Origin of the sequence: Halocatena salina (genome assembly GCF_023115355.1) — an archaeon.
Classification (GTDB): domain Archaea; phylum Halobacteriota; class Halobacteria; order Halobacteriales; family Haloarculaceae; genus Halocatena; species Halocatena salina.
This window is the reverse complement of record NZ_CP096019.1, coordinates 1,256,322-1,313,992: the sequence shown is the minus strand read 5'-3', so window position 1 is coordinate 1,313,992 and position 57,671 is coordinate 1,256,322. Positions and strand designations below refer to the sequence as shown.

The 57,671-nt window shown below is 58.1% G+C and carries 54 protein-coding genes, 3 tRNA genes and 1 pseudogene; 37 read left to right on the top strand and 21 right to left on the bottom strand.

From position 1 onward, the window contains the following. Positions 1-205 precede the first annotated feature (205 nt). Entirely contained in the window at positions 206-895 is a 690-nt protein-coding gene (locus tag MW046_RS06715) for a potassium channel family protein (protein ID WP_247992366.1), read from the top strand. Between the two features lie 4 nt (positions 896-899). Here the strand turns inward: MW046_RS06715 and MW046_RS06710 are convergent, their stop codons facing one another. From MW046_RS06710 to MW046_RS06685, 6 genes are all read right to left on the bottom strand, one after another. Further along, positions 900-1,409 (bottom strand): DUF5813 family protein, encoded by a 510-nt coding sequence (locus MW046_RS06710; RefSeq protein WP_247992365.1) that lies wholly within the window; start codon positions 1,407-1,409, stop codon positions 900-902. Between the two features lie 56 nt (positions 1,410-1,465). Further along, a complete protein-coding gene (locus MW046_RS06705; RefSeq protein ID WP_247992364.1) occupies positions 1,466-2,797 on the bottom strand; it encodes a calcium:cation antiporter family protein in 1,332 nt (443 codons plus the stop codon). Positions 2,798-3,091: 294 nt separating this feature from the next. Then, positions 3,092-3,280: an HVO_2922 family protein gene (locus tag MW046_RS06700; RefSeq protein WP_247992363.1), complete on the bottom strand. Its 189-nt coding sequence runs from the start codon at positions 3,278-3,280 to the stop codon at positions 3,092-3,094. A 68-nt stretch (positions 3,281-3,348) separates the two neighbouring features. Further along, positions 3,349-3,433: transfer RNA gene (locus MW046_RS06695), tRNA-Leu, on the bottom strand. A 59-nt stretch (positions 3,434-3,492) separates the two neighbouring features. Further along, positions 3,493-3,828: a ferredoxin gene (locus tag MW046_RS06690; RefSeq protein ID WP_247992362.1), complete on the bottom strand. Its 336-nt coding sequence runs from the start codon at positions 3,826-3,828 to the stop codon at positions 3,493-3,495. 41 nt (positions 3,829-3,869) lie between these two features. Then, entirely contained in the window at positions 3,870-4,553 is a 684-nt protein-coding gene (locus tag MW046_RS06685; RefSeq protein ID WP_247992361.1) for a nucleotide exchange factor GrpE, read from the bottom strand. A 124-nt stretch (positions 4,554-4,677) separates the two neighbouring features. Here MW046_RS06685 and MW046_RS06680 point away from each other — a divergent pair, with 124 nt between their 5' ends. From MW046_RS06680 to MW046_RS06655, 6 genes are all read left to right on the top strand, one after another. Continuing rightward, positions 4,678-7,692 (top strand): FAD-binding and (Fe-S)-binding domain-containing protein, encoded by a 3,015-nt coding sequence (locus MW046_RS06680; protein WP_247992360.1) that lies wholly within the window; start codon positions 4,678-4,680, stop codon positions 7,690-7,692. A 36-nt stretch (positions 7,693-7,728) separates the two neighbouring features. Next, positions 7,729-7,800 (top strand) — tRNA-His (locus MW046_RS06675). A gap of 553 nt (positions 7,801-8,353) precedes the next feature. After that, on the top strand, positions 8,354-8,587 hold the full coding sequence (locus MW046_RS06670) for an HNH endonuclease family protein (protein WP_247992359.1): 234 nt from the start codon (positions 8,354-8,356) through the stop codon (positions 8,585-8,587). Between the two features lie 80 nt (positions 8,588-8,667). Continuing rightward, on the top strand, positions 8,668-9,150 hold the full coding sequence (locus tag MW046_RS06665) for a hypothetical protein (protein ID WP_247992358.1): 483 nt from the start codon (positions 8,668-8,670) through the stop codon (positions 9,148-9,150). Positions 9,151-9,220: 70 nt separating this feature from the next. Further along, positions 9,221-9,949, top strand: coding sequence for a competence/damage-inducible protein A (locus MW046_RS06660; protein WP_247992357.1), 729 nt, complete (start codon positions 9,221-9,223; stop codon positions 9,947-9,949). Positions 9,950-9,988: 39 nt separating this feature from the next. Next, positions 9,989-10,363 (top strand): cupin domain-containing protein, encoded by a 375-nt coding sequence (locus MW046_RS06655; protein WP_247992356.1) that lies wholly within the window; start codon positions 9,989-9,991, stop codon positions 10,361-10,363. Positions 10,364-10,453: 90 nt separating this feature from the next. On the opposite strand, the gene MW046_RS06650 is transcribed toward MW046_RS06655, so the two are convergent. Further along, positions 10,454-10,888, bottom strand: a complete 435-nt coding sequence (locus MW046_RS06650; RefSeq protein ID WP_247992355.1) for a hypothetical protein — start codon at positions 10,886-10,888, stop codon at positions 10,454-10,456. Between the two features lie 73 nt (positions 10,889-10,961). Further along, complete coding sequence (thrC, locus tag MW046_RS06645; protein WP_247992354.1) at positions 10,962-12,209, bottom strand: threonine synthase; 1,248 nt, start codon at positions 12,207-12,209, stop codon at positions 10,962-10,964. 125 nt (positions 12,210-12,334) lie between these two features. On the opposite strand from thrC, the gene MW046_RS06640 reads away from it, so the two are divergent. The 13 genes from MW046_RS06640 (at position 12,335) to argF (ending at position 26,616) form a co-directional block, all read left to right on the top strand. After that, complete coding sequence (locus tag MW046_RS06640; RefSeq protein ID WP_247992353.1) at positions 12,335-13,303, top strand: hypothetical protein; 969 nt, start codon at positions 12,335-12,337, stop codon at positions 13,301-13,303. A gap of 277 nt (positions 13,304-13,580) precedes the next feature. After that, positions 13,581-14,537 carry a glycerophosphodiester phosphodiesterase gene (locus MW046_RS06635; RefSeq protein WP_247992352.1) on the top strand — a complete coding sequence of 319 codons (957 nt, stop codon included), beginning with the start codon at positions 13,581-13,583 and terminating at the stop codon, positions 14,535-14,537. 146 nt (positions 14,538-14,683) lie between these two features. Further along, positions 14,684-15,052, top strand: coding sequence for a hypothetical protein (locus tag MW046_RS06630; RefSeq protein WP_247992351.1), 369 nt, complete (start codon positions 14,684-14,686; stop codon positions 15,050-15,052). Positions 15,053-15,201: 149 nt separating this feature from the next. Continuing rightward, entirely contained in the window at positions 15,202-17,379 is a 2,178-nt protein-coding gene (locus MW046_RS06625; protein ID WP_282190228.1) for an ATP-dependent DNA helicase, read from the top strand. A gap of 319 nt (positions 17,380-17,698) precedes the next feature. Beyond that, entirely contained in the window at positions 17,699-18,922 is a 1,224-nt protein-coding gene (locus MW046_RS06620; RefSeq protein ID WP_368411398.1) for an argininosuccinate synthase, read from the top strand. Then, positions 18,922-20,397, top strand: a complete 1,476-nt coding sequence (argH, locus tag MW046_RS06615; protein WP_247992349.1) for an argininosuccinate lyase — start codon at positions 18,922-18,924, stop codon at positions 20,395-20,397. Before MW046_RS06620 ends, argH begins: the two co-directional genes overlap by 1 nt. A 171-nt stretch (positions 20,398-20,568) precedes the next feature. After that, positions 20,569-20,733, top strand: coding sequence for a lysine biosynthesis protein LysW (locus MW046_RS06610; RefSeq protein WP_247992348.1), 165 nt, complete (start codon positions 20,569-20,571; stop codon positions 20,731-20,733). A gap of 42 nt (positions 20,734-20,775) precedes the next feature. Continuing rightward, a complete protein-coding gene (gene lysX, locus MW046_RS06605) occupies positions 20,776-21,639 on the top strand; it encodes a lysine biosynthesis protein LysX (RefSeq protein WP_247992347.1) in 864 nt (287 codons plus the stop codon). Then, the gene (gene argC / locus MW046_RS06600) at positions 21,639-22,676 is read left to right on the top strand and encodes an N-acetyl-gamma-glutamyl-phosphate reductase (RefSeq protein ID WP_247992346.1); all 1,038 of its coding nucleotides are present in this window, start codon (positions 21,639-21,641) and stop codon (positions 22,674-22,676) included. Before lysX ends, argC begins: the two co-directional genes overlap by 1 nt. Positions 22,677-22,704: 28 nt before the next feature. Beyond that, positions 22,705-23,526, top strand: coding sequence for an acetylglutamate/acetylaminoadipate kinase (locus tag MW046_RS06595; RefSeq protein WP_247992345.1), 822 nt, complete (start codon positions 22,705-22,707; stop codon positions 23,524-23,526). Between the two features lies 1 nt (position 23,527). Beyond that, positions 23,528-24,658, top strand: a complete 1,131-nt coding sequence (locus tag MW046_RS06590; RefSeq protein ID WP_247992344.1) for an aspartate aminotransferase family protein — start codon at positions 23,528-23,530, stop codon at positions 24,656-24,658. A gap of 4 nt (positions 24,659-24,662) precedes the next feature. Then, positions 24,663-25,727 carry a [LysW]-lysine hydrolase gene (locus MW046_RS06585; RefSeq protein ID WP_247992343.1) on the top strand — a complete coding sequence of 355 codons (1,065 nt, stop codon included), beginning with the start codon at positions 24,663-24,665 and terminating at the stop codon, positions 25,725-25,727. Position 25,728: 1 nt separating this feature from the next. Beyond that, the gene (argF, locus tag MW046_RS06580) at positions 25,729-26,616 is read left to right on the top strand and encodes an ornithine carbamoyltransferase (RefSeq protein ID WP_247992342.1); all 888 of its coding nucleotides are present in this window, start codon (positions 25,729-25,731) and stop codon (positions 26,614-26,616) included. On the opposite strand, the gene MW046_RS06575 is transcribed toward argF, so the two are convergent. The 3 genes from MW046_RS06575 to MW046_RS06565 form a co-directional block, all read right to left on the bottom strand. Then, on the bottom strand, positions 26,606-27,106 hold the full coding sequence (locus MW046_RS06575) for a GNAT family N-acetyltransferase (protein ID WP_247992341.1): 501 nt from the start codon (positions 27,104-27,106) through the stop codon (positions 26,606-26,608). The two genes, argF and MW046_RS06575, sit on opposite strands and share 11 nt — an antisense overlap. A gap of 1,239 nt (positions 27,107-28,345) precedes the next feature. After that, positions 28,346-30,481: a hypothetical protein gene (locus MW046_RS06570; RefSeq protein ID WP_247992340.1), complete on the bottom strand. Its 2,136-nt coding sequence runs from the start codon at positions 30,479-30,481 to the stop codon at positions 28,346-28,348. 376 nt (positions 30,482-30,857) lie between these two features. Then, positions 30,858-32,210, bottom strand: coding sequence for a TRM11 family methyltransferase (locus MW046_RS06565; RefSeq protein ID WP_247992339.1), 1,353 nt, complete (start codon positions 32,208-32,210; stop codon positions 30,858-30,860). Between the two features lie 121 nt (positions 32,211-32,331). Between MW046_RS06565 and MW046_RS06560 the strand changes: the two genes are divergently transcribed. From MW046_RS06560 to MW046_RS06535, 6 genes are all read left to right on the top strand, one after another. Continuing rightward, positions 32,332-33,498 carry an NAD-dependent epimerase/dehydratase family protein gene (locus MW046_RS06560; protein WP_247992338.1) on the top strand — a complete coding sequence of 389 codons (1,167 nt, stop codon included), beginning with the start codon at positions 32,332-32,334 and terminating at the stop codon, positions 33,496-33,498. Continuing rightward, positions 33,498-34,448, top strand: a complete 951-nt coding sequence (locus tag MW046_RS06555) for an NAD-dependent epimerase/dehydratase family protein (protein WP_247992337.1) — start codon at positions 33,498-33,500, stop codon at positions 34,446-34,448. Before MW046_RS06560 ends, MW046_RS06555 begins: the two co-directional genes overlap by 1 nt. A gap of 1 nt (position 34,449) precedes the next feature. Next, the gene (locus MW046_RS06550; protein ID WP_247992336.1) at positions 34,450-35,418 is read left to right on the top strand and encodes an NAD-dependent epimerase/dehydratase family protein; all 969 of its coding nucleotides are present in this window, start codon (positions 34,450-34,452) and stop codon (positions 35,416-35,418) included. Positions 35,419-35,574: 156 nt separating this feature from the next. Next, the gene (locus MW046_RS06545; RefSeq protein ID WP_247992335.1) at positions 35,575-36,561 is read left to right on the top strand and encodes a DsbA family protein; all 987 of its coding nucleotides are present in this window, start codon (positions 35,575-35,577) and stop codon (positions 36,559-36,561) included. Positions 36,562-36,608: 47 nt separating this feature from the next. Then, entirely contained in the window at positions 36,609-37,205 is a 597-nt protein-coding gene (gene trmY / locus MW046_RS06540; RefSeq protein WP_247992334.1) for a tRNA (pseudouridine(54)-N(1))-methyltransferase TrmY, read from the top strand. A gap of 56 nt (positions 37,206-37,261) precedes the next feature. Then, a tRNA-Pro gene (locus MW046_RS06535) sits at positions 37,262-37,334 on the top strand. Between the two features lie 117 nt (positions 37,335-37,451). Here MW046_RS06535 and MW046_RS06530 read toward each other — a convergent pair. Beyond that, positions 37,452-38,135, bottom strand: a complete 684-nt coding sequence (locus MW046_RS06530) for a hypothetical protein (protein WP_247992333.1) — start codon at positions 38,133-38,135, stop codon at positions 37,452-37,454. A 273-nt stretch (positions 38,136-38,408) separates the two neighbouring features. On the opposite strand from MW046_RS06530, the gene MW046_RS06525 reads away from it, so the two are divergent. The 4 genes from MW046_RS06525 to MW046_RS06510 all read left to right on the top strand — a co-directional run bounded on the left by MW046_RS06525 (position 38,409) and on the right by MW046_RS06510 (position 42,410). Further along, complete coding sequence (locus MW046_RS06525; protein ID WP_247992332.1) at positions 38,409-40,217, top strand: M14 family metallopeptidase; 1,809 nt, start codon at positions 38,409-38,411, stop codon at positions 40,215-40,217. A 61-nt stretch (positions 40,218-40,278) separates the two neighbouring features. Next, positions 40,279-40,866, top strand: a complete 588-nt coding sequence (gene hisB, locus MW046_RS06520) for an imidazoleglycerol-phosphate dehydratase HisB (protein WP_247992331.1) — start codon at positions 40,279-40,281, stop codon at positions 40,864-40,866. 1 nt (position 40,867) lies between these two features. Then, on the top strand, positions 40,868-41,371 hold the full coding sequence (gene trpY, locus MW046_RS06515) for a TrpY family transcription regulator (protein ID WP_247992330.1): 504 nt from the start codon (positions 40,868-40,870) through the stop codon (positions 41,369-41,371). A 55-nt stretch (positions 41,372-41,426) separates the two neighbouring features. Then, positions 41,427-42,410 (top strand): aldo/keto reductase, encoded by a 984-nt coding sequence (locus MW046_RS06510; RefSeq protein ID WP_247992329.1) that lies wholly within the window; start codon positions 41,427-41,429, stop codon positions 42,408-42,410. Positions 42,411-42,441: 31 nt separating this feature from the next. On the opposite strand, the gene MW046_RS06505 is transcribed toward MW046_RS06510, so the two are convergent. Beyond that, a complete protein-coding gene (locus MW046_RS06505; protein ID WP_247992328.1) occupies positions 42,442-42,681 on the bottom strand; it encodes a hypothetical protein in 240 nt (79 codons plus the stop codon). Positions 42,682-42,999: 318 nt separating this feature from the next. Here MW046_RS06505 and MW046_RS06500 point away from each other — a divergent pair, with 318 nt between their 5' ends. Together MW046_RS06500 and MW046_RS06495 are read left to right on the top strand one after the other, a co-directional pair. Next, a complete protein-coding gene (locus tag MW046_RS06500) occupies positions 43,000-43,263 on the top strand; it encodes a hypothetical protein (protein WP_247992327.1) in 264 nt (87 codons plus the stop codon). A 3-nt stretch (positions 43,264-43,266) separates the two neighbouring features. Continuing rightward, the gene (locus MW046_RS06495) at positions 43,267-45,018 is read left to right on the top strand and encodes a ComEC/Rec2 family competence protein (protein ID WP_247992326.1); all 1,752 of its coding nucleotides are present in this window, start codon (positions 43,267-43,269) and stop codon (positions 45,016-45,018) included. Positions 45,019-45,062: 44 nt separating this feature from the next. On the opposite strand, the gene MW046_RS06490 is transcribed toward MW046_RS06495, so the two are convergent. The 3 genes from MW046_RS06490 to MW046_RS06480 all read right to left on the bottom strand — a co-directional run bounded on the left by MW046_RS06490 (position 45,063) and on the right by MW046_RS06480 (position 47,010). Next, positions 45,063-46,223, bottom strand: coding sequence for an NAD(P)/FAD-dependent oxidoreductase (locus tag MW046_RS06490; RefSeq protein WP_368411310.1), 1,161 nt, complete (start codon positions 46,221-46,223; stop codon positions 45,063-45,065). An 89-nt stretch (positions 46,224-46,312) separates the two neighbouring features. After that, positions 46,313-46,768, bottom strand: coding sequence for an NOB1 family endonuclease (locus MW046_RS06485; protein ID WP_247992325.1), 456 nt, complete (start codon positions 46,766-46,768; stop codon positions 46,313-46,315). Between the two features lie 5 nt (positions 46,769-46,773). Continuing rightward, complete coding sequence (locus tag MW046_RS06480) at positions 46,774-47,010, bottom strand: PRC-barrel domain-containing protein (RefSeq protein ID WP_247992324.1); 237 nt, start codon at positions 47,008-47,010, stop codon at positions 46,774-46,776. A 147-nt stretch (positions 47,011-47,157) separates the two neighbouring features. Between MW046_RS06480 and infB the strand changes: the two genes are divergently transcribed. Together infB and MW046_RS06470 are read left to right on the top strand one after the other, a co-directional pair. Further along, a complete protein-coding gene (gene infB / locus MW046_RS06475; RefSeq protein ID WP_247992323.1) occupies positions 47,158-48,972 on the top strand; it encodes a translation initiation factor IF-2 in 1,815 nt (604 codons plus the stop codon). A gap of 59 nt (positions 48,973-49,031) precedes the next feature. Continuing rightward, positions 49,032-49,220, top strand: coding sequence for a DUF8015 family protein (locus MW046_RS06470; RefSeq protein WP_247992322.1), 189 nt, complete (start codon positions 49,032-49,034; stop codon positions 49,218-49,220). A 15-nt stretch (positions 49,221-49,235) separates the two neighbouring features. Here the strand turns inward: MW046_RS06470 and MW046_RS06465 are convergent, their stop codons facing one another. The 3 genes from MW046_RS06465 to MW046_RS06455 form a co-directional block, all read right to left on the bottom strand. Next, the gene (locus MW046_RS06465; protein ID WP_247992321.1) at positions 49,236-49,568 is read right to left on the bottom strand and encodes a DUF5811 family protein; all 333 of its coding nucleotides are present in this window, start codon (positions 49,566-49,568) and stop codon (positions 49,236-49,238) included. Between the two features lie 100 nt (positions 49,569-49,668). Beyond that, a complete protein-coding gene (locus tag MW046_RS06460; RefSeq protein ID WP_247992320.1) occupies positions 49,669-50,283 on the bottom strand; it encodes a hypothetical protein in 615 nt (204 codons plus the stop codon). 37 nt (positions 50,284-50,320) lie between these two features. Continuing rightward, positions 50,321-50,797, bottom strand: a complete 477-nt coding sequence (locus tag MW046_RS06455; RefSeq protein ID WP_247994732.1) for a pyruvoyl-dependent arginine decarboxylase — start codon at positions 50,795-50,797, stop codon at positions 50,321-50,323. A 356-nt stretch (positions 50,798-51,153) separates the two neighbouring features. Between MW046_RS06455 and MW046_RS06450 the strand changes: the two genes are divergently transcribed. Together MW046_RS06450 and MW046_RS06445 are read left to right on the top strand one after the other, a co-directional pair. Next, positions 51,154-52,494, top strand: coding sequence for a nitrate/nitrite transporter (locus MW046_RS06450; RefSeq protein ID WP_247994731.1), 1,341 nt, complete (start codon positions 51,154-51,156; stop codon positions 52,492-52,494). Between the two features lie 177 nt (positions 52,495-52,671). Beyond that, positions 52,672-53,611 (top strand): annotated as a pseudogene (locus MW046_RS06445) (ferredoxin--nitrite reductase); the annotation flags it as partial. Positions 53,612-53,661: 50 nt separating this feature from the next. Here the strand turns inward: MW046_RS06445 and MW046_RS06440 are convergent. Beyond that, positions 53,662-54,141: an Lrp/AsnC family transcriptional regulator gene (locus tag MW046_RS06440; RefSeq protein WP_247994730.1), complete on the bottom strand. Its 480-nt coding sequence runs from the start codon at positions 54,139-54,141 to the stop codon at positions 53,662-53,664. Positions 54,142-54,183: 42 nt separating this feature from the next. Beyond that, positions 54,184-55,863, bottom strand: coding sequence for an ammonium transporter (locus MW046_RS06435; RefSeq protein ID WP_247994729.1), 1,680 nt, complete (start codon positions 55,861-55,863; stop codon positions 54,184-54,186). A 462-nt stretch (positions 55,864-56,325) separates the two neighbouring features. On the opposite strand from MW046_RS06435, the gene MW046_RS06430 reads away from it, so the two are divergent. Next, on the top strand, positions 56,326-57,645 hold the full coding sequence (locus MW046_RS06430; RefSeq protein ID WP_247994728.1) for a hypothetical protein: 1,320 nt from the start codon (positions 56,326-56,328) through the stop codon (positions 57,643-57,645). The last annotated feature ends 26 nt before the right edge of the window (positions 57,646-57,671 follow it).

Here is a 57,671-nt window from a genome sequence, read left to right as displayed (position 1 = left end):
AATTTCCACATACTGATCTGTCGCTGTAGCGTTGCGGTGGCGGTTGCAGTCGCGGAGGCGGTGGCGGTGCGGGCAAGACGCAGCACCGCGAGCTTTGCTCGCGGCTTTTTTTGCCCCATCTTTTTTGCGGGAGGGTGGCTGTGCCATCCTCCCGCAAAAAAGGTGGGTGGTCAGGATTATGTACTTCGCTCGGTATAGGATAATCATGCGCTTTGTTATCGTTGGAGGGGGTCGCGTTGGAACACGAACAGCGCGAGTCCTCGAAGCGGAAGACCACGATGCAACGATTCTCGAACGACGGCCCGAACAGGTTGATAAACTACGAAAGGAAGGATTCGACATCGTTCAGGGCGACGGCAGCACCGAGGAGGATCTGCTCGGTTTGGATCTCGAAAACGCTGATGGTGTGGCTGCGCTCACCGGCGATGTGACGGTCAACATCATCACGTGTTTGATCGCCAAGGCTAACGGTTGTCGGACCGTTCTCCGCGTCGACAACGACAAATACGAAACGCTCTGTCGGAAGTACGGCTCCGAGATCGATATGGTCATCTATCCGGAACGGCTCGGAGCGATCGCCGCCAAGAATGCCCTCTTGGGCGGTAACATCCGTGCGATCGCGGACATTGCGAAAGAGATACAGCTCACTGAGTTCACCGTAACCGAAGAATCCCCGATGCGGGGGTACACCCTCTCTGAACTCGAACTCCCCGCCAATGCGCAATTGCTGGGATTCGGCAAAGCGGATGAATCGATCGATCTCCCGACGGAAGACGAGTCGCTCGAACTCGGCGACCGCCTCATCGTCATCGCGGATTTCGAGGTACTGGGTGACGTTCGTCGCATCATCGTGGGCGAAAACGCTACACCGTCCAGTCCGGCTCCGGTGGCCTGAGGGGTTACAGCGGAAGCGGTCCCCCTCCCCGATCGTGTTCTGTCTCCTCGGAGTGGGTCGCGTCGGCGAGCAACTCTGAAACCGGCGGACGATACGTGAATCCCGGAACGACACCTTCGACGTACGTTCCCTCGACGTACTCGGCCATCGCTTTTACCACGGCTGGCGCGCGATCGGGTCGATCGAACGGAAATTGGAGCGTGACGATCGCCTCACCATCTTCCGAGTGCATGTCGACTGTGAGGTCGATCTCCGCACGAACGGCTTTCGGGGCGTCTTCGACCCGTCGCTCGAACGTTTCGAACCAGCCAGCCAGCAGGTTGTCTCCGACGTCTTCCTCGACAGCGCCCGCGAGCGTCGGCGTTCGGATGGTAAGCGTGTATACAGTTTCCTCCGACGCTTCAGCCACAACGCGGCTGTCAAACACCGTCGTTTCCACGACGAACCCTTCGTCGGCGTCAGTGTAGGTCTCGTGGCGCTCGAACGCACGACGAACCGCCGCATCCGTACTCATAGAGCGTCGTACATCACCGAGACGAAAAGACGTTGTGTTCACTCTGCAACCGGCTGTTAGTGGCTCTCGGTCGGACTCTGACCGAGCGACGTAGCCTCTCGAACCGTTTTCGCGCTCCGTCGGAACAGCCGTTTGAGCGCCTGCCACCGGATGACCAACAGAACGCTGCCCAAAACGACGTAGATACCGCTGAACACGAGCAACAGCTCGTAGCTCGACAGTGGTAGTCGAACCAATTCTTGAATCATGAGGAACTCGATCACGACTTGAGAAACGAACAGCACCAACAGCGTGATCGCTTCCCGAGCCGAGATTTCGAAGTTGATGAGGAGGCTCAACGCGAAGAACGACTGGGCTGCGGTCAGCCAGATCTCACCCGCCTGTTTCTGATCGAACGGAAGCGGTCCGTACTGACCGAGCGCGATCGAATACACGAGGACGAGGGTCCCGATGAGGAGCGTCCACTGGTTGAGCTTCGAGGAGATCAACGCCGAGAAGCCGGCCGTCGACCGGGCTTTGTTCACCAGATACGCGACGACGATCAGCTCCGGTGATTCGGAGGCCAGCGGCGCGATCCACTGGATCATGAAAAACGAGGGGATTCCGATCGACTGCCCGATCTGTTCGAGTCCGTGGGCGAACGGCTCGACCGCGGTGAAGATGATCAGCCCGGAGTAGGCGAACAACGACAGCACGATGGCGATGCGATACCGTTTCGGGTTCTGTTGGAGCGCACCGGGAACGCCACCGTGTTCTTCCGGGATCTCGACGTCTCCCCGGAGGATGACGACGATGTACGCGATGTACAGCCCGACGAGAACCGCCATATCGAGGGCGTCGATCCCCCCGTTGATCGGCACGACCAGCGCCCAGAGCGTTGCGAGAAACAGAAACGTAATCTCGAGATTGATGTCCCGATCGAGCGACAGCGCATCAGTGAGGATGCCGGAGCGTCGCTGGACGGCGGGATCACCCGTCTTGTGCGCCCGATAGATGGTGAACAGCGCGATTCCGGACCAGCCGATCCCGATGAGGATCCGGTTGGCCCCCGTCATGTTAGCGACCGCGAGGTGGGCGGATTCCGTTCCTCGTGGCATTCCGGCAAACGCGCCCGCGTTCCACGCATACAGGGCGTCCACCGCGTATTCGGGCGCGACGGCTAACACCGCAAGCACCGCGATGGCAAACGCCCGCGGAACGTCTTTTTCGGCCGTTTCAGCCCCCCACGCGAGTAAAAACGAGCCACCCAGAACGGCTAAACCGCTCACCACGACGATCGCACCCGTCGGTATGCTATCGCTGTGTCCCAATCCTGTCAGCCAGAGGATAAGCCACGGAATGGTCAATCCGACAGCCCCCGCGATCGCACCGATCACCCGGCGTTTCATGGTTGCCTCCAGTCACTACTATCCAACACCTTCGTCCGCCACTGCGAACACGTCTGATTCCAAGCCATGGAGTACGTGTAGGAAAACGACGGATATGACCAAAAACCACAAGATATCGCGAGTAGCCCCGAAACCACGGGCGAGACGGTCTCTACTGTAGGATCACCTCTGAAGGCGGTGAACGTGTGATTCCCCGAAGAGAGTGGGTTACGTCGGTGTATACGGACGATTCGGGCGAAGATGGATGATTCGATCCGCTACACCGGGACGGCTTTCCGTTGTTTGGAGACGTGGTCAGTCACACACGACCACGTCAGCCGTCGGAGCGTTGTTTTTCACGCTTTCGATACCTCGCTTTGCTCCTTGTTTGGAGACGTACCCGCCGCCGCTGTCAGCGATGATCTTCCCGTTCGAAGCGACGAGACGCCATCGCCACTCACCGATCGTGTCCTGATACAGTTCGAACGTTGGTTGTGCTGGCATGATCGGACCTGGCCTGTGAACAGGTCCACACCCTGAACCATCGTAAACGCGGGGATTTCGATGTCTCATGCGGAGGGAGGGATTCGAACCCACGAACTCCTACGAGAGCGGATCTTAAGTCCGCCGCCTTTGGCCAGACTCGGCCACCTCCGCGCATTCGAATGTCGTCGGTCACACGAAAAGTGGTTTCGGTCCGACACCGACTGGACTGGTCACCATTCGACGCTCAGCGTGCCGTCACCGTGTGGGTCCGGCGCGATCTCCTCGTTGGTCTGTCGGTCGATCACGTGAATCACCCCGTCGTCGTTTTTAGCCGGACACACCTCTGCGGCACGCACGTTGTGATCGAGTTCATCTTCCTCGAAGAAGTACGTTTGGGGCTGAGCAATGCCACTCGCCAACTCCATCTCCCAGTTACCCGACACCTCAGCGCATTTGCCCGCGGCGATGCATTTGTTCGCCTCGAAGATGATCTTGTACGGCTTCTCCTCGATCGGTGGCGCGTCGCGTTCGCCGATCTCGCTGGGATCGACCGGTTCCTCCGTCATCACGCGTTATTCGAACGGAAACAGCTTGGGACTGTCGATCTTCACTCCTCGTCTGATTCCCCGTCACTGACGGTAACTTGGGCCTCGCGAATGATTTTCCCGGCCATCTTGTAGCCGGGCCGGTGAACGTCGTCGATCGCGTCGGGCGGCTGTTCGGAGTCGACCCGCATCAACACCTCATGACGCTGGGGATCGACATCCTCGCCCGGTTCGGGAGCGATCTCTTCGACGTTTTCCCCTTCGAGCACGTGATCGAATTGGTTGAGCGTGGATTCGATTCCCTCCCGGATGTCGCCGTCCTGATCGAGTCCGCGTTTGAGGTTGTCGCGGACATCGATGATGCGGGTAACGAGGTCCTCCGTCGCGCGCTTTCGCTCCTGTTCGCGACGTTTTTTCATCCTCTTTTTGTAATTTTTGAAATCAGCCTGCTTGCGCTTGAGGCTCGATTCTAGGTCCTCGATGGTTCGCTCGTGTTCGTCGATCTGCTCTCGCAACGATTCGATCTCCGTAGCAACGTCCGTGGGATCGCTGTCTTCGACACGTTCGACGAGTTCTTCGGACGGACCGTTCTCCGTTTCGGCTTCCGATTCCGCTTCGGTTTTTTCCGTCGATTCCTCGCTTGTGGATTCTTGGGATGAGTCGTCGGGGTGGTCATCCATATCCGGCTTTTCGGATCGTCGGTCATCCGTGGTCGTGTCGTCTTGCACCGGATCGTTTTCACTCATCGGTGGATGAACGTCCGCCGACCGATTAAGGGAACCGGAATGTCATCATCGAACGGAAACGCTGCTCGGGTCGCACACGAGGGGAGGCAGTGTGTTAACTGTCAGGCCCGTATACACCGACGTGATGAACAGTCGACCACAGCCACAAGAGCGTCGCATCGGCGTGGGTTCGGGCGTCGATCCGAGCGTGGCGGGTAATTACGATTATGCGAGCGAGGAGATCGAGCGTCCAGAGTTGCACGACGATCTCGACGAACTCGTTGCCGGTGACGTTCGATTCGACACGTATTCACGCCAGTTGTACGCGACCGATGCCAGTGCCTATGAGGTGGTGCCGATCGGTGTCGTCTTTCCGCGTTCGACCGACGACGTGGCCGCCGTGATGAGTTACTGCGCCGAACGGACGATTCCGGTGCTCCCGCGGGGTGGGGGAACGAGTCTGGCTGGACAGGCGGTCAACGAGGCGGTCGTACTCGATTTCACTCGATATATGGACGCTGTGCTCGCCGTCGATCCCGAATCCCAGACCGCAACCGCACAGCCCGGCGCGATCCTCGGAGACATCGACGAGCAGCTCGAATCCCACGGGTTGAAGTTCGCTCCCGATCCGGCATGGGGTGACAAAAGCGCCCTCGGTGGCGCTATCGGCAACAACTCGACGGGATCTCACTCGTTGGTGTACGGCAAAACGGACGCCTACATCGAAGCGTGTGAGGTCGTCCTCGCAGACGGCACCGTCGCGCGGTTCGGTGACGTTCCGATCGAGACGCTTCGTACGGACGCCGATCCGGACGGTGATCTCCGCGAACGGATCTTTGGGGCTGTGCTCGCTGTACTCGACGATCACGCCGAGGAGATCGAGCGACGCTATCCCGATCTGAAACGAAACGTCTCGGGCTACAACCTCGATATGCTCATCGAGGAGGCCCAGACGGGCTCTGTCAACCTCGCACGGTTACTTGCTGGAAGCGAGGGAACGCTCGCCATCGTGACCGAAGCGACTGTGGCGCTCGAACCGTTGCCGGAAACGAAGTCGATCGCGCTGCTCACCTACGATTCCGTGCTCGATGCGGTCTCGGACGTCGAGCGAGTACTCGATCACGATCCTGCTGCGGTCGAGGTGATGGACGACGTGCTACTGGATCTCGCGCGCAACACCGAGGAGTTCGAGGATGTCGTCGGACTGCTCCCCGAATCGACGGATTCGGTGCTGTTGGTCGAGTTTTACGCCGACAGCGACGCCGACGGCCGCCGACAAGTGGCCGATCTCATCGACGACCGCGTGACGGACACCACGGACCACGCCGATCGTCTCGCACGCCACGCCTTAGAGGCACACGACGCCGACCGTCGCGCGACGTTTTGGAAAATGCGCAAATCCGGGTTGCCGATCCTCCTCTCGCGCACCACCGACGAAAAACACGCCTCGTTCATCGAGGACACCGCTATCCCCGTCGAGCAGCTGTCAGCGTTCGTTTCGGATGTCCAGTCGATTCTCGACGATCACGACACGTTCGCCAGTTACTACGCCCACGCCGGACCGGGTGTGCTTCATATCCGTCCGCTCATCAGCACCAAAACGATCGACGGCGTCGATCGAATGGTTTCTATTGCGGACGAAATCACTGATCTCGTCGTCAAATACGGCGGGAGCGTCTCGGGCGAACACGGCGATGGACGCGCACGCACACAATGGAACAAAAAACTGTATGGGGAGCGTCTGTGGTCGGTGTTCCGGGAGTTGAAAACCGCCTTCGATCCCGATTGGCTGCTCAATCCCGGAAATATCTGTGGCGATCTCGATATGACCGAACAGCTCCGCTTCGATCCATCCTACGAGTTCGACGCTGGATTCGAGCCGTCGCTCGAGTGGCACACCGAAAACGAGTTACAAGGGATGACGGAACTGTGTCACGGCTGTGGTGGCTGTCGCGGTCACCAGTCCACCACTGGTGGCGTGATGTGCCCGACCTATCGGGCCTCCCAAGAAGAGATCCAATCGACGCGCGGGCGGGCGAACATGCTTCGGGCAGCAATGAGCGGCGATCTCGACCCCGACGAACAGTTCACTGATGAGTTTCTCCACGAAGTGATGGACGTGTGTATCGGCTGCAAGGGCTGTCTGCGGGACTGTCCCAGCGAGGTCGACATGGCGAAGCTGAAAGCAGAAGTCGAACACGAACACCACGAGCGACACGGTCCCAGCCTGCGCGATCGGCTGTTTGCGAACGTCGAAACGCTCGCTGCGATGGGAAGCACGGTTGCCCCCCTGTCGAACTGGGCGACCAATCTGCCGGGTGCGAAACTACTCGCGGAAAAGACACTCGGGATCGCCAGAGAGCGCGAGCTGCCGACGTTCCACCGCGAGAGCTTTACCGACTGGTTCGAGGAACGTGGCCTGCGGGTGTCGGAACCGAACGCCACCCGAAAAGCCGTGCTGTTCCCGGACACGTACACGAACTACACCCACCCCGAAACGGGGCGTGCCGCGGTCCGTGTGCTCGAAGCCGCAGGCGTGCAGCTCCGACTGCCTGACGTGAAGGGAAGCGGCCGCCCACCCTACTCGAAAGGCTTCATCGACCGTGCCCGCCACATCGCCCGCCGAAACGTCGATGCACTCGCCCCACTCATCGAAGACGGCTGGGATATCGTCGCCATCGAACCCTCAGATGCGGTGATGTTCCAACTCGACTATCTCGATCTGCTCGATGATTCCCAAACCCAACGGCTCGCCCAGAACAGCTACGGCGTGATGGAGTATCTCGACACCTACGATCTAGACGCATCACTCCCCGCCGTCGATGCCGACGAACGGCTGGTGTACCACGGCCATTGTCACCAAAAGGCCACGAAAAAGGATCATCACGCGGTCGGTGTGCTCCGACGGATGGGGTATCCCGTTGAACCACTCGACAGCGGCTGTTGTGGCATGGCTGGAAGCTTCGGCTACGAAGCCGAACATTACTCGATGAGCAAAGCGATCGCTGCCATCCTCTACGATCAGATCGACGACGTAGAGGGAACTGTCGTCGCACCCGGTACCTCCTGTCGCACCCAACTGGTCGATCACACCGAGGAAAAACCGCCCCATCCGATCGAAAAAACAGCGGCTGTCCTCGATCGCACCAAAGAGTCGTAACCTATATCAAATCTCCCCCGGATACTATATACTGTGTCCGGGCTGGGGTAATGGTTATCCTTCAGGCTTGTGGAGCCTGAGACGCGGATTCGATTTCCGCGCCCGGACTATTAATATATCTTGTATTTCTGGCGGGAGAGGTATCACGCTATGTTTCTGACATACATTTATGACGGAACGGGTAGCCAAACGGCCCATGACAGAACATGCGTGTCCTGTTTGTGGGGACGAATTCGGTAGTAGACGCGGACCCGGCGTTCACCATAGTGCTGCCCACGATGCATTGCTACCCGATAGAACGTGTAGCAATTGTGGTCACGAGTTCCCCTGCGAGCACGAAAATACCGACGTGAGTCCGTTTCGTTTAGAGGAGAGAATCCCCCGAACTATCACGGCGGAAAAGAGACGACCGAGTGTGAACTCTGGGGCGATGAGTTCGAGTACTACCCATCGGAGAAAGAAGGAGTGTACTGCTCTTCGTGTGTCGAAGAGCATGGCTTTCCGAGTCCTTTACTGGCGACGGGCATCCGAACTGGAAGGGTGAGGGCAACGAACCGTACGGAAAAGGTGGAATAGCGTTCGCCAACGGGCGTTAGAGCGAGACGATTACTCGTGTGTCGTTTGTTCGAGAACCGAAGAAGCGATCGGACGGAATCCGGACGTGCACCACATCATCCCGGTTCGGGCGTTTATCGGATCGAAGAACCATCACAAGGAGAACGCACATCAGTTTGAGAACGTTGTATCGCTCTGCATCGATTGCCATCGGAAAGCCGATTTTGGGAAGATATCGAGCGCAAGACTTCGGTTCCTGATCGAGACGGGGGATCCGATCCCAGTGATCGGACAAGCGCAGTCGTCGATATCACCAATCGGAATTTCTCACGTTTATTGATGAATATTACGCTATATCGCTCGATACTTTCAAATATTGTAGGGCAGTATTTTATCTGTGGAGATGGTGTACATCTGGAAATGATGTGGATCGTTCCCGTGAAACCGCCGTTCACAGAGACACTCGAATCGAAGGTCGATCTGACGGAATGGAGTGGTCGCACGCTCGACTTTCCGTTTTTCGCTCGTGTACTCGGTGTTCGAACCGAGACGGTCGATAGCAACCGCACTCGGAACAAGCAGTACTGGGAATCGATGGAGTCCGGCGATCCGTTGGTGGTGTATCGGTCGGACACGGAACGGTACGCCGGATTCGGGACGATCGGAGCGAAAGCACAGACCACGTACTTCGATAAGGCCTACTGGGACGATGCGGGGGCAATCAGCGTGTTTACCGTCACCGACTACGACGATTCACTCGATCTCGAACCCGAACAGGTCAACAGCGTGTTGGGATACGAAGAGGAGTTTCGACCCTGTGGGCTTTCGAAAGTGAGCGACGATCGCCCGATCGACGATCTCCTGTTTTTCCTCGATGTCAATCGAAACCGTGCGACGATGTGATCGCTCAACCAGTGATCCAAGGGGATCGCTCGAAAACAACACATAACGGGTCGAGACACGAGGTTCTCACATGGACGCTGCGCTCCTCACGGTGGGCAATGAGCTTCTCTCGGGGGACACCGAGAACACGAACGCGACATGGCTCGCCAGTGAGCTGTCGGCTCGCGGTGTTGCAGTCAAGCGTATCCTCGTCGTGCCGGACGAGAGCGATGTTATAACGGGATTCGTTCGGTCGTTCAGCGACTCGTTCGACGCCGTCATCGTCACTGGTGGACTCGGTCAGACGCCTGATGACGTGACGATGGAGAGTGTCGCCCGTGGGTTCGAACAGCCACTCGAACCGAACGAGCTCGCGCGGACCGACATCGAACGGACGGTTGCCGAATTCGAGCGCCACCGCCCGAATCTCGACATCGATGTGGATATCGAGAGCGAGGCTGCGCTTCCGGCTGGAGCACGAGCACTCATCAACGAGCCGGGACTGTCGCCGGGCTGTGTCATCGAGAACGTGTACGTGTTGCCGGGCATTCCCGAAGAGATGCGAGCGATGTTCGAGTCGATTGCGGCCGAATTCTCGGGAACGATCCGACGACGGACCCTGTACACCACGGATCCCGAATCGATGCTCATCGAGACGCTCACTGATGCCCGGGACCGATTCGACGTGAGCATCGGCTGTTATCCGGACAACCACGCGGGTCACAACCGACTACAACTCACTGGCACGGACGACAACGAACTCGACAGCGCGGTCGCGTGGCTTCGAGAGCGGGTGACGATCGACACCGACCGGGAGTGAGTCCCACAGTATATCACCGACCGCATCCGATGGACCGGTATGAGCGAGGACTCACGACAGCCGCGCGTTCGCCGTGGTGAGGAGATCGAATACACCGAGGTCGATGCTGCCAATGGTATGGCGAAAGGTGTACTGATCGGTCCCGAACAGGGCGCACCGAACCTCGCCATCCGGCGGTTCACGCTTGAACCCGGTGCGACCGTTCCAAAACACACCAACGAGATCGAGCACGAGCAGTACGTGCTCACCGGTGAGTACGTCGTCGGGCTGGATGACGAGGAGTTTACGGTATCTGCGGGAGATTCGCTGTTCATCCCGGCCGGTGTCGTCCACTGGTACCGAAACGAAGGAAACGATGACGGCGCGTTCATCTGTGCGGTTCCTGACGGCGACGACGAGATCGAACTCGTGTAAGCGTTCACGTCGCTCGGGCTAGCTGGGTCCACGTATCAGACCTACACAACGAAAGCACTCTCCTTTCTTCGGCTCCCGAGAACGCCCCGATCAGCTGAGAATCTCGTTTATCGCATTCGGCAGCGGATTCGGGGCGAGCAACACCTCAAGGACTTCCTCGGCACCGAGATCTTCGACGGCATGGTTCGGATCCCATCGATCGTCCGTCGATCCCCGTTTGGAACGAATGAGATGATTCGTAGCCGTTTCTGGTTCCGTGGTGTGAGTGAAGTAATGAGTGAGAAGATGGGCGAACTCCCAGGCTGGTCGCGCATCTCGAAACACGACGATGTCGTCGTGGATCTCGCGGTCTGGCGGTCCATGGTACACTTTCACCGAGTACGCGTTTCCCTCCCCTTCGTCGGCGGAGCGAACCACCGTACTGTGCTCGTCAAACCATGCGACGACAGGGCTCACCACGATCTTCGTCTCCTGGTTGATCAACCCCCCCTCACAATCATCCCACTCCGGATGTGGCGCAACCATTATCCGAGAGTTTTCCCGAACAATCATATAAATTGGCCTACGTGCGCCCAGCGGGAGGCCGCGATCCGTCGAACTATACGACGTGATCGAGCACCGCGTCAGCGTCGTTCGGAACTGGTTCGGGGTCGTTCCCAGCAGCGACAGCAGCGTCGGGATCCTTCAGTAGATGGCCGGTCGTGAGACACACGACATCTTCGTCCGCGTCGACCACGCCCTGTCGACGGAGCTTGCGAAGACCGGCAACGCTAGCGGCGCTGGCGGGTTCGACGCCGATCCCGTTTTCTGCGAGCGATTGCTGGGCGTCGGTGATCTTCCGGTCGCTGACGGCCACAGCCGTTCCCCCGGTCTCGCGGATCCCGGGGAGGGCCTTCGGTGCGTTCACGGGATTTCCGATCCGGATGGCCGTCGCTCGCGTTTCGACGTCCGTCCAGCGCTGGACCGAATCGCGGTCGTTCTCGATCGCTTCGACCATCGGGGCAGCACCATCGGCTTGCACGCCGGTCAACGTCGGCATCTCCGACCGATCGAGCGCACCTGCTGCCACGAGTTCACGGAACGCCTTGTACAGGGCGGCCGTGTTGCCCGCGTTGCCGACCGGGAGTACGATCCGATCGGGGAACCGGCCTTCGTCCTCGTAGAACCGTTCGAGGATCTCAAAGCCGATCGTTTTCTGCCCTTCGAGCCGGAACGGATTGAGCGAGTTCAACAGGTACGCCTCGCCTCGTTCTGCCAGTTCACGAACGATGTCGAGACAGTCGTCGAAATTCCCGTCGACTTCGAGAATGCGCGCGCCGTGGAGGCTGGCCTGAGCGACTTTCCCGGCTGCGACTTTCCCCGCCGGGAGCAACACGAGCGTTTCCATGCCCGCCCGCGCGCCGTACGCCGCGAGTGCCGCGCTGGTGTTGCCCGTGCTCGCACACACCAACCGCTCGACACCCAACCGCCGGGCCGCCTGCACTCCGACAGTCATGCCCCGGTCCTTGAAGCTCCCGGTCGGATTCATCCCTTCGTGCTTGATACGGAGGCTGCGAACACCGACATCGGACTCCAGCCGAGGTACGTGGTGTAACGGCGTGTCACCCTCCGGAACGGACACCCCCTCCTCGAACGGTAACGCATCAGCATACCGCCAGACGCCGCGTCCCGAAAACGCGTCGAACCCCGGATAGTCGGCGTACCGAACTTCGAGTAATCCGTCCACATCGCTCGTGTACCGGATCGATTCGAACGGGGCGTACGTCTCGCCCGTCTCGATGCACTCCAACCACACCCCATCCTCTGCCACTTCGGGAACACGTTCTGACAGCTGTAGGTTTGCCATTGTCGATGGTTGGCCCATGAGAGATAAAAACAAGGCGGTCTGGGCTGCGTGGAGCTGTCTACATGCCTGAGATACGGTATATGAATAGGAAATTATAATAAATATCTGTGGGAAGAACATCATGCATGCCACTCACACCGTTTCATTTCGGTCCGACGCTTCTGTTCGGCTATCTCCTTCGGCGGCGCATGGATCTAGGAACGTTTCTCGTTGCGAGCGTGATACTCGATGTACGCGCGGCGCTCGCGTTCTTGGGAATTATTCGAGGACCAACTCATGGACCGTTACACAACACCTATCTCGGCGCGGCCGCTGTCGCGCTCGTTTTTGCGGGTTGCGTACTTCTATTCGCCCGCCGATTCCCATCAACAGTTCGACGCGTTAGTTCCCGGCCCGTGTCAGCGAAATCGGTCACGCTTGCGAGCGTTTCTGGAACGTGGCTGCACGTCACCCTCGATGTGTTTACTCATTCTTCCGGAATGCAACCGTTCTATCCACTCCCCGGAAACCCCTTGTACGGCTTGGTTGGCCCGTTTACGATCTACGCGTCGTGTGTGCTTACCTTCCTTCTTTTTGGGAGTATCGTTGGCGTCTCCGTTCTCCGAACAGTCCGAGAACACGGACTGGCGTATTATAAATCAGAAGGACAAATATGGAAAACAAGTGTCGCAGTCGGAATCGTAATCGGAATGGTAGTTGGAGCAGTCGGCATTGTGGGAACAGCCGCAACGATAGATATGATGTCGGGAATCGGCTCCCCTGATGTCACGGTCGAGCGTGTCAACGACACCCACGCAGCTGTTACGTGGACGACAGAGAAGCCAACTCGTGGACACCTCACAACGTCTGTCTCCCATCAATGTGGACCAGCGTGGGGAAATAGAACGACCGTCAATCGGATTAATGACTCATCTGTAACACGTTCACACATCATTATCGCACCGATTTACGATCTGCAATCACAAGCGAATCTGACGAACGCTTCCGGAGAGACATCACCAAAATGGTATCAAGTAACGGCGATATCAGTTCGGGATTCAGAGATGGTCGGAACGTCCGTTGTGAGTCAAAATCTCAGTGAAACGTGCCAGTAACAGTATTATATGTATGAATTTTATACTGGTGGTTCTTAGGACTCAAATCCGAAGTTGGTACGTGAGTATCTCCTCATCGTTAGTAGTCGTTTGAGGACATGTCTGGTAATAACAATCAACTATATTTCACTCTATATCAATTCTGTCTATTCAATATGAAATATACCTGTACCATACAATAATATAAACAGTTGAATAGTTGGTCTTCGTCGTTTCGAATGTGATGAAATCACCGAGTCTAAATCGGCGTCAGTTCGTAGTCGGAGCAGGAATGACCATGGCGGGAACGCGATTCGGGGGGATCGAGACGGCTGCCGCACGGAGAGATGGTCGTGGTGAGCAACGGACAGTTCCGTCGATCATCGCCCACCGAGGATTTGCCGGCGCGTACCCGGAGAACACGGTGCTCGCAGCGCGGCTATCATCGGGGCTTTCCCACAGTTCTGCAACGAACGACACCACGCGACAGAACCACGACCACGAGCGTGGTGGAGATCTCGGAATCGGCGCAGAAATGATCGAGATCGACGTCATGCCCACGGCGGATGGGGACGTAGTCGTCTTTCACGACGACCGGCTCGCCGGGCGTGATGGTGGTGAGCAAGGACTCACTGACGCGTCAGGCGTCGTGTGGGAGACGCCGACAGAGACGGTACTCAAAGCGGAGGTGCTCGAAAGCGGCGAGACGGTACCGTTGTTGGATGAGTTGTTGGCAGCCGTTCCGTCCCACGTCGGTGTCAACGTCGAGTTCAAAAATCCCGGCTCTTTCGACCTTCGCTTGGGAGAGTCGCTCGATGAGACGACGCTCGAACGACAAAAAGAGCTGTGGCGACCGTTCACCCAGGATGTACTACCGATCCTTGCCGACCACGACCACCAGTTTCTCATCTCCTCGTTTTACGAAGCGGCACTCGCAACCGTCCGGGAGATCGAACCGTCGCTTCCCGTCGCGTTCTTGTTCTGGGATTCGATTTCGGATGGGTTGGACGTGACACGTCGATACGACTGTGAGGCTATCCATCCGCCTCGGAACATGATCCAAAACACCCCGTTTTTCGAAGACGAGTATTACACCAGTGGCCCGTTCGCGGACATTGATCTCGTTGAGGTTGCCCACGCCGAGGACAGGATGGTAAACGTCTTCACCGTGGAAACGTGGTACCAGGCCAGCCAACTGGCTGCAGCTGGCGTCGATGGACTCATCAACGACTACCCCGGCCTGCTTGCGATATAATGATAAATATCTATCATTATTCTCCACAACGAGTTATAGGATACGAATATAAGCACTGTACTTTCTGATTCTATTGGATATATAATAATCACTACATGGACATATCGAAGGTACTATATGGTACTCCGTCTCACTATCGGAGGAAGATGTCGAAACCAGACGTGTTCGACGACGACATCGAAGCGGCAGATCGGACGACGAAAATGTACGGCGTGGCGGGATTGTTCCCATTGCTATTGGGACTTGGCGGTCCCAGTCTCAACGGCATTCTTTCGAACATTCCTGTGGGAATCGTGGGTGATGTTCTGTCCCTGTTGCCAGTCGGGCTGTTGGGTGAGCTGCTGTCCCTATTGCCGATCGGGCTGCTGGGTGATGTCCTATCCCTGTTGCCGGTCGGGCTGTTGGGTGAGCTGCTGTCCCTATTGCCGGTCGGGCTGCTGGGTGATGTCCTATCCCTGTTGCCGGTTGGACTGTTGGGTGAGCTGCTGTCTCTGCTGCCGATCGGATTGTTCTGAGTTCGTAAACGCGCTGTGCAGCGGGGGCGTTACAACCAATTTCAGTTTTTTCGCGGCAAGTTTGGTCTCGATCGTCGTCACCGATACGCGCTGACACATGCTGACACTCCGAACCGCGAACGTTTTTCACCGAGAGCGAGCAAGAGCCGATAGTGTCGAATTCGTCGCACCTCAGGTTCTTTCCGTACGAAACACCGTACGACCACCAGCAGGAGGCGATGGAGACCATTGACGAGGCGCTTTCGGATGGTCAGGATGTGCTGTTTGAGGGTGCGTGTGGAACGGGCAAGACGCTCGCAGCACTCGCACCGGCGTTAGAGTACGCACGTACGGCGAACAAGACGGTCGTTATCACGACAAACGTCCACCAACAGACCCGTCAGTTCATCGAAGAGGCCAGAGCCATCATCCGACAGGAGCCGATCCGTGCGGTCGTCTTCCGGGGAAAACTCGATATGTGCCACATCGATGTCGGTTACGAGGAGTGTCAAGCCCTCCGAGACACTACCCGGGAGTTGGTCGAGTCCGAAACCGACCGCGATGAGCTGGCAGAAGCCGAGCGTGAACTGCTCGATACCGCCACGGATTCAGATGCCATAGCGGGACGAAACGCCATCATGGACGAACTCGACGCACTCGATGACACTATCGACGAGCTGCGCGAGCAGTCCACATGTGAGTACTACTACAACAATCTGACCGCAGAGACGGAGCCGTTCTATGAATGGCTGTTCGAAGATGTTCGAACGCCCGACGAGATATACGAGTACGCCCACGAGGCCGGTCTGTGCGGATACGAACTCCTAAAGGAGGGTGTCGAAGGCGTGGATCTCGTGGTGTGTAACTATCATCACGTGCTGGATCCGGTGATCCGTGAGCAGTTTTTCCGGTGGCTGGGCCGGGATCCTGACGACGTGGTGGTCGTCTTCGATGAGGCTCATAACATCGAGGATGCGGCCCGCGAGCATGCGACCCAGACGCTAACCGAGCAAACTCTACAGAGCGGACTCTCGGAACTGGAAGGGGTCGATGATCCCCGGTCTACCCCGGCAGAAAACGTCATCGAGGCGTTTCAGGACGCGCTCGTTTCCACCTACGACGACGGCCTGGCGTTCGGTGAACGCGAAGCCGTCGGAGATGACTGGTACGATCTCTCGATCACGAACGACGCCCGTCGGGACGAACTCACGCTCGCATTTCTGGACGCCTACACTGGTGCAGGTATCCACGAGGATCTCGATCAGGCGATCGAACTCGGAACTGAGCTTGATCGATCGTACGAACAGTCCTATAAGAACGGCGAAACGAAGACGCGAAAGGAGTGTCATGTGCTGCCGGCGGCGACGTTCATCGACGACTGGCTCCAGGACAGCGACGAGGAGGGAATGTATCCAGTGGTGAGCGTGCGGCGTGATCAAGCGAACGAGACGGTGTACGGACGCGCCGAGCTGTACACCTGTCTTCCCCGTCGGATCACCCAGCCGCTGTTCGAGGAACTACATGCAAGCGTACTGATGAGCGCGACGTTGCGCCCGTTCGACGTGCTTGCTTCAGTGCTTGGCCTCGATCCGGAGGAGTCGATGCAGATGGCGTACGGTCCACAGTTCCCCGAGGAACGCCGACGGACCTACGCAGTCAACACCCCTGCCCTCTTCGCTCGTCGACGTGACGAACAGGAGCTACAGGCACGAGTGACTGGCGTGCTCGAAGACGCGATCAGGTTCACCCCGGGAAATGTGCTGTGTTTCTTCCCGAGCTACCGCGAAGCACAGCGCTACCACGATCGTCTCGTGGATGATATTGACGCCACCTTCTATCTCGATTCTGCAGGAACGAGCGTCGAACGCCAAAAGGAGGCGTTCACGGCGGATGGAAACGGCGTGTTGCTCACGTCGTTGTGGGGAACGCTCACCGAAGGAGTGAGCTTCGACGGCACCGATGCGCGGACGGTCGTCGTCGTCGGCGTTCCCTATCCCCGTCTTGACGACCGGATGAACGCGGTCGAATCGGCGTACGCAGACGCATTCGATGGCACCCGAAACGATCCGGGGTGGGAGTACGCCGTAGAGATACCGACGGTTCGGAAGACACGACAAGCGGTCGGTCGGGTCGTCCGGTCGCCGGAGGATTTCGGCGCACGGCTGCTTGTCGACGAACGATACACCACGAAAGCCAAACGCGAGCTACAACAGTACAGCGTCGTAGAGACGTTTCCTCCCGAAGAACGGGCGGAGACCATCGACATCGAGCCGAAAAAGCTCAAGTTCGCGCTGCTAAACTTCTACACCGATATGAATGCGTGGGCCGGTCAACCCCCCACCCCGTAAGCCGTGCTCGAACACCGACAACACACAACACAGAATACTTGCCGTTCGGAAAGCGTTTAATACCGCCCTCCCAATAACGAGATGTACATGCAAACCGAGACCCACGATCACAGCTCATCTGCGCTGAGCCGTGGGCTCGATCTCGTTTTCCAAATGGGCGACACGACATGTCTCGGACAGTCGGTCCCAGTCCGACGACGACGACCGGGCCGTTAGGCCCGACTATACTACACTTCTCCTGATCGGTGTCGAACCGCGTTTCAACCACTGTCGAGAGGATTCAGTAGATACACGAAACACACCAATGTCAGAAAACGATGTGAACACAGTTGCGCTCGCGTTCTCGGGCGGACTTGACACGACCGTTTGCGTACCGCTGCTCGAAGAAGAATACGGCTACGACGAGGTAATCGGGGTGACTGTCGACGTGGGGCAGCCGGATACTGAGTTTGCAGAAGCACGGGAGACCGCTGATGCACTGGGACTCGAACACTTCGTGGTGGACGCCCGCGAGGAGTTCGCGGAACTCTGTTTGCGGTCGGTTCGGGCGAACGCAGACTACCAAGGCTACCCGCTCGGCACGGCCTTGGCTCGCCCGGTCATCGCCTCCGCGATCCTCGATGTGGCACACGAGGAGGGATGTGACGCCGTTGCCCACGGCTGTACGGGGAAAGGAAACGATCAACTCCGGTTCGAAGCGGTCTGGCGTGATTCGGACTTGAACGTCATCGCGCCCGTGCGTGAACTCGGATTGACCCGCGAGTACGAAATCGAGTACGCAGCCGAGCGTAACTTGCCAGTCGAAGGCGGCAACGAAGGCGCGTGGAGCATCGACACGAACCTCTGGAGCCGGTCGATCGAGGGCGATGATCTCGAGGATCCGAGCTACGTGCCACCCGAGGAGATCTACGAATGGACCGACCCGCCAAGCGGGACCGACAGCGAACTCGTCGAGATCGGTTTCGAGGACGGGTACGCCGTCAGCGTCGACGGCGAACAACTCGACGCCGTCGAATTGATCGAACAGCTGAACGCGCTTGCAGGGAGCCACGGCATCGGACGGACGGATATGATGGAAGACCGGATGCTCGGACTGAAAGTCCGGGAGAACTACGAGCATCCGGCGGCCACGGTGTTGCTGGCCGCACACGAAGCGCTCGAAGGGTTGGTGTTGACCCAAGAAGAACGCTCGACAAAGACGAGCATCGATCAGCAGTGGAGTGAGAAGGCCTATCAGGGTCTGTTGTCCGCTCCGTTGGTCGATGCGCTGTCGGGCTTCATCGACGCGACCCAACAGCGCGTGACCGGCACCGTCACCGTGAAACTCGACGGTGGACACGCGCGCCCGGTCGCCCGCGAGAGCGAGTACGCAGTGTACTCCGAATCCGCGGCGTCGTTCAACACCGAAACCGTCGATGGAATCGAACAGGCCGACGCGACGGGCGTAGCGAAGTATCACGGCTATCAAGACCGGCTTGCTCGCGCTGCGACCGAAGAGACGGACGTGCCGGAAGCGATCATGGACGGTGGCACTGACGTATAATGTCCGATAACCCGTCGAACGACGCATCTCTCGACCGGACGGGCGCGGCGGTCCGTGGCGACCGGTTCAGCGGCGGCCCAGCGCGGGAGTTCCTCTCCTCGCTGGCGGCAGACGAGCGCATCTTCGAGGCGGACATCGCCGTCGACCGTGCGCACGTCGTGATGCTCGCCGAGCAAGGGATCATTGAGCAGTCGGCAGCCAGTGAGATCCTCACTGCCCTCGAAGCGATCGCGCTCAACGGTCACGACTCACTACCTGATGGTGAGGACGTCCACGAAGCCATCGAGTCAGCCGTCATCGAACAAGTTGGTCCAGTGGGTGGCAAGATGCACACCGCCCGCAGCCGCAACGACGAGGTTGCGACGTGTCTTCGCTATCGGCTGCGTGAGGATCTGCTCGACAGCGTTTCCGCGACGCTCGCACTCCGGGCAGCGTTAGAGGACGTGGCCCATGAGCACACCGACACCGTAATGCCCGGGTTCACGCACCTCCAGCCCGCCCAACCGACGACGGTCGCTCACTGGGCGCTGTCGTATGAGCGTGCGATCGCCCGCGACACCGAGCGGCTACTAGCAGCCTACGACCGAACGAACTGCTCACCGTTGGGCGGTGCTGCGTTCGCTGGCACGCCGTTCCCGATCGACCGGGAGCGGACTGCCGAACTGCTCGGCTTTGCAGGCGTCGTCGAGAACTCGATGGACGCCGCATCTGCACGGGATTTCCTGCTCGACAGCACGGCGGCGCTCGCCGGACTCGCCACCCATCTCTCGGGACTGGCAGAGGACCTGATCGTCTTCGCCAACAAAGGGTACGTCGATCTCTCGAACGAGTACGCCTCGACCTCTTCGATCATGCCCCAGAAGAAAAATCCCGACACGCTCGAACTCGTGCGGGCAACGGCTGGTACGGCTAGTGCTGGACTCGATGGGCTACTCACGACACTGAAAGGACTACCGAGGGCGTACAACATCGATCTCCAGCGCGCGAGCGGGCACGCGTGGTCCACTATCGACGCTGTCACCGAGGCGACCGACGTGGCAGCCGGGGCGCTCACCTCGGCCACATGGAACGAGTCCGCACTCGCCGACGCCGCCGGTGACGGCTTCACGACAGCGACGGCCGTCGCCGACAAGCTCGCCATGTGTGGACTCCCCTTCCGAACGGCGCACGAGATCCTCGCTGACGCCGCCCAACACGGTGGCGATGTCGACGCGATCGAAGCCGCCGCGGCGGACGTGCTGGACGAACCACTCGAAACCTACCTCACACGCGATGAACTGCACGCTCTGCTTGACCCCGTCCACAGCGTCGAAAGCCGCGATTCACGCGGCGGTCCCGCTCCGTCGGCGGTTGGCGAACAGCTCGACACGACTGCCGACGCGCTCGATACCGACCGTGAGGCACTCGACCGACGTCGCTCGGGGCTTGAACAGGCACACGAAACGCTCACAGAGGTGGTTCACAGCCATGTGTGAACGACGACCACCGATCCCGTCCCCCTCCGGGGACGAATAACAAATCCGTGATATACAATCAGGGAACGCGAGGGTAAGGGCTCATAACACGGATAGAGTGGAGTATGTGTTATTAATAATATATGGTATGTTCGATGGATTTAAGTATATACGTCGCCGAGTGTATTCCACATGGCAGAATGTATCGAATGTGGGGTAAGCGTATCGCTCCACGACGACGTTGAGGCAGGAGAGATCATCGACTGTGGCACGTGTGGGAGCGAGCTGGAGGTCATCGAGACCGGACCTGTGGCGCTCGACACCGCGCCCGAACTAGAAGAAGACTGGGGAGAATAAGGTGTTGAAAGTCGGCACACAGCCGCTGTTGCAACCAAAGCTATGAATATCGGTGTACTCTATTCCCGGATTCGCCGCGACGAAAAGCTCCTGTTGAACGAGCTTCGAGAGCGTGATCACGAGGTCACGAAACTCGACGTTCGAAAACTTCAGTTCGGTCTTTCCGAACCGCCAGCGGCGTTATCGGCGTGCGATCTGGTCGTCGATCGGTGTCTGGCCACGAGCCGCAGCGTGTACGCGTCTCGTTTTATCGATAGCTACGACGTTCCGATCGTGAACACCCCAGAGACGGCGGCAGTGTGTGCCGACAAGGCCCAAAACAGCCTCGTGCTCGAAAACGCTGGGATTCCCACGCCACGAACGGAAGTGGCGTTCACAAAGGAGACCGCACTGGAGATCATCGAGTCCTTCGGCTATCCCTGCGTGTTAAAACCTGTCGTTGGATCGTGGGGACGGTTAATGGCAAAGATCGATTCTCGCAGCGCCGCGGAGGCCATTCTAGAGCACAAAGCGACGCTCGGCCATTACGAGCACAAGGTGTTTTACATCCAAGAGTTCGTCGAGAAGCCCGACCGAGACGTCCGGGTGGTGGCCGTCGACGGTGCGCCTATCGCGGCGATGGTCCGTTCGTCGGACCACTGGCTGACGAACGCCGCGAAAGGCGCAGACACCAACGAGTTCGAACTGGACGAAACGGCCCGCGACCTCGTTGCCCGTGCGAGCGACGCCGTCGGCGGGGGGTTGTTGGGAATCGATCTGATGGAAACCAGCTCGGGATCGTACACGGTTCATGAGGTGAACCACACCGTCGAGTTCAAAGCGCTCGATGAGGTCGCCTCGACCGACGTGCCGGGCGCAGTCGTCGATTGGCTCGAAGAGAAAGCTACCCAAGAGGTGGTCGCCTGATGAACACCACGGCAGCTGTCGTTGGTGCGAGCGGATTTACTGGGGGTGAACTCCTCCGACTGCTCGCCGGTCATCCCGAGTTCGAGGTGGTGCAAGCGACGAGTCGCCAGTACGAACGCAAGACGATCGGGCACGTTCATCCGAACCTCCGGGGTATGGATCTCCGGTTCAGCACGCCCGAGGAGCTACAGAGCGTCGATGTCCTGTTCGCGGCGACACCTCACGGAGTATCGATGGAGCATATCGACGCGTTTCGAGAGGCTGCTGGGACGGTCGTGGATCTGAGCGCGGATTTCCGGCTGGACAGCCACGACCAGTACGAGGAGTACTACGACGGTCACAGCCGACCGGAACTCCTCTCGGAATCGGTGTATGCGCTACCCGAGCTTACCCCCCACGATCGTCTTTCGGGAGCCGACCTGATCGCTGCGGGCGGCTGTAACGCGACCGCGACGATCCTCGGGCTGTTACCGTTGGTCGAGTCCGACATCCTGTCGGGCTCCGAGCGAACGGTCGTCGACGTGAAAGTCGGCTCTTCGGAGGGCGGCGCTGGCGGCGGTGAAGCCTCATCCCACGCCGAGCGCTCGGGCGTGGTTCGGCCGTACGCTCCGACCGGGCACCGCCACGAGGCCGAGATCGAGCAGTTCATCGGCTCGGTGAGCTTCACCGTGCACGCGGTGGAGATGGTGCGGGGCGCGAGCGCAACGTGTCACGTGTTCCCCGACGAGCCGGTCACGAAGGGAGATCTCTGGGGTGCCTACCGCGAGCAGTACGAAGACGAGCCGTTCGTGGAACTCGTCGCTGGTGGTGGCGGCGTGTATCGGTATCCCGAACCGAAAGCTGTTGCGGGCACGAACACCGCCGAGGTCGGTTTTGAACTCGATCCCGCCAACGGTCGGATCGTCGTCTTCTCGGCGATCGACAACATGATGAAAGGATCGGCCGGGCAGGCCGTGCACGCGGCCAACGTCGCGCTTGGCTTCGAGGAGACTGCCGGACTCGACTTTCGGGGACTGCATCCCGTGGGGGAACCATGAACGCACAGCGCTTTCAGGGGTGGTCGGCGTGACCGTCGTGGTCAAGATCGGCGGTGCGCGGGCCGTCGATCCTGCGGATGCGCTGTCGGACGTCGCATCGTTGGTCGAGGATGGAACGCGGGTCGTCGTCGTGCACGGTGGTTCGACCGCCGTCGACGACACGCTCGAAGCACTCGGGGAGTCTCCCGAGTACGTCGAAACGCCCTCGGGCGTCGTCGGCCGGTTCACCGACGAACGCACGATGGACGTGTTCTCGATGGTGTTGCCCGGGAAGCTCAACACGGATCTCGTCGTCGGACTGCAAAACGAAGGCGTGGACGCGGTCGGCCTGTCGGGCGTCGATGGCGGTTTACTGACAGGTGCCAGAAAATCAGCGGTCCGCGTGCTCGAAAACGGGAAAAAGAAGATCCGTCGTGGCGATCACTCCGGACGCATCGAGGACGTGAACGGCGAACTCCTCGAAACGCTGCTCGAAACTGGATACACCCCCGTCGTGACGGTCCCGATGCTGGCTGACGACGGCGTCGCGGTGAACACTGATGCCGACCGGGCAGCCGCAGCCGTGGCTGGCGCACTCGGTGGTGATCTTGTGGTGCTCACCGACGTGCCGGGAGTGCTCGCGGACGTCGATGACGAGTCATCAGTGATCGAACGCGTCGACTCACCGGCCACCTACGAAACGCTCACTGAGGCCGCAGAAGGGTTCATGAGCCGGAAAGTGATGGCTGCGACCGAGGCGCTCGAAAACGGCGCAACGAGCGCGACGATCGCCAGCGCGAACGTAGACCGTCCGATCAGCACGGCGCTCGAAGAGACGAACGGCACGCTGATCACGCCGGAGGCTCTGTAATATGACAGGAAATGGATTCGTTTTCAGCGAGAAGCCGATACGCATCGACAGCGGATCGGGACCGTATCTGTACGACGCTGACGGCACCGAATATCTAGATTTCGGCGCGAGCTACGCCGTGACGCCGACCGGTCACTGTCACCCCGCGGTCGTCGACGCGGTCCAACAGCAGACCGAACAACTGTTGTACGTTCAGGGATCGTATCCCCTCGACGTTCGGGACGAGCTTCACAGCGCCCTCGCGGCCAGCGCACCGGGCGATATCAGAAACGTGTGGCTCTGCAATTCGGGTACAGAAGCCAACGAGGCAGCCATCAAGTTCGCCCGGAGCGCGACCGGTCGTTCGAAGGTCGTCGCTACGAAGCGCGGCTTTCACGGGCGGACCCTCGGTGCGCTCGCTGCGACGTGGAAACAAAAGTACAAAGAAGCGTTCGAACCGTTAGCCGGGGGCGTCGAGTTCGTCCCCTACGGTGATGCAACTGCACTCGACGCCGCTGTTGATGAGCAAACCGCGGCCGTGCTTCTCGAACCGATCCAGGGCGAGGGTGGCATCAATCCCGCACCGGAAGGATACCTGCAAGCGGCCCGCGAGACGACGGCGGACAACGGTGCGGCCTTAGTGCTCGATGAGATCCAGACCGGACTGGGGCGTACCGGCACCATGTGGGCGACCGAACAGGCGGACATCGTTCCCGACATCCTGACGACGGCCAAAGGACTCGCCAGCGGACTGCCGATCGGCGCGACGCTCTGTCGGGACTGGATCGCAGAGGACGCTGGCAACCACGGTTCGACGTTCAGCGGTGGGCCGGTTGTCTGTGCGGCCGCAACCGCGACGCTCGATGTGATTGAAGACGAACAGCTCACCGATCACGCCGCAGATATCGGAGCGTCGATCGTTGAGGAGCTACAAACGGCTGTCGGTGCGGACGTGCGCGATATCCGTGGGCAAGGACTCATGATCGGCGTCGAGGTGAAACGGGGTGCAAATCGGCTCCTGCCGACGCTCGCGCTGGAACACGGTATACTGGCGCTCCCAGCCGGCCGGTCGGTGCTCCGGCTGCTCCCGCCGTTGATCGTCGATCACGACCACGCCGATCGCGTCGTGAATGCGCTCACGGAGGTGCTCTGATCGCATGAGCACTGGCACGACGGTCTCCACCGAAACGACACCGCGCGAACTGCTCGAAGAGATCGTTTCCATTCGGTCGGTCTCGGGTGAGGAAGGCGCCTGTGCAGAACGACTCGCCAGCTACTTCGAGAACCACGGTCGTGAGGTGTGGATCGACGAGGTTGGGAACGTCCGTGCACCCGCAGACGACAGCGTACTCCTCACGTCCCACATCGACACCGTTCCCGGCGAGATCCCTGTCCGGATCGATGCTGCCGAAACAACCGACGAACCGGCGTTGTGGGGTCGTGGCAGCGTTGACGCGAAAGGACCATTGGTTGCGATGGCCGTTGCCGCCGTTCGAACGGGGCTGAGTTTCGTCGGCGTCGTCGGCGAAGAGGTCGATTCGCGGGGTGCGCGTCATCTCATCGCTGACCGAGATGCGCCCGACACAGTCATCAACGGTGAACCCAGTGGCTGGAACGGTATCACCCTCGGATACCGGGGACTGCTGGCAGGGACGTACGTCGCAACGAGCGAGTCCGGACACACCTCGCGTCCGGAAAACAATGCGATCCAAGACGCGATGGACTGGTGGCAGCGCGTCGAAGCGGCGTTCGATCCCGATGACTGGACGCCCGTGTTCGAACGGGTTACGTGCAAACCGATCGATATCGAAGGCGGCACCAACGACGATGGGCTGTCAGTCGAAGCGTCCATGAACGTCCAGTTCAGGGTACCCCCCTCCCACACTGTCGCAGAAGTCCGAGAGATCGCAGACGCACAGCTCAACGGAGGAACGATCCGCTGGTACGACGAGGTCCCTCCAGTCATGATGGGGCCTCGAACCGACGTCGCACGAGCGTTCCGTGTTGGTATCCGCGAACAGGACGGCGAGCCAAGACTCCTCCGCAAAACGGGGACTAGCGATATGAACATCTTCGCGAGCGAATGGGATTGCCCGATGATCACCTACGGTCCGGGCGACTCGGATCTCGATCACGCACCAAACGAGCATCTTCCGCTTTCTGCCTTCGATCGTTCCATCGCGGTGCTCGAAGCTGTCGGAACCACGCTCAGAGGTGATTGACATGACCACGACAACACAGTTTCTCGATGTCGACGACCTCACACGGACGGAGTTACTAGACACAATCGACCGTGCCGCCGAACTGAAGGCGGCCGGTCCAGACGGACAGCTCACGGACAAAACGCTCGCCATGCTGTTCGAAAAGGAGAGCACCCGAACGCGCATCTCCTTCGAAACGGGCATGACACAGCTCGGGGGCCACGCCATCTTCCTCAGCCCCGATGACACACAGCTCGGTCGAGGCGAGCCGCTGTCGGACACCGCACGAACGCTTTCCCGATACGTCGATGCCATCATGGTGCGGGTGTTCGATCATGCTGACGCCGTCGAGATGGCCGAATACGCGAGCGTCCCCGTGATTAACGGGTTGACCGACGACGCCCATCCGTGTCAAACGCTCGCTGACTTGTTGACGATCCGTGAAGCGTTCGAGTCGTTCGACGTGCAAGCCGCGTGGGTTGGCGACGGCAACAACGTCGCCCGGTCGTTCGTCATCGGCTGTGCGATGGTTGGCATCGATCTTACGATCGCTACACCCGCGGGCTACGGCGTCGGTGAGGACGTGCTTGACCGGGCAGCCGAGTTCGACGGCACGATCGAGGTGACGACCGATCCGAGTGCGGCTGTTGCCGGTGCCGATGTGGTGTACACCGACGTTTGGGTGAGCATGGGGCAAGAGGATGAACGCGAAGCGAAGCTACAGGCGTTCGACGGCTACCAACTCAACGAGTCGCTGCTGGATGGACAGGCAGTGTTGCACTGTCTGCCCGCCCACCGGGGCGAAGAGATCACCGACAACGTACTCGAAAGCGATCGGGCACTCGTCTGGGATCAGGCCGAGAACCGACTCCACGCTCAGAACGCGCTGTTGACCACGCTCATCGAGTGAGTTCTTTCACGTACAGATATCCCCGCGCTTCGATCCGGTCGTCGTAGTAGTCTCCGTGGTGCGTGTAGCCTGCGTGTTCGTAAAATCTGATCGCGCGTTCGTTTTCCGCGAGGACGCCTAACCGGAGCCGCTCGCCCCCACGCTGTTCGATCGCACGCTGTACGGTGGTGTGTAGTCGCTGTCCGATCCCTTCGCTCCAGTGGTCAGGGTGAACGTACAGCCAACTCAGCCCGAACGTTAGCGGTGATTGGTTCAAGGGAGCCGCTGCCGCGAATCCGACGACGCCGTCTTCATCTACTGCGACCTCGAACTGGCCAGCGTCGTTCGTGACCTTCGCGCGAATCCGTGCTTTGTCGTACTCCTGTTCGAAAAACGAGGGGGACGCCTCTGTCCCGACGAGTGGGGCGTGAGACGCCTGCCACGACGAACGGGCTACCCGCTGGATCGCGTCAATGTCTCGCTTCGTCGCCGGTCGGACGGTGATCGTCATATAGGTGGTTCTATGTGTTGAGGAAAAACGTCGATGGATGATGGTGACGTGAGATGTTTGTGAAGGAGATATCGATCCTTTGGTTCCTGTACCAGTCGCCGAAGGCTATGGCAGGACAGATCGTGATGGTAGTGTCGAACAGCTGGGGGTAGCTTGTAGTGGTAAAATGTTGTTTGGAGCAATAGTGTCGATTATGCCTGTAACGTTTGGGAGAGCTCTGTTCTTGTACAACTAACTGGAACGCTCATGTTCTATTGTGTTGACGTTGTATTTGTTGGAGGTATGTAACTACAGGTCTTCACAGCTTCTCCATTTTGTCTTTTATATCACACCATCGTACGTATCGTTGACTACTGCACCAAGCAAATAAAGCCACTCCGACAACTCGGTTGCTGATGCGTGCGCCCCTCGTCCGAAAATTCTACATCTGCCAATTCTGAAGAATAAAGTTAAAATATTTCTAATATGAATATTTTGTATAAGAACTCCCATCTCCTTCAGTCTCGATTTAACAGGCCGATTGTGTGGTTTGACAAGATAATAACGATTGCAAACTTGGAAAGCACAAATCTGTACTGCCTTGTTTTCTGTGTCGCGATTCTGTATGTGAACCGTATCAGTCACCGTACCTAGGTTACACTACTTCACGGCTCACTTGCTGTTGTGACCGACGCGACAACGATCCTCCGTAATTATTATTTGTTGGACGGTAAACTACTGTGGTACGACACCATATGTTCCGTCATGAGTTATGCGCTGCAGTCATCCTCAACGGAGGCACTCTGGGATGAGATCAGGCTGAATAAAGAATGAAATTAATACATACTATATATAACTATGCTCGATGAATTGAAGAATAAGGTGATTTATTGGGGAGAAATATTTTTTATTGTGGCAATTACATTTATTTTGTTTGAAGGTGGTATTCGGCCAGCACTGATTGACATTCACCCAATGTTTGCTGGACGATACCGCCTTGGGCGGAACTTTTCGACTCCAGCGGGAGTGGGGTTATTAATAACATTCATAATATTATATATCATATATTATATAATATATGATATAATTGAGGCGATGGTGGAATCTTATCAATCTGGATAAAAATAGTAAAATTCATTCGATGTTTTTTGAGGGTTATAACTTCTGGCGTAGATCTTCATCGCAACTGTAATGATGAGGTCTTGATATTTATATCCATACTATATAACTAATAGTATAATAGAATTAATACATCCTCGATTAGGGAAGGTTGAGATTGTGTCTCTTAATCATTGCTTGTTTTCCTTCTTTGCTAGTGGTGTTAGTGAGGCTAACTGGACAAGCCTTTGCTCCATTCTTTTCTCTTACCTTACACCAACCATATACATCCTTAGCTATGCTCAGGCCTGTTGAACCACTGCCACGTATTTTCCTCATTCTTTCAACCTGCTTTTTAACTTTCTCAGGTGACCCCAGGAAGAAGCTCCTAATCCGACCGGAGGAGTGTCCTTGATCGCGGAGGAAGCTCACCAGTTTGAGACTATACCCGTTTTCGACGTAGTGGCTGACATGCCCGGACGGAACGTCTTGCTCGCGGAGTTTGCGGAGCTGGTTGGTGGTAACGCCTGCTCCGGCTGGATTTTGGGCTTTGTGAGCGTGGAGTGGTCCCTTGAACTTCTCCGCGAGTGGCGATTGCGGACGGATGAGATAGCTGGTCTCAGCGTGTCTGGAAATGGCTACGATGTCCTCTCCTTTGTAACCAGCATTTTTGAGTTCCTCAGCCCGTTCGAGCGTGAGTTTCGGATTGGTTTCGTCCCCGTATTTGGCGATGTAGGCGAGCCCGTCGCCGGAGAAGTCTCGGTTACTGAGCCGTCTTGCGATTTCGAGATTCGCATCGGTTTTGCTGAGTGTCTTGATGTTCTCCGGGGAGACACCATTTTTGCTGAGTCCCTCGACAAACCGGAGATTGGTGTTCTCCTTGGCAAGCGTTTTGAGATCATTCGGGTGGAATCTTTCACTATTCACCAGCCGTTTCATTCGGGCCTCAGAGTAACCGGGATTCTGTTTCAAATTCCTGATTATATTCTCATCTATCTCATCAGGTCCTTTCCGTACTCCTGCGCTGGCGTCATCGCTTCGTTTCGCTGCATCCGGGAAGATATCCCTAATTGGTCGTTGAGCACTCGTGGGCAGATGTTTCAGGACCATATCTGAAAGTGGTTGTAGCCCTCTGCTCGCTTTCTGTGGGAAATTCGTCACCCACGTTTCGGTGATCTTTTTGAGATCCGCGAGGTCTTCGACTACGCTTCCACCTGGCAGGAGTCCCAACGCTTCGATAGCAGCGTAGAGCGCCTGACCTTTGACAAGATGGGCAGCCAAATCTCGAATGCCAGCGACGCTATCCGTTATGGGGTTAAAGACCGAAAGCAGCGAGCCACCGAGATAGAACACTGAATTTGACTCCTGAGCTTGGAAGCTCCCGCCAGGCATCCCGATTTCCCCGAGGAAAAAGCCGATGAGCGTGTTCCATCCCGTTTCACCCAGCGATTTCAGTGCATCAATCGGTTGGTTTGTGACGTACGATAGCTTTTCGAGGAGCTTCTGACGGCCCCAATCGGCGACACCACTGAAGAAATCACCGGTAACCTTGAGAAGCTCGCCTCCGGCATCAAGGACCGCCTCCCCGGCTTTGATGAATTTGTTGCTGACATCCTCTGCGGTGTTCATGAAGACGTTGTCAGTCAGTATGCTCTCGCCGTCGTCCTCCTTTTCTTTGGATGTTGGGGTTGATTGCGACTCACCGGACTGCTCGTCGTTACTTTCAGACTCATCCATCTCCCCTGAGCTGTCATCCATCTGCTCCGACACGTCCTGCCCGTTCACGTCGGTGTCTGCCTCAAAGGTCACTGATTCCAGCAGGTTCTGATTCACATCGGCGTTGCGCGTATCGATCTCGACGCTCACCGGTTTGGTGTCACCTGTTCCGAGAGCGATCGCGTTTCCCTGCCCTTCGATCGACTGGCCGTCGACTGTGAACGTCACGGCATCACTTCCATCCATCAACCATAGCCCTACAGACTGGGTACCCTGATTGGTGATCGTGAACACGTTCTCGACGGTCGTCACCGCCCCCGGATTGAGTCCCTCGCCAGAGGCGTTCTCAGTGGAAACTGCTTCGCTCAGCGTGAGCCGCAACTGTCCGCCGTCACCGTAGCGGGCGTACGCCCCATTAGGACCGGGGGCGGGCTTCAACCCCAGATACCCTGACGCGTCGCCCGTCACCGACACGCTCGCGTCCCGTGAGACCAGTATCCCCGAAAACGCACCCGTCGCGTAGATCGCACTCGTCACGATCCCGACCGCCATCAACACGATCGCAACCCGGCGCACGCGCATCACCGAACACCTCCCCATTTGCTAGTAGAGACCCGAAAACGCCAGACAGAAGGTACAACCGCCTCCCAACTCGACACGGTACAACAGATACTCATCGATATGCAGCGAGGACACATCATCGAGGCGTATACACACTACAACACACATTTCTCTATTACTATTTTCGATCAACAACTGTCTCGGCCGACGCGATAAATGATGATGGGTTGGGGGGAAAGTGGGTGGGAAAGAGAGGATTATCGCTACGCGAACGGCTCCAAAATCACGACTGATTTCGGCAGTCTATCGTTCATCAGTTGTATCTACAAAGCGATCCATCGGGCATCGTCACGGTCTCATGACAATCGATGTTGTGACGTTCCATCAACCTCGCTGTTCACGGACGGCGCATGATGACGACGTACTCAGAAGCCATCATCTCGCCGGTTCGTCCGGCGACGTTCTCGGGGGCGTTCTCCCAAGGAAGTGTTTTCGTCGGGATTTTGCGCGGAATGACGTGCTCTCGTTCGAAGCCGAGATGTTCACACAGCTCGGTAGCGATGAGGTGGGTCGGGATCGGGACCCGACTCATCGTCCGGTTGGCCAGCACCCACACCACAGGCTGGCCGGGTTTGAGTATCCGCCGTACCTGTTCGATCACGGCGTAAAAATCACTGAAGAACGATAGCGCGTCGGTCGCTCGTCCATCCCGTTTCCGGAGTGCTTCGAGCGTACGCTTCAGTGAGGGTGAGTACTGTTCAAGCGCATCAATCGGTTCTTGTCCGTATGCGCCCCCGAGTCCGGTTTTGTCGACGGCCCTCATCTCCTCGTACCCACGCCGATCCGCGATGATAGCGGGATCCTGTGAGAACTGTCCATACGCCACTGTCGTCGAGTGATCGCCGTACGGTGGCGAGGTGATGACGATGTCTGCGCTGTTATCCTCGACCGCCCGCGCGACACGTGCATCCGCGTAGTGAACGGTCGTAGTCGTGGTGTGATCGACGCGTCGACTGTACGATCGCATCCGCTCAGCGTTCTCCCGGAGTAGTTCCACAAAGAGGGCGTACACGTCCGGATCGTGATCGGCGCGGTCTTCGCGGGGAATGCGATAGCGCTTGTACTCGCCGTTGCGCTGGTAGCTCACCCGCCTGACCGTCACCGAAAGCGCGACCCGCAGAAACCGGGTCACGTCCTCGGCCACCTCAGGAGTCGTCGTTTCACTCAGCTCGTCTCGAAGTTCGTCAATCCGGTTACGTATGGCGACCAACTCGTACAGTTGCGGCTCGGGAAACCACCCCTCTCGCACCGCCGATGGATTCAGCTCACAGTCGCCGGCCGCCCACGCCGATCGCACCCGTCGTAATTCCTCTTCGAGTCCGTCGGTCAGCCACGAACACGCAGTTTCTAGTGGCTCCGGATCGATCGGTCGGGATTTGGCCAGCGTCAACAGACACGCCAACGGATTGATATCGTTGGCTTCAGCGTGTAAACCAGCCAGCCGCCCTTCCACCGCCGTCGTTCCCGACCCTGAGAACGGATCGTACACCGTATCCCCCTCTCGAATCACATTCTCGCGTTTGAAATGAGCGAGCACAGTCGCCGGGATCTGGGGAATCATCCGTGCCGGATACGAATGCATCCCATGGGTCAATCGCCGCGTGTTAGCCCCTGAGAACGTCCAATCGATATCCGTTATGCTGCTATCACCGAGCGGCGAACGGTCTGCGTTCCAGGAACGGTCTGTCATTCCATACCAGTTGGTTCTGTGTCACACTCCAGCACAGTAGTGTTTGTGTTTGCCATCTAGCGCGCCGTGTCAAACGGAAAGCTACTTGGCACGCGAGAGTTACTCGCTAACTGAGTAACTCATGAGCATCATCGTCACGGGCGGTGACGGATACATCGGATGGCCAACGGGGCTTCGCATTGCGCGTCGAACGGACGAGCGGGTCGTACTCGTCGATAATTTCGGCCGCCGCGAGTGGGTACAGTCGGTCGGATCGAAGAGCGCAGCTCCCATCAGCGACATGGACGACCGCCTTGATGGAGCGCGGACCGTCCACGACGTTCGCAATCTCTCGTTCGTCGAAGGAGACCTCACGGATCGGGCGTTCGTCGAGCGGTTGCTCACGACCCATGAACCGAGTGTCATCGTCCACACAGCAGCTCAACCCTCTGCACCGTACTCACAGATCAACGGTGAGCGGGCGAACTACACCCAGCACAACAATTTGCAAGCCACGCGGAACCTGGTGTGGGGACTCCACGAGCAGGACATGACTGACACCCATTTCATCGAGACCACTACGACCGGCGTCTACGGCGCGCCCGACTTCCCCATCCCCGAGGGTGGAGCGGTGATGGAACACGAGGGACGGCGTGATTCGGTGCCGTTCCCGGCAATGGCAGGGAGCTGGTACCATCTGACGAAGTGTCACGACGCAGCCAATCTGCGGCTCGCGCACAAACAGTTCGGGCTGCCGATCAGCGACGTTCGAACGGCGATCACCTACGGCACTGAAACCGAGGAGACGCGGGCCGACGACAGGCTGAACACTCGGTTCGACTTCGACTATTACTTCGGGGTGGTTGCCCATCGGTTCTGTGCACAGGCGGTTGCGGGCTATCCGCTTACGGTGTATGGGAAAGGCGAGCAGCGCAAACCGTTCGTCAGCCTCGAAGACGCGGTTGAGGGGCTGGCTCAACTCGCGCTCACCGATCACACCGAACGGCCCGACGAGCACGTCGTGTACAATCAGACGACACGTCCGATCAGCATCGTCGAAATCGCCAACACGATCGCCGATGTGGCTGGCGAGTTCGACCTCGATGTCGACGTGACCCACGTCGAAAACCCCCGAGAGGAGGACGAGGAACACGCCATGGAGATCGACAACGACCGGTATATGGAACTCATCGGCGAGCAACGTCAAGACTTCGAGAGCGGCGTGCGCGACATTTTGGGAACGCTCACCGAACACCGGAAGACGATCGTTTCCCACGAGGACCGCTTCCTCCCCGACGTGCTCGAATAATGAACGTCCTCGTCACGGGTGGCTGTGGGTATATCGGCAGCGTGCTGGTCGGGTTGTTGGACCGAGACGACCGGATCGACCGCGTCGTCGTGTTGGACGATCTGTCGACGGGATCGCCGCGAACACTCATGTCCTCGCTCACCAGATCGATCGACTTCGTCCGTGGTGATGTACGTGATGCCGAAACGGTCGCACGCGCGATGGATGACTGCGATGTCGTGATCCATCTCGCAGCGATCACTGGCGCAGAGAGCACCCACGATCGGCGCGAGGAGACGGAGTCGATCAACCGCGACGGAACCGAGACTGTCCTCAAGACCGCAGGACAGCTCGGCGTCGATAACGTCGTGCTTGCTTCCTCGTGTAACGTCTACGGTCGAGCAACCGGAACGGAGCTTGACGAAACGGCCGATCCCGAGCCGATCAATCCTTACGCGGAGTCGAAACTCGAGGCCGAGCAGTTGCTTTCGAGCCTCGGAGACCGGTTTGGGTTCGATCGAACGGCGCTCCGAATGGCGACGAACCACGGTGCTGCGCCGGGGGTTCGGTTCAATCTCGTCGTCAACCGGTTCGTCTTCCAAGCACTGACGGACCGGGCGCTGACCGTGTACGGCGACGGCTCGAACTGGCGACCGTTCATCCACGTTCGTGATGCCGCTCGTGCGTACGCCCACGCTGCGCTCCACCCCGACGAGTGGACCCACACCGTCTACAACGTCGGAAGCGACACTGAAAACCACCGTATCCGGGACGTGGCAGCGCTCATCGATGAGGAGGTCGGAGCGGTGGACGTAGCCTACCGTGCGGACGAACACCCAGGTCCCTCCTATCACGTCAGTTTCGATCGGTTAGCCGAAACGAACTTTACTACTGAGTGGACGCTTCGAGAAGGCGTTCGAGATCTCACCCAGCGATTTACCGACATTCAGGCTCCACCCCTGTTACAGTAACATGACAACGACAACCCCACACATCGCCGTTACAGGCGCGGCAGGCTACACTGGCAGTTGTGTCGTCAAACGACTACAGGAAGTACATCCCGACTGGCAGATCACCGCTCTCGATAACTTTCACAGCGGAATGATCCGCCAGATCGATGCTGTTGATGTTCAACACGTCGATATCCGTCACCGATCGGAGCTTGCAGACGCGTTGGATGGTGCCGACGTGGTGCTCCATCTTGCGGCCCTCAGCGGTGTCGAGGATTGTGATGAGAATCCCGATCTCGCCTATGAGGTGAACGTCCAAGGAACGAACAACGTCGCGTGGTGGTGTCACACCACGGGGGGAGCGCTCGTGTTCCCGTTCAGTATGGCCGTGGTCGGCGATCCGACGACGTTTCCGATCACCACCGACGCACCTCGGACTCCACTGAACTGGTACGGCCGATCGAAGATCCTCGGTGAACGAGCCATCGAGACGTTCGCTGATGGGTCGTTCCCGGCACACCTGTTGATGATCTCAAACGTGTACGGTGCACACGAGATCGACGATACTACCGTTTCGAAACCGGTCGTGCTCAATTTCTTCGTCAATCGTGCACTGGCAGGTGAACCCCTCACGGTGTACGAACCCGGGACACAAGTCCGAAATTACGTCCACGTCCTCGACATCGCTCAGCTGTACGTCCTGTGTGCTGAACGACTTCTCACACAGTTGAACGACAGCGAAACGGGCGTCAAACGGTACGCGATCGGCAGCGAAGAAACGCCGAGCGTGATGGAAATTGCCCAGTCGGTCAAGCAGATCGCCCGCGAAGAGCGAAATCTCGATCCCGACATCGAACTGGTCGAAAACCCCCGAAGCGGCGAGACGCTTACCGATACGTTCACCGTCGACACCACCAACGTACGCGAACAATTGGGTTGGCAAGCCGAACGAACCGTCGAAGACGCCATCCGTACCGCACTCCGAGAATAACGCTGTCGAACACGAGCAACGACCTTCTTGCTGCATATTATTCTAAGATAGACTATAATATATGAAATGAATCCGTAACGTATATTACCATATCTCCTTATGTGGTAAGCATCGCAGCGAGCTGTCGAGTGAGTCGGAAACGACCATGTAATTGATATGTCGGAAAATACGAAATCGAACACGACGCGGCGGGCACTCATTCAGAGCACCATGGTCACACTCGTCGGTGTGACGGCCGGTTGTCTCGGTCAGTCCGATGAGGATGGAGATCCACCGGAATCGACGGAGGTAGCGACCCCGCTCACGAGAAGCGATCCGGACCATCCACCGCTAACCAACGCTACGCCACGACGATCGACGCCGGGGTCGCCGACGGCAGTAGAAACGGATGTGCCATCCCCGACACCTCGAGAGACGACGCGACCGACCCCCTCCCCAAGCCCGTCTCCGACGGAGACGCCACCCCGAACGTCACGGACCCCACAACGAACGACGACTCGACGCACGACCACACAGACGACATCCCACGCCCGAGAGCATCCGTATCTCTCGGTTGGATCGGGCACAACGAAGTTCGGGCTGGATCGCAGTCGATATCCGGTGATGGGCTCCGATCGCGCACCGGTCGAAATCCTCTACTGGAGTGATTACCTTTGTGAGTTTTGCAGTCAGTTCGCAACCTCGATCCACCCCCAGCTCATCAGCAAGGAGGTACGGCGCGGTCATACACGGTTCGTGTTCCTCGAACTACCGAATATCGGACAGAATTCGTGGCCAGCAGCGATGCTCTCGAAAGCGGTGTGGGAGACGGTTGCGGACACCGATCCCGCCCAGTTCTGGCAGTGGCATCAAACCGTATTCGAACGCCAACGAAAAGCCGGGAGTGGGTGGGCCGATGGCCAGAACCTTCTCGAAATAGCCACGGAGGTCGGTATCGACGCCAGTGCAGTCGAAACGGTTCATGACACCTACAGCGATGCGTTCGCTTCGGATATCGACGCAGCGGTCGACGCAGCCGATCAGGCGTCGGTTCCCGGGACGCCTGCATTTTATGTTTACAACCCGGATTCCGACCGATCGAAAACTATCATCGGAACACAGCCGCTCTCGGTGTATCGATCTGCGATTCGGAAAGTGAAATAACTCCCTTCGAGCGACGAACGTATGTCGATCGCAATGTCAGAGACCGTATGCGGCAGTTCATCATCATCGGTCACGAGGTGCCGACGACGCCCGATTTTTCGCTTGCAGACACGGCGGGTGGAGCGGGACGGTTGGACGTACTCTGTCGGTGTGTCACGGGGGCGTTTTTCCTCTCGCATTCGATTCGTTCGGACGTTCGGTGCCGGGTGGTCCTTTCCGATTCGTACACGATCCGGTTCGAGGGAAGCGAACTCCGAGGGCTCCATCCGGACGAACGGAGCACTGCTGCACGCATCAGAGCCACTCTCGAACAACGTGATCATGCGATCGGACAGATGGAAACGAACCCTTCTCCCGGCGTGTATCTCTCCCGGGTCGGTGTCGAGACTACGCTCACGAACGCCGCTGAGGAGGGAACCGTGATTCAACTCCATGAGGATGGCCAGCCCGTCGGGACGTCCGATCTCCCATCCGATCCGGTGTTCGTTCTCTCCGATCACCGTGATTTCACCGAAACCGAAACGAAGCTCCTTTCGGAGGTGGCAACCCAGCGCGTGCGTCTCGGTCCCCGACGACTGCATGCCGACCAGGCGATCACCGTCGCCCACCATTGTCTCGATACGAACGGGTACACGCAGTTTTGACCGACATCGATCGAACCCGGAAGCGTTAACACTACAGTACTCCCAGTATGGAATGCGGGCCGGTGGGGTAGCTTGGTATCCTTCGGCCTTCGGGTGGCCGTAACCGCAGTTCGAATCTGCGCCGGCCCATATTCTCCTCACCGTTGCTTTCACAGATTTTTCTCCAAGCGTGTCGCTCTCCCTGCTCGTTCGATGCACGATAGACGGCTCCATCGAGACAGAATTAGATACGAGACGAACGCCTACCTACGCCGGCTGATACTCGATCGTACCAGTCCACTCGCCGTACAGATCGTCGGTCTGTTTGTCGATATCGAGCATGAGGATATGGATCTCGAGCGTGCCAGCACCGAACTGTTGGAGCCCTCCCTGATCGATCGGCACCTTGAACGAACCTTGCTTTCTGAACGGTACGAGATCCGTCCGGGCGACGAGTGTCCCGTTGATTTCGACGGCAAAATACGGATCGCCGTCCACTTCGGGTTCGGGATCCACGTCCTTCAGCCACGTATTGGCACCGACCTGTAGATCGAAATTGCTGTACCCCCCGCCGGACGCCTCCTCTTTGTTGATGATGTCGACATCGTTGATGCGACCGTCACGTTTGTCCTCCGTCGGCTTGTGGGGCGTTTCCGGCGGTGTCCACGAGTCGCCCGGTGTCCGCTCGGCAGCATCTCCTTTCGAAGTCGACTCCGAGCCGTCCGTCGACTGCGATACGACTGTCGCTTCCGTCGTTGTCGGCTCCGAGACGGCGGGTGGCTCCGGCGTGGATTGCGGTCCCATGTCCGTCGAGGGATCCGAGTTCGATTCCGATTCTGGTGCTGTGGCGTTGATGTTCTCCAGAATACTGCCACATCCGGAAACCCCTCCGAAAAGAGCGACGGAGGTGGTACCGAGAAGCTTCCGCCGCGTTAGGATTCTATCTGTCATGTATTGTAGTTCGGGATGTTTTCTCTACCGACGATCTCGATGGATAGCATATCCATCTTGAACGTTCTACACGCCCGGACAATAGAGGTGGTGTCTTAGTACTGTCGTTTCAATAATTGTGGTGTAGAATAGATCCAATATAGAATAATATAACTTATACTTTCGCAGGTAATAAAGGCGAGCGCCCATTTCCTTATTTATTTTAGGCGTTTAGTTACTAAATAATCTCTCCGTATTATTCCATTGGTGTTGGAGTGGATTCAACCAGTATCGATGAGGCGGCGCTCGTTCATCAAGGCGTTCGGCGTGGCAGGGGGACTGGTCGGTCTCGGGAGTGAGAGCACGGGCGCTCGTTCCGATGATCGACGCACCCAGTTGATGGCAGGGACGGAACAAGAAACGACGCTGTCGATCAACGACTCTAGTAGCGACGGACTGACGACGCTCGTCGTCGGCGGGATGCACGGCAATGAGCCGGCGGGATATCTCGCTGGTGATGACATTCAGGACTGGACTCCGGACACAGGTGCTCTCCTCGTGCTTCCGCGGGCAAACGCCGTGGCCGTTCAGAACGGAGCGAGGGAAGCGAACGGAGATCTGAATCGGCAGTTTCCCCTCACTGAGAGCCCCACCACGGAGCTGGCGCGGGAGATCTGGAACGTGGTGACGGAATTTCAACCGGATCTCGTCATCGACATGCACGAGTCGGTGGGTCGGTACATCGATGGTTGGCTCGGGCAGTCGGTCGGTTACTCCCCGCTCCGGAACGGCTGCTGTGCTGCTCAGCTGTCTATTGATGCCGTCAACGAATCGATCGACGCTTCCGTCAATCACTTTCACCCGCGCTTTCTTCCCCGTCCGTCCGAGGATCCGACGGGTGTGTTCGTCCAGCGAACTGCCTTCGAGTTGGGGATCCCGACGTACATCATCGAGACCTACAAGGATCTCGACCTCTCCGCACGGATTCGGTGGCAGAAGGCACACGTTAAGCGTCTCATTGATGCTCTGACAGCGGTAGCGGCTAGTGATCCAACTCACGTACTCGCCGTCGATGGCGAGGGGTCGCGCGTGGCGTACACCATCGCTGTCGACGGGACAATCACAGCGACCGATACGACCGACGCTCACGATGCGGTCGGAGACAGCCGCGTGAACAGCCTCGTGCACGGCGGTGTCGATTACTATCATTTCACCGGTCAGATCACCACTTTTGACGTTACTCACGGTGATTCGGACGACATCACGGTGTACGTCGACGGAGTGAAGCGGACCCACGACGAGCTGACGCCACAGGAGAGCAGCCAGCTCCGACTCCGGTCGACTGGCGATCCCGTCGAGTACCAACTCGGCGTTACCGAGTCGTTCACCGCGACACAGTCGATGGACAGCGAGGAATGGGTGTTCGAAGACCGCGCCTACGGCGTCGTAGACGGCGATCCCGACGTGTATGAGTACAAACGCGCTGTGGATCACTTCAACGTTACCAGCGGTGATTCCGATGATCTCACTGTGACCGTCGACGGCCACCCGGTCACAGCGGATGTACTCGATGTGACGCCGACACACGACCTCCTGATTCGGGGCGCTACAGCACGCTACCGGTTTGCGGTGAGTGGCACCGTCTCTGGCGTTGGCTCCCAGTCCCACGATAGACGCTCTGAGTCCACCGCTTCGGGACGGATTGGCGATTCGTCCGATCACTATCGGTTCACCGGAGCGATCATCTCGTTCGATCTCATTCGAGGCGACGAGGACGATCTCGAACTTCTGGTCGATGGGAACGAGCGGACGATCGCGGCGTTGAATCCGTCCGATATCCACGAACTCCGTGTTTCCGGAACTGGATCTCGAACGCCGTACGCCTTCGAGGTGTCCGGTATCGTGTATCCGACGGCCACGGCAACCGGTGAAGATCACGTGGGTGTCGACCGAGTTTCGGGAGCGGTCGCTGCTGGCCACGACGACTATCTGTTTCGAGGCGATGTGACCGCCTTTCGACTCCCAAGCGGATCATTCGAGGCGATCGACGTGTTTCTTGACGGCCGACGGGTGTCGCTCACGCAGCTGAACCCTCGGACGTAGGGCGTGACCGTACGCACACCGACAGCGCAACCGGCTTGTACGTCCACGGGAAGTGGTGGGTATGGGCGATCGGAGTGCCGCTGTCACCCGGGAAACAACGGAAACCGCGATCGAACTCACGCTCGCTATCGACGGCGATGGCGAGGCAACCATCGACACTGGTATCGGGTTTTTCGATCACATGCTCGAATCGTTTGCCAAACACGGGCTGTTCGATCTAACCGTCCGTTGTGAAGGTGATCTCGCAGTCGATGACCACCACACGGTTGAGGACGTCGCCATCGCGCTTGGAGACGCGTTCGAACAGGCGCTCGGGGACAAACGTGGGATCGTTCGCTTCGCGGATCGGCGCGTGCCGCTCGACGAAGCCATCGGCAGCATCGTACTCGACGTGAGTGGTCGCCCGTGGTTCGAGTTCGAAGGAACGTTTTCCCAACAACAGGTGGGGGAGATGACGAGCCGGATGGCAGCTCATTTCGCCCGATCGCTCGCAATGAACGGCGGGCTGACACTGCACGCGAGCGTCGAGGGTGAGAACGCCCACCACGAGATCGAGGCGTTGTTCAAATGTCTCGGCCGAGCGCTCGACGACGCCACCCGAATCGACGAACGCCGGTCGGACACGCCGAGCACGAAAGGGGAACTGTAACATGTTCGATGAGATCATGAAGAAGTTCGAGAACAGTCCAAGCCAACAGGCAGTCGTTCGGCTGTTGCTCGAACGGGGATTTTCGGTGAACGACGACGGCCGTGTCGTCTCGGGAGGGATCGAGATTCCGAACACGGGGATCGCCCGCGAGATCGATGTGGACCGGCGCGTCGTCGACGCCACGACCGACGAACTCCTCAAAGACGAGGAGCTGCGACGGATTTTCCAGAACATCTCTGCCATCGCGTCGTTGAAGGATCTGGCTCCCGTGCTCGATCTGACCGTCCTGACCGTGTACGTCGATGACGCCAGCGAATCCGGGATCATCATCGACGTGACCGACCGCATCGCTGCACGCGACATCACGATCCGGCAGCTTTTCACCACAGATCCAGAGTTCGCGGACACGCCCTCGCTCACGATCATCACCGACGTGGAGCTGCCCGGTGATCTCATCAACGATATCCGGGCGTTGTCGTTCGTTCACCGCATCGAGATCGAATAGCGCGACTGCGTCCCTTCCCGTTCTGGTTAAGTTCATCGCACCGCTGGGTAGTGTTATGGAGACGGTTTCACTCGGCCAGACAGGAACGACGGTGAGCTCGCTCTCGTTTGGGACGTGGCGGTTCGGCCGCGAGACCGACGCTGGCATGGTTGAAGTCGACCGTGAGCGTGCCCACGAACTGCTCGATCTGTACGTCGAGCACGGCGGGAACTTCATCGACACCGCCGACATGTACGGTGATGGGAAAAGCGAGCAGTGGATCGGTGATTGGCTCGAACAGTACGACCGAGAGCGGTTCGTCATCGCCTCGAAGGTGTATTGGCCGACGCGTGAGGACGATCCCAACGGGCAGGGACTCGGTCGGAAGCACCTCCGTCGGCAGATCGATCGGATTCTCGACCGGCTCGGAACCGACTACCTCGATGTTCTGTACACGCACCGATTCGATGAGCAGACACCTCCGGAGGAGTTCATGCGCACGCTGAACGGGTTCGTTCGGGACGGGAAAGTGAACTATCTCGGTACGTCCACGTTCGAACCCAAAGCGTGGCGGGTTGTCGAGGCCAACGAGATCGCGGACAAACGCGGCTACGAGCCGTTCACGATCGCCCAACCCCGTTACAACCTCATCAACCGCGAGATCGAACCGTCGTATCTCGACATGTGTGAGCGCTACGGCATCGAATGCTGTCCGTGGAGTCCGCTGGCCGGTGGCTTTCTCACCGGCAAATACCGGCGTGGTGACCGCGTCCCTGAACAAACACGCGGCGCCCAGTCCGACCAGTTCGCCGATCGGTATCTCACCGACGAGAACTTCGAGGCGCTTGATGTCGTCAGCGAGGTGGCCGACGAACTCGATGCAACACCAGCACAGGTCTCGCTCGCGTGGCTACTCGACCATCCCCGGGTCTGTGCGCCCATCGTCGGCGCACGAACGACCGAGCAGCTCACCGAAAACCTCGGTGCCGCCGAGCTGTCGCTGTCCCAAGACCAGTTCGATCGGCTGGCGGAGGCGAAAGAAACGCCGTCGCTGGTGTGACCACTGCGCAGCGACGGTCACCGATCAGGGTTTACGGCCCGAGGATCGATCGGAACGTTCGGTATGCCTCTCCGTCGACGTCGAGCAAGCGTTTTCGGACGAAATGCCCTTTGGCACAGCGTTTGATCTCGACACTACCATCTTCCTCTTTGCTGATCCGGGTGTTCACTGCCGCCTCACACCACGGCTTAATGCACGTCTCCCGAGCCACCGGCTCGTCGTTCTGGTCACGACCGATACTTTTCTCTACGTCCGTGTCGTTAGGATCCATTGGTGTTAACTCCTCGTTAGCTGCGTTGGGTGAACACCGCCGTTCGGGTGTTTCCAGCACCCGGACACTTTTCGTGTGTCGAGCGGCGTTCGTGCTTCTCATCGGAATGCGTGAGTAAAAAGCTATCGAACAGGAAAAGAATCTGTCAATACTACTGATCGATCAGTTCTTGTGAGTACACGGTAGGGGATTTCTCGGCTGGGATGCGTTCGATGGTGAGGAGGTGATGATTCCCTCTCCTTGGACACATCAGTACCGATCGTGGCTATCGTTCAGTCCCGGTATAATTAAGTTCCGTGATGATATTGTATAGAGATAATGAAAGAGCGTCGACTCTCATATCAAGATCATGAAGACGGTATTGCAACGCTGATTCTATTTGAAAATGAAAAAATAATTGAACGTTTCCATAAAGATGTTGGGGAATTACCGGACGATGCAGCGATTGGAGACCAATATCAACCAGAGATCGAAGACGGTGAACTCGTCGCAATGCAGTACGACGAAGAACTTACTAAGAAGAAACAGAAGGAGGTCGAAGATGCGATTCAGCGGCATCGAGAGAAGCGATTAGAAGACTGAGATATGTCCGGTGAGCCGCTGGCTAATGGACGACGTGAGATTTACACATTGGATGTTGGACAGGCAGATGCACATGCGATTATCACGGAGGACGGCACGCTCAATCTGATCGATGCGGATGAAGCAGCAGTCGGTGACGAACTCGATACCGTTTTAGCTGGACGGTCAACGCCAGAGACAGAGTCGGAGCATATCCCGATCGAAACATTCGTTCTAACGCATATTCATGACGACCATGCGGGGGGTGTCGAAGAGCTGTATGACCACGGCTATGAGATACAGAACGTCGTCGAGCCTGACGCACATCGATACAAACTGTGTGATTCCGACACCGAAAAATCAGAAAAAGGCGTGAGTCCGCTCGTCTGGGAAACGTATGACCGTCAATTGGAAGAACACGACCCAGAGACCATCAGACAGGTTTCAGGAGGCGATTTACTCACACCGGACTCAGATATCCAAGTTTTGGCTCCTCCCGATGAACCGGAAACAGTGTCGTTCACCAGCCCTGTAACCGGGCGGAAGAACACCCTCAAACCGACCGGAGCAAATGCAAACAGCCTCGCGTTCAAAACCGAGGACGAACAGTCGATGTTGTTCATGGGCGATGTAGAAGATACCGGTGGACTCAACGGTGAAAGTTGGTTGATGTCACAGCACGACAACGAACAGAGCGACGTGAACCTTGACGCTGATGTCCTCGTTCTCTCCCATCACGGCTCAAATAACGCGACCAGTGAGGAGTTCCTTGATCGGGTCGATCCGGAAGCAGCGCTCGTTTCCAGCGGTCTGCACAATAAGCACACGAGCGAAAATCCCCACGACGCCCACCCTCACGATGCGACTCTCAAGCACCTGCATGATCAGGATGTCGATGTTTACTGGACAGTGGGACACGGGACGCTCCGTACCGAACTGGATTCGAATGGTGTTCGTCCGGAACCGACAACCGACTTCGACACGACCGACGCAGCGGATCTAGCCGCCCTGAAGTACTACTGTCGGGAACACGACGTCTCCCCGGAGCGGATCGCAGCACTCACTCCTGACCACCTGCCCGAGGACACGCCCGAGTGGGCGGCCGACGCCGCGCCGATGCTGGTCGAGACGACCGAGGAGATCGTAGACGAAGCGATCACTGACGCCGAAACTGTCGAGGACCTCCGCCAGACACTCACCCCGACGCCGGACGCCCACGACCAGCTCCATGAAACGGTGCAGGCCGACCGGGAGGAACACGTCACCACGAAGGCGGATGTAAGACGGAACAAGGAAGCATACTTCGATGCCGTCGAACGAGAACGCGACTACGAACGGCTTCCATTACACACCCGACTCCGGGCGAACCTCCCCAAGCGATTCGGCGGCATCGAACACCCACTGACAGACGTTCCGTCGCCCGAGGAGATCGACGGTCCCCGGAAGGTCGAGGAGGTCTCGCGGGCTGTTCAACACCAACCAGCGGCTAAACAACGCGCCAAGGGAGAGATCGTCATCGACACGCAGCTCCGTGAGGCTGAAGAGGCTACCGATACTGCCGTCAACGATGCACACACGCGTGACACGCTGTGCCAGCACCTTCGAGCTACTCCTGGTGCACATCAGGATTTCCTTTATGCGATCGAAACGCCCGACGCCCATAACGCGAACAAATCCGAGAAGGACCTCTCTGATCTCTTAGCGCAAACGAACGAAACGCAGCCCGAACGATCGACCGACCGAACCCACAAACAGGATTCATCGATCGGGCTGTGAGACGCTGGTGCACGATGCTGACCGATGATCGATCACCGTAGCGATCACTCGATGTCCATTCCCTCGACGATTTCGAACGATTCGTTGCCTTCGAACCGTGTCGGATCGAACGCGTCGATCCCGTCGCCACCCACCAGTTGGTGGGCGATACGCTCCCCGATCGCAGGCGCACGCATGAACCCGTGGCCCTGCCACCCAGCCGCGACGAACAGCCCCGGTCGTCGCTCGCCCACCAGCGGATCGCCATCGGGCGTGGCGGTACACAGCCCGGCCCACGCGTCGTTCGTATCGAGCATCCGTCCGATCGCGGTTTCTGTGTACGAATCGACCGCCTCGATGAACCACCCGTCAGCCGAGCGATCCCAGTCGTCGGGGTCACGCTCGATCGGTTCGGTGCCGTCGCCGACGAACAGGCCCTCTTCGTGTGGCCGGAGGTAGTACCCACCGGTGGCGTCGAACAGCATCGGGACGTCGATCTCAGTCGACTCGGTGGTGAGTGCCTGCACGCGATAGGGCTTGAGCGGGATTCGAACGTCCGCGTCAGCGAGCACGCGTTTGGTGTGTGCACCGGCGGCGACGAGCACCGCATCGAACGACTCGCGGCCGGTCGACGTTTCGATCATCGTCTCCGAGCGGAGTGTGGCCGGCGTTTCCGTCTGGATCGTTGCCCCCGATCGATCCGCCGCGGCAGCGATCGATCGGGTGTACGCCGCTGGATCCATGTAGCCAGCGTTTTCGGCGATCGCCGCCACGGCGACGTCATCGACTCGAAGTGCGGGGTAGCGATCCGCAAGCTCGCTGGCTGGGACGAACGAGACGTTCCGGCCGTGTTCTTGCATTCGGGGCACCTGCTCGCGGATGGCTGCCGCTCGCTTTGTATCGCCCGAACGAGCGAGCCACACGTACGGACACGGGGTGAATTCGATCCGACCCTCTCGGGACCACTCTCGAAACTGGGTGAGCGCCTGTTTACCGACTGTGGCATCGATCGCCCCTGCGTACGCGTCATAACAGACACCAGCCGCGCGGCCGCTGCTCGCGCTCCCATCACCGATCAAGCCGCGCTCGTAGACGGTCACGTCGATGCCTTGCCTCGTGAGTTCGAACGCGACAGTAACGCCGACGGCTCCGCCGCCGATCACCGCGACGTTCATCGTCGCCTCGCTGGCGACGTTCGATCGGATCGAATCACATCGGGCGAGCACCGTAGACCGCTGACCGCTCCACTGTGAGCGTTCCTATGGACCATACCTCCTGTTCATCGCGTCGATACTTAGATACGACGACAAATCGGCTACGGGCGTTTTCTCGTACACTCGCTGCCACAGATCGGACAACGCTCAGGATCGTCGTCGTACACTCGGCCACAGCCGACACATTGGAACTCCCAGTCGCGTTCCTCAGTGATACCCTCCTGATCGATCGAATCGATCCCGATCGAGAGCTTCTCAGCGACGTTTTGCATCGCGTAATCGTCGGTAACGAGCGTTCCATCGAGTTCGAGCGTCGCAGCGAGCAACCGAACGTCCGTTTCCGAAAGCTCATCGAGATCACCAGTGTCGCGCGCTGTGCGCTCGACGTGCTCGATCGCCGTCGCATCGGGAACGTGAACGTGCATTCCGCTCCCTTCGAGCGCGTCGAACCGATAGCCGCTCTCTGCGGTGAGTTCCTCACGGACGCGGGGTACCGTAGCTGTTCGTCCAGTAGTGTTGTACTCCTTGATGAATGCCGAAGCGTCGAGAACTCGCATTTATCTTAGCGACGAACGATAACGTGGTCTTTGACGGCCGTCACCCGATCCACGGGAATGAGATAGTGCCCGTAGTCGTCGGTTGCGAAATTCTCATTGCCGTCCACTTTGGGATCGACGATGAGATTCTTGAGCTGTCCATTTTCGACGTCCATCGTGATGTTGTGTAATATCCCGATGTGTGTGCCGTCCGAACCGGTAATCGCCTTCTCCGAAAGGTTTTCGGCGAGGATCGTGGGCATATATTCGTCATACCGGAGGATAGCATATAAAGACGAGGGAACCGTTCAGTCGGGTGGCAGTCGAAGTTTTCATACAACAGATGCTTCTTAAGACTTAACCCCGCAGACGGATAGACTCTCACAAGGAGTTCTCTCCGGGTGAGTTCCATGTCTGATACGGATACCAATACCGATACACGTTCTGGTTCTGGTGGATTGCGGACGCCTATCGTCGCCGTTCTCGGTCACGTCGACCACGGAAAAACGAGTTTGCTCGATAAGATACGGGGATCGGCCGTCACACAGGGTGAGTCTGGCGCGATCACCCAGCACATCGGCGCGACTGCCGTTCCGCTCGATGTGATTTCCGACATCGCTGGTGGACTGGTCGATCCCGACGACTTCGATCTTCCAGGGTTGTTGTTCATCGACACGCCCGGGCACCACTCGTTTTCGACGCTGCGCTCGCGGGGCGGAGCGCTGGCCGACATCGCCATCCTCGTCGTCGACGTGAACGACGGCTTTCAACCCCAAACCATCGAAGCACTCGATATCCTCAAACGCACCCAAACACCCTTCGTCGTCGCTGCCAACAAGATCGACACCGTTCCCGGCTGGAACACACAGGAGGACGGCCCCATTCAGGCCAGCCTCGACGCTCAATCCGATCGGACGCGCGAGCGACTCGACGAACGGATCTACTCACTCATCGGCGAACTGAGTGATAACGATATCTCTTCTGATATGTACTGGCAAGTCCGTGATTTCCAGCACAACGCCGGACTTGTTCCGCTCAGCGCCTTGACCGGCGAGGGGATCCCCGACCTGCTCACCGTTCTCATGGGTCTCTCACAACGTTACATGAAAGAAGAGATGGAGATCGACACCACGGGACCGGGATCGGGAACGGTTCTCGAAGTAACGGAAGAACGAGGATTCGGAACGACGTTGGACGTGGTCCTGTACGACGGAACGATCCGAACCGACGACACTATCGTGGTCGGCGCGACGAATCGGACGATCGAAACCGACGTACGCGCACTTCTCCAGCCACGTGCTCTGTCGGAGATTCGGACCGAAAAGCAGTTCGAGCGGACCGACGAGGTGAGCGCAGCAGCAGGTGTAAAGATCGCAGCGCCCGATCTGGACGACGCCATCGCCGGTGCGCCCGTTCGTGTCGTCCGTGATCAGACGCTCGATGCCGTCACCGATGACGTCGAAGCCGAACTAGCTGAAATCGCAGTCGAAACCGACGAGAATGGCATCGTGGTCAAAGCTGACACGCTCGGGAGCCTCGAAGCGATCGCCAACACGCTTCAAGAGACGGATATCCCGATCGTTCGTGCCGAGGTCGGTGACGTGGCTGCCCGAGATGTGGCCGTTGCTACCACCGCAGACGAGCAACGAAACCGCGTCATCCTCGGGTTCAACGTCGACGTCCTCGCTGACGCCGACGATCGCGCCGACCACGAAGATATCCGTGTGTTCCAAGACGACGTGATATACCAACTGGTCGAAGAGTACGAAGAGTACGTGGCAGAAATTGAGCGCGCCCAGCAAGACACCGTCCTCGAAAACATCATGCGGCCGTGCACGTTCCGAATCCTCGACGACCACGTGTTCCGACAGTCGAATCCGGCCGTTGTCGGCGTGGAAGTGCTCTCGGGAACCCTCCATCGGAACTCGCCCGTCGTCGTGTTCGACGGAAACGATCCCGAACGCGTTGGTATCCTCAAGGGTATCCAATCACAGGGCGAAGATCTCGACACGGCCCGCGCAGGGGAAAGCGTCAGCGTTTCCATCGACGGGCCGACCGTTGGCCGTCAGATCAAAGAGGGAGATGAACTGTGGACGGAACTCCCAGAAAAACACGCCAAAATCCTTGAACAGGAACTCCGAGCAGACATCCCGGCGGACGAACGAGAAGCGTTGTCGCGGTATCTCGACAAACGACGTAACGTCGATCCCTTCTGGGGAAAATGACCGGACGGCGCTCGCGGTAATAACTATTAATTAGCTTGGGATCGATACATTGCAATGTCATGATCGATGCGTCGCTGCATACGTATGACGCGGTGCTTGCAGTGATGATGCTTCCGGTGGTCGTGGGGGCGATCGTGAGCGTCGTGTCGTCAATTTCGGCGACGCTCGGGTTGGGCGTCGGTGGCATTCCCTCGCTGGGGGTGCTTGGCTACGCGCTGTTCATCGATCCACCGAGAGAGGTTGACTAATTGCGGCCGATCCGATCATCCGGCAGTCGGATCGACATCGGAGATGGCGCGTTTGACTTGAAGAGCTGCTCCAGCGGCAAGTTCGTGAGCGAGGTCGCTGTGTTCTTCGTCCGAGGCGTCCGTGGGGACGCCAGTCGAGATGACCCGGCCCACGGGCGGTTGCACGCTCACGGTTCCGTGCGTGCCGTCGGTTCGGCTTGTGAGTTCCGAGCCGACGACGAACTCGTCAGGGAGTAGCGCGCGGGTCTGTTCGGTCACGCTCGCTACGTCGTTTTGGAGCGTTCGGAGCTGTTCGCTAGAGAGATCAGCGTCTTCAGAGGGACCCGTGTATGGTGTGTTACCGTGCATTCGACCGTTCCAGGAGCAGAGAGAACATAAATGATGCTGATTGGCGAAACCCCGCTAGCAACAGACCGCTTTCGGTACCGATAGTAAATACAACTGATGGTTATGTCGGCGTGTTCTCTCCAGTGAGGGGAGTCCGTACCGGTATCGTGGTCGTCGTTCGTTTTTCCGCGATCGCAAACGAGTGTATCCACGGCTCCTCCCCCGATTCGATCCGTAGTTCGGGGACGCTTCCGAACACGTCCTTGAACGCCGTCCGAACGGTGGGTACAGCGGGTACGCGAAGGACCACTTTTTCGAGGTGTGCCACGGTCGGCTCGTCGAGTTCTGCCACCACGTCACTTGTTGTCGGGTGGATCTCGACTCGAAATCCCCACGGCGTCATGACGAACGTGCGCCGGTCGTTCGAACGCACTGACCAGCCACGAGATTCTGCTTTGGCACGAACTTCCTCGACCCCCGTTACTTGCAGGCCGAAATGATCGAAACGTGGCTGTCGTCCCGGGGCAAGCGTGACGTTCACGACTCCGTACTGATGGGTCTGTAGTTTCAATCGAAAATCGTCGGGTGTTCCCTCGTCGGGTCCCAATGCAATGCTGTCCCCACGAACGCTTCCGAACCGTCGCTGTAACTGAAGCCCCGCGCCAGCGAGGCGTTCGGCAGCTACGGTAACGGCGGGCGTGTTGAAGTGGAGGTGAAAGAGCGTCGGAGTACTCATGAATGAGGAACGTCTCGCCTCTCGATAAGCGTGTGGGTCACACCAACGGCGTGCTCTTCCCGTACACCGCCAGCACGATCGCTGTCGTGTATTCCCCGTCTCCAGCATCGCTTTGAGCTGCCACGATCTTCTGACCCCTATCAGTGAACTGCCAGTCTCGAAGTTCCTGTCCGGCATCGAGTCCTCGATCGAGGTCAGACCGAACGCCCTCGGGATCGGTACCGCTGGTTTCATAGAAGATTCCGCGACCCGACAGTTCAGTCGCCCATCCAAGTCCCGCAACGGCCCGTCCGTCTACGACGGTTTTTCGTGCCTCTACCACGGTCAGTTGCTCGCCCGCAGGTCCGAGATCCGGCGCGGCCCCTACCGCTTCAACCGATGTGTCTTGCGGTATTACTGAGGACACCTGAACTAGGTTGTAGTTGTGAACGTTTGCCTCCGCGAGCGCCGCGTCGTACGATGCCATCGCTGTCGGTGCGCGTGCGCTCCCCCACACGACACGGATGAGTCCCATTATGTGAAAAAACTGGTCGATACGTTAAGAGATTTGGATCTGCTGGCGACATGGATTCACCACTCGTCGATCTCCTACATAAAGAAATTCAATATTTTAACAAACAGTCTTTTAATAACCTGCGTTGTAGTGAGAATCGATGGATAAAATCCAGAAAATAGTGGCGGTGTCGAATATTACTGCTCGGATGTTTGGAAATGTAACAAAGCAACAGCAGCCAGATATACCATCAAACGGATGAGTACGTCGATCGAAATCACGTCTGTCCGGGGTACAGAGGGTCGTAGTTACTGTCTGTCGGAGTGTATCATCCGTGATCGACCGGCTCGCGCTGCCGAACGGAGGGAGATTGACGAATGAGCCTGGTGTCGATGACGAAATGGCGGACGCTGGTGCTTGCGACCGCCGCGTTCAATCTCGCGTTTCTCGTGTGGTTTTCGTTTTCTCCCTTCACAGGACCGATCGCCGAGGCGTTCGGGTTGTCGTTGGGTGAGATCGGACTGCTTGCCAGTGCAGCTATCTGGCTCGCGCCGCCGGGTCGCATCGTCACGGGATGGCTCACCGACCGCTTTGGCGCGTCGACGGTGTTCACCACGGTCCTCGGTTACGTGGGTGTAGCCTCGATCGTGAGTGCGTTTGCTCAAACGTACGAGCTGTTTTTCGTCGCTCGGCTCGTCGTCGGATCCGCAGGGATCGCGTTCGTCATCGGAATCCAACACGTCTCACAGTGGTTTCCCGAAGAGCAACTTGGCACTGCTGAAGGCATCTACGCCGGGGTGGGCAGCGCAGGGGCTGGTGCTGGAGCGCTCGTACTGCCGCGATTCTTCAGCGACTGGTCCGGACCGCTGTTCGGGGCCGGCTGGCGCGCAGCCTTCTTTTACACCGGCTGTCTGACTTTCTTGATGGCTATCACCTACGCCCTATTAGGTGAAGACGCCGCAACGCAGGCACGCGCCGCTCAGGCACGAGAGAGTGCAACTCTCAAATCCTGGCTCCACACCGCTACTCGATACGGTATCATCGCGCTCGCGCTCGGATACGTGGCGAGCTTCGGTATCGAACTTTCGCTCAACGGCTGGCTGCCGACCTACTTCCGGGAAGGATTCGGATCGGATCTCGTTCGGGCGAGCACGTTCGCAGCGATGTTTTCGCTGGGTGCTGGCACGCTGCGGCCGTTGGGTGGCTGGATCAGCGACATCCTCGTTCGTCGTGAGCGAAACATCCTCCCGATTTTTCAGGACCGATACCGCGAGCAGTGGACGATCGTCTGCTTAGGTACACTGGTCGTGATGATGTGTGCGTTCACCGTCGCCGGTCGTACCGGAGTACTTCCGGTTACCGTCGGTATCGTGTTCTGCATGGGGATGTGCTGTGGAATTACCAGTGGAGCGATCTTCGCACAGGTGCCTGCCATGTTCCCTCACCGATCTGGTGCGGCGGCGGGGATCGTCGGCGGCGTCGGTACGCTCGGCGGCATCAGCTTCCCGCTCGTTTACTCGACTGCCGCCACAGCCGGTTACATCCACTCGGGTTATCTGATCATCGCGGTCTGTCTGCTTCCGATCATCCTCGTGAACGCGTGGGTGGCCCAGCCAGCCCGTGCCGTACGCGCACACATCGACGGCGTGGTCTCGGTCACCCCGGCGAACACATCCGATCACCACCTCGAAGACGAGACTGCTCACAACCCGGACTGAACCCGGACGATCACCTCCGCAACCACGGATTACTATTTTTATTATTACTCTGGTTAATGGGTGTGCTCAGATGAACAGCTACAGCATTCTGCTATACAATCCTATACGGTAGTAGCATCTACTAGAGGGAACGAATGTCCACTTTCCCTCCTTCTATTCACCAACTGTGGTGGCGTTCTCGAACCGGCGTGGAAGCTACGGTATGGAACTGAAATCAAGGGATTCAACGTCCGAGTCGGTGGCGGGCTAGGCGGTCGTGAGCCTCGGCGCGATAGATCACTCGACGTCTTTGTCGAACCCGAGAACGCCTACGATATCGTCCGTGCGTTCGTCGAACTGTATCACGAGAAGGGCAACAGGCAGAATCGAAACAAAAACCGAGCGCGATTTTTCGTCGACGAGTGGGGTACCGAGGCGATCCTGTCGGCGCTTGAGGAACGCGTCGCGTTCGAACTGTAACCGCTGGGGGCGAATCTACGGACGGAGTACACCTACAACGCGGGTAAACCGCGGCTGCGGGTTCTGAAAACACGATCACACTCGCGGAGTTGGTAGACACGCACGGATCCGGAGAAATCAGACTCCCTCGTCTCCAGAATCCCATCATCATGGATGTACCCGAAAATCGGATCGAGGCGGTGTGTGCGGAGGATCTCCTCGAAATCCACAAACCGGAATCGAATTCTTTCGTTCGGATAGGAGTTGCCTGTACTAAAATGGAGCTCTGCCCGCTTGCACTCACCGAAACTAAAGCCCGGATGGCCAGACTGTTGCGATGGTTACGAGGGAACGCCGAGTTACCGATGACGGCCGACATCGGTCTCCACGGAGTGCGGGCACGGAAAGACGGCGAAATGGCTGAAGCGATGGATGCCGGGATCGGTGCCGATACCGCCACCGATCCATCGTTCATCGAGTGGCTCCATCAGCGCGTGCCTGCCGACGAGGTTCCGGAACTGATCCCGAACCTCATAACAGCGTTTGTAGCCCTCTGGATGGGGGAACAGACGTTCCGTCAGTGGGTCGATGCTACCGGCCACGAGACGTTCATCGATCTCGCACAACCCGAGGAGACTCGTACACTGGCCCGTATCTCCACGACGCCAAACGGTCGTGATATCCGTTTACAGAGCGCGATCAAGGCGAGTAACCGACGACCGTCGACGATTAATCGCTTCCTCGGGTCGTGTCTGCTTTTTGGAGTTCGATCGGTTCGTTTTCGAGAACGGTGTTGGAGACGATGTTGGTTCGTCCAGCACGGATCTCAGGGCTGCTCAAGATCGACCGTACTCGTTCGTTCATCGTCGCTGTATCGGGGAACGTCCCGATCGCGAGCACGTCGAACTCGCCAGTGACCTCATAGAGGCTGATGATGTACGAATCGTTTCTGAGATCGTGTATGATCCCACCAGTCGGATCGTTCATGTCGAGCTTGAAGACCACGGTCAGTTCGTAGCCGAGCCGATCGTAATCGATTCGAGGCTCATATCCCGTGATGATCTCGCTTTCAGTGAGCCGTTTGAGCCGTTTTTGAACGGTGGTTGCTGGAATGTTTGTTCGCTTTGCGATGTCCAGCACGTCTGCGCGGCCATCGCGCTGGAGCGCGTTTATGATGCGTTTGTTCTGTGTATCGGCGTCGTTCGTCATACAATCGGGTTGGATGTGGCGTCTCGAGCTGTTTTGAGCGGATCAGACTGCGTCGTGCCCTGTGTTTCCGGTCCGTACTTGGATAGCCGATTCGACGGGGACGACGAACACCTTCCCATCGCCAGGCTCACCTGTTCTTGCGGCGTCACGGATCGCGTCTGCGACAGCGTCGGCTGGGATATCGGCAACGACACACTCGATTTTCACCTTCTGGTGAAGATCCACTGTGTACTCTTCACCGCGCCACTGCCCCTTCCTCGCAGGCTGTGAGCCACGGCCCGAGACGTTCGTCACGGTGAGCGACGGTGCACCGACGTCTGCGAGCGCCCGTTTGATCGCGGCGAGTTTGTCCGGACGGACGTACGCCATGACCAATTTGATACCACTTTCGTCTGACCGTCCGCCGTCCGCTCGGAGCGTGCCACTACCCGAGACGCCAGCCCCGTCAGTTGCTGGCGTTTCCTCCGGTCCGAACTCCGGATACGTTTCTACACCGTGTTCGCTGATGTCGAGTCCGTCGTGTTCGTGAGCTTGGGAGACTCGGATCTGTCCGATGGCTTTCAGCGCACCGAAGATCAGCGACGTGGTGAGCACGGTCCATCCGGTGATGAGAGCCACCCCGATCAGCTGGCTCGCAAAGCTCACGCCAGCGTCCGGAACGGTCAGTACCGGCACTCCGACAAGGAGTGTGCCGATGATGCCCGCGCTGCCATGGACCGAAAAAACCGCACACACGTCGTCGACGGTTAGCCGTTTTTCGATCGCCTCGAACGTGATCGGCAGTTGTGCCCCTGCGATAGCGCCGACGAACAGTGCTCCGTACCACGTAAGCAGGTGTGTATTGCTCGTGACGCCGACCAATCCGGCCAACATACCGTTTGCAACGTACAACGTGTCGACCTTCTCCGTTTTTAGGAGCGAGACGGCACTTGCGCCGATAGCTCCTGTGGCCATTCCGAGCGTCGTCGTGAGCGCCACCCGACCGACGTACGCGAAGTCAGCGAGGCTGGCAGCCCCTTCGGTCAACGGAGCCGCCGCCGTACCGACGTTGAATCCGTACCAACCAAAACAGAGGATCAACGTTCCTAACACCGCAAACGTGATCGAGTGACCGGGAATGACGGTTGCAGTGCCGTCCTCGTTGAACCGATCGATCCGAGGACCAACGATCCACGCAGCGGTGAGTCCCGCGATACCGCCCATTCCGTGGACGATCATGCCACCCGCGAAGTCAATGAAGCCGATGGTGTCGAGCCAACCGCCAGCCCACGTGAGTCCCGTCACGACCGGATAGATCACCGCCGCCAACAACACCGTGTACGTGACGTATGCCCGCAGCTTCATACGGCCCGCGACCGCACCGCTGACGATCGTCGCGGCGGTCATCGCAAACACCGCACCGAACAGCCAATCAGCCCACTCCATCGTGCTTTCGGGCGAGAGCACGGCGAAGAAACCACCGAACGTCTCACCACCAGTCAGTGCTGCGGTGAACGCCTTGATGCCCGCTCCCACCAGAAAGAACACTATGACGCCGATGCTCCACGTGAGCATGTTCTTCGTCAACTGATTGGCGACGTTTTTCGAACGCACCTGCCCGGCCTCCAACATCGCAAAGCCAGCGTGCATGAAGAAAATGAGAAACGTCACCACCAGAACCCACGTGTAGTTGACCGCCTCGGTCACTGCCGTCGGATCGATCTGCAACAACAGCTCGTTCATCGACTCACCCTCGTGTGATCGAGCGTGTTTTGTTGATATTTGTCCATCCATTCTCCAATTCTCTTCTCACTCGTATCGTGTTTCACGTCAAAACAGCATGGAACGACAATACATAAGCTTTGAGTTGACAATATCAATTTTTACTCTTAGTAATCGACTGAATGTCTTATTTATTGCATAATAAATAGAGTATAAGGTTGTATTTTGACCAAAAATAAGATGTTCGGTCGGGTAGTATTGGGCGTTCGTTAAGCGTCGTTCTCGGAAAATTTCCCGTGTGGCTCGCGCGCGCTGATTCAGATCAGTGTTCGGCGTGAACGTGAAGCCCCCGGCGGATTCGGGTGCTCCCTGAATGATAGTTCCACAACTGCTTTGTGGTTGATGACCTTTTAGAAGTAGCAGGATCATTATTACTGGCCACGAAGCTTATGCCGGCGGTTCTGAAATTCATGATTGTCGTATATGACATCGGATCACGTCGATGACGTCGAGCGAAGCACCACACGGCGCAGTATTCTCAAAGCCAGTCTTGTCGTTTCTACAATAGGAATTGGGGGGACAGCAACAGGGCTGGCCCAAACGGATGATGCATCCGACGGGGACCCTGAGACGCACACTCTGACCGTCGGGTTGGTTGACTCCGACGATGCGGACATCGTCAGCGGTGACGTTACGGTGAACGGTGAGACGAAGACGACGGCTCCTGTGGATGGTGATCCTGCCACCATCCAGACGACGTTCGAATTGGAGGACGGCACGTACACCGTTTCGGCGAGCAGCGAACTCCGAGATGAGATGTGGTACGCTCCGGATCAGGAGGTCACGATCGACGGGGAAGACGAAGCGCTCTCGCTGGTCTTGTACCCGCCGGGCTCGGACGAACTCGAAGACGATCCCGACACTGAAACCCATACCTTGACTGCTGCGTTGATCGCCTCCAACGATGGGGCTATCGTCAGCGGTGACGTTACGGTGAACGGTGAGACGAAGACGACGGCCCCCGTGGATGGTGATCCTGCCAAGGTTTTGACGACGTTCGAATTGGAGGACGGCACGTACACCGTTTCAGCGAGCAGTGATTTCCACGGCGAAACGTGGCGTGCTAACGATCAGGAGGTGACGATCGATGGAGCGGACGAATCCGTCTCGCTGGTCTTGTACCCGCCAGGTTCGGACGAACTCGAAGACGATCCCGACACTGAAACTCACAGTCTGTCCGTCTATCTCGTCGAATCCAGCGATGCAGACATCGTTAGCGGTGACGTCACGGTGAACGGTGAGACGAAGACGACGGCTCCTGTGGATGGTGATCCGACGTACGTTCAAGCGTCGTTTGAACTAGAAAACGGCACATACACCGTTTCAGCGACCAGCGAGTACCGAGACGAAATCTGGAGCTCAAACGATAAGGAGATCACGATTGACGGAGCTGACAGGACCCTCGAACTGTACGTATATCCGCCAGACTCAGACGAACTCGAAGACGATCCCGACGGCGAAGAGGACACTGGCAGTGATGGCGATACTGGTGAAGATGATACCGGCGGTGACGACGACACCAGTAGCGACAGTGACACTGGCAGTGGAGATAACACTGACGGGGCTAGTGACGACTCGGATGAAACCGACGGGGAGAACGCTGACGAAACAGACGGAACTTCTCAAAACGGTGGCGACAGCAACGCCGACGACACTGACGAAACGGAGCGTGCCAACGATCAGCAGCAATCGTCAACTGCCGATACCCCCGAAACTGACTGCCCGAACAATCAAGACAATTAGTATAACTTTATTATATAATATATTAT

Coding starts and splice junctions, on each gene's coding strand:
- thrC (WP_247992354.1), bottom strand. CDS start 12,209: ATGGCAAACCTACAGCTGTCAGAACGTGTTCCCGAAGTGGCAGAGGAT.
- MW046_RS06530 (WP_247992333.1), bottom strand. CDS start 38,135: ATGACAGATAGAATCCTAACGCGGCGGAAGCTTCTCGGTACCACCTCC.
- MW046_RS06650 (WP_247992355.1), bottom strand. CDS start 10,888: ATGGTTGCGCCACATCCGGAGTGGGATGATTGTGAGGGGGGGTTGATC.
- argC (WP_247992346.1), top strand. CDS start 21,639: ATGAACACCACGGCAGCTGTCGTTGGTGCGAGCGGATTTACTGGGGGT.
- argF (WP_247992342.1), top strand. CDS start 25,729: ATGACCACGACAACACAGTTTCTCGATGTCGACGACCTCACACGGACG.
- MW046_RS06630 (WP_247992351.1), top strand. CDS start 14,684: ATGTCGAAACCAGACGTGTTCGACGACGACATCGAAGCGGCAGATCGG.
- MW046_RS06690 (WP_247992362.1), bottom strand. CDS start 3,828: ATGACGGAGGAACCGGTCGATCCCAGCGAGATCGGCGAACGCGACGCG.
- MW046_RS06450 (WP_247994731.1), top strand. CDS start 51,154: ATGAGCCTGGTGTCGATGACGAAATGGCGGACGCTGGTGCTTGCGACC.
- MW046_RS06545 (WP_247992335.1), top strand. CDS start 35,575: ATGTCGGAAAATACGAAATCGAACACGACGCGGCGGGCACTCATTCAG.
- MW046_RS06435 (WP_247994729.1), bottom strand. CDS start 55,863: ATGAACGAGCTGTTGTTGCAGATCGATCCGACGGCAGTGACCGAGGCG.
- MW046_RS06465 (WP_247992321.1), bottom strand. CDS start 49,568: ATGCACGGTAACACACCATACACGGGTCCCTCTGAAGACGCTGATCTC.
- MW046_RS06495 (WP_247992326.1), top strand. CDS start 43,267: ATGTCCGGTGAGCCGCTGGCTAATGGACGACGTGAGATTTACACATTG.
- MW046_RS06575 (WP_247992341.1), bottom strand. CDS start 27,106: ATGACGATCACCGTCCGACCGGCGACGAAGCGAGACATTGACGCGATC.
- MW046_RS06590 (WP_247992344.1), top strand. CDS start 23,528: ATGACAGGAAATGGATTCGTTTTCAGCGAGAAGCCGATACGCATCGAC.
- MW046_RS06525 (WP_247992332.1), top strand. CDS start 38,409: ATGAGGCGGCGCTCGTTCATCAAGGCGTTCGGCGTGGCAGGGGGACTG.
- MW046_RS06480 (WP_247992324.1), bottom strand. CDS start 47,010: ATGCCCACGATCCTCGCCGAAAACCTTTCGGAGAAGGCGATTACCGGT.
- MW046_RS06570 (WP_247992340.1), bottom strand. CDS start 30,481: ATGCGCGTGCGCCGGGTTGCGATCGTGTTGATGGCGGTCGGGATCGTG.
- MW046_RS06585 (WP_247992343.1), top strand. CDS start 24,663: ATGAGCACTGGCACGACGGTCTCCACCGAAACGACACCGCGCGAACTG.
- MW046_RS06705 (WP_247992364.1), bottom strand. CDS start 2,797: ATGAAACGCCGGGTGATCGGTGCGATCGCGGGGGCTGTCGGATTGACC.
- MW046_RS06555 (WP_247992337.1), top strand. CDS start 33,498: ATGAACGTCCTCGTCACGGGTGGCTGTGGGTATATCGGCAGCGTGCTG.
- lysX (WP_247992347.1), top strand. CDS start 20,776: ATGAATATCGGTGTACTCTATTCCCGGATTCGCCGCGACGAAAAGCTC.
- MW046_RS06640 (WP_247992353.1), top strand. CDS start 12,335: ATGCCACTCACACCGTTTCATTTCGGTCCGACGCTTCTGTTCGGCTAT.
- MW046_RS06550 (WP_247992336.1), top strand. CDS start 34,450: ATGACAACGACAACCCCACACATCGCCGTTACAGGCGCGGCAGGCTAC.
- MW046_RS06660 (WP_247992357.1), top strand. CDS start 9,221: ATGGACGCTGCGCTCCTCACGGTGGGCAATGAGCTTCTCTCGGGGGAC.
- infB (WP_247992323.1), top strand. CDS start 47,158: ATGTCTGATACGGATACCAATACCGATACACGTTCTGGTTCTGGTGGA.
- MW046_RS06460 (WP_247992320.1), bottom strand. CDS start 50,283: ATGAGTACTCCGACGCTCTTTCACCTCCACTTCAACACGCCCGCCGTT.
- MW046_RS06700 (WP_247992363.1), bottom strand. CDS start 3,280: ATGCCAGCACAACCAACGTTCGAACTGTATCAGGACACGATCGGTGAG.
- MW046_RS06655 (WP_247992356.1), top strand. CDS start 9,989: ATGAGCGAGGACTCACGACAGCCGCGCGTTCGCCGTGGTGAGGAGATC.
- hisB (WP_247992331.1), top strand. CDS start 40,279: ATGGGCGATCGGAGTGCCGCTGTCACCCGGGAAACAACGGAAACCGCG.
- MW046_RS06560 (WP_247992338.1), top strand. CDS start 32,332: ATGAGCATCATCGTCACGGGCGGTGACGGATACATCGGATGGCCAACG.
- MW046_RS06610 (WP_247992348.1), top strand. CDS start 20,569: ATGGCAGAATGTATCGAATGTGGGGTAAGCGTATCGCTCCACGACGAC.
- trpY (WP_247992330.1), top strand. CDS start 40,868: ATGTTCGATGAGATCATGAAGAAGTTCGAGAACAGTCCAAGCCAACAG.
- MW046_RS06680 (WP_247992360.1), top strand. CDS start 4,678: ATGAACAGTCGACCACAGCCACAAGAGCGTCGCATCGGCGTGGGTTCG.
- MW046_RS06715 (WP_247992366.1), top strand. CDS start 206: ATGCGCTTTGTTATCGTTGGAGGGGGTCGCGTTGGAACACGAACAGCG.
- MW046_RS06635 (WP_247992352.1), top strand. CDS start 13,581: ATGGCGGGAACGCGATTCGGGGGGATCGAGACGGCTGCCGCACGGAGA.
- MW046_RS06455 (WP_247994732.1), bottom strand. CDS start 50,797: ATGGGACTCATCCGTGTCGTGTGGGGGAGCGCACGCGCACCGACAGCG.
- MW046_RS06710 (WP_247992365.1), bottom strand. CDS start 1,409: ATGAGTACGGATGCGGCGGTTCGTCGTGCGTTCGAGCGCCACGAGACC.
- MW046_RS06510 (WP_247992329.1), top strand. CDS start 41,427: ATGGAGACGGTTTCACTCGGCCAGACAGGAACGACGGTGAGCTCGCTC.
- argH (WP_247992349.1), top strand. CDS start 18,922: ATGTCCGATAACCCGTCGAACGACGCATCTCTCGACCGGACGGGCGCG.
- MW046_RS06665 (WP_247992358.1), top strand. CDS start 8,668: ATGATGTGGATCGTTCCCGTGAAACCGCCGTTCACAGAGACACTCGAA.
- MW046_RS06440 (WP_247994730.1), bottom strand. CDS start 54,141: ATGACGAACGACGCCGATACACAGAACAAACGCATCATAAACGCGCTC.
- trmY (WP_247992334.1), top strand. CDS start 36,609: ATGCGGCAGTTCATCATCATCGGTCACGAGGTGCCGACGACGCCCGAT.
- MW046_RS06500 (WP_247992327.1), top strand. CDS start 43,000: ATGAAAGAGCGTCGACTCTCATATCAAGATCATGAAGACGGTATTGCA.
- MW046_RS06565 (WP_247992339.1), bottom strand. CDS start 32,210: ATGACAGACCGTTCCTGGAACGCAGACCGTTCGCCGCTCGGTGATAGC.
- MW046_RS06430 (WP_247994728.1), top strand. CDS start 56,326: ATGACATCGGATCACGTCGATGACGTCGAGCGAAGCACCACACGGCGC.
- MW046_RS06485 (WP_247992325.1), bottom strand. CDS start 46,768: ATGCGAGTTCTCGACGCTTCGGCATTCATCAAGGAGTACAACACTACT.
- MW046_RS06685 (WP_247992361.1), bottom strand. CDS start 4,553: ATGAGTGAAAACGATCCGGTGCAAGACGACACGACCACGGATGACCGA.
- MW046_RS06470 (WP_247992322.1), top strand. CDS start 49,032: ATGATCGATGCGTCGCTGCATACGTATGACGCGGTGCTTGCAGTGATG.
- MW046_RS06505 (WP_247992328.1), bottom strand. CDS start 42,681: ATGGATCCTAACGACACGGACGTAGAGAAAAGTATCGGTCGTGACCAG.